Source organism: Tepidibacillus sp. LV47, from assembly GCF_048381575.1.
GTDB lineage: Bacteria > Bacillota > Bacilli > Tepidibacillales > Tepidibacillaceae > Tepidibacillus.
In genome coordinates this window covers 1-57,592 of sequence record NZ_JBLWIF010000010.1, presented here as the reverse complement: position 1 = coordinate 57,592, position 57,592 = coordinate 1, and the positions used below count along the sequence as shown (strand labels likewise).

Genomic DNA, 57,592 nt, shown 5'->3' with positions numbered 1-57,592 from the left:
ACTTGGACCGAAGGGTCCTGGGAGAGTAGGACGTTGCCAGGCAAGATAAGGCCACTTTTTGGTGGTCTTTTTTCGTATATAGACATTAAGACTATTGATGCTTGATTGAATAAATAAGTTTAGATATACTATCAAACGATTAGTTAGGAGTCGAAATAGAGGATTAATACTTTTTATAAAGAAGGTGTTTGTTTGTCTAATAAAATATCGCGAATCTTTGAAGCAGCAATTGATGTGTTTTCAGAATATGGGTTTGAAAAGGCTAAAATGGATGAAATTGCGGAAAGAGCAAATGTAGCTAAAGGGACAATCTACTATCATTTCATTAGTAAAGAGGAGATTTTTCTTTCATTAATTGAAGAAGAAATAAAAAATCTACTACAACGTTTAAATGAAGGTACTCAATCTTTAAAAACGGGAAAAGAGAAATTGGAAAAAGCAATTGCAATTTTGGTGGACTACATTTTTGAATACGAACAGTTTATGAAAATTCTTTTAAGCGAAGTTTGGGGTTCCGAAGAAAGGCAAATCCGTTTTCGAGAGCGTTTACAAAAAATACTAAAGTTATTGCAAAATTATATTGAACAAGGAATCCAAGAAGGGGATTACCGTACAAGGAATTTAGAATTAACTGCCTCCTCAATTTTTGGGATAATAAGTGTAACATGTTTACATACATTACTCGGCCAACTCAATTATTCACCAAAGCAAATTACGGAGCATGTTCAATCAATGATCCATGAGAGCTTAAAAAAATAATAATGAGATTAAACAACCTTGAGTAACGGATTCCAAGTAGGAGTTGAAAATCTAATTTTAAATCCCATCATTTTAGAATGCTAATTCGCATGTGAATTAGCATTTTTTTATTGGTATGGCCCAACAGACTTCATCTTGACACAAGTAAGCCCCTGAGAGTAAAATATCATTTGCACTGACTGGTCAGTTTAAATTATGGAAGGGGTGAAGATTATGAATGGTATACAATGTGCTCGAAACGAATTTAAAAGGTTGTGGTCTAATCGATTTACAAGAATAGCAATCATTGCAGTAGCATTAATGCCTTTATTATATAGTTCTTTATATTTATGGGCTTTTTGGGATCCTTATAAGAATTTAGAACATTTACCTGTAGCTGTTGTCAATAATGATAAAGGAACCGTTTATGAAGGGAAAAAATTAGAAGTTGGTAAAGAATTAGTGGATTCATTAAAAAAGGAAAAAGATTTAGATTGGCATTTTGTCTCAAATGAAGAAGCGATAAACGGGTTAGAAAATGAAAAGTATTATTTATTAATCCGTATTCCTAAAAATTTCTCAGAACAAATTGCCAGTGTCAAATCGAACAATCCTGTTAAACCTACGATTGAGTATATACCTAAAGAAAGTCGAAACTTACTTGCTTCTCAATTAGGGGAAAGAGCAGTTGAACAATTGAAAAACAAAGTATCTGAGAAATTAACGGTAAAATATTTAGATACATTAGCTTCTGCTTTTGGTGATATCCGATCAGGCTTTCAAGAAGCAGCAGATGGAGCTAAACAATTACATGATGGTACAAATGTGGTGCAACAAGGGGTAGGCGATTTGCATAATGGGATTCAAAAGGCTCAAAATGGCGCCGCAAAACTGGTAACAGGTTTACCAGTGTTGGTAGATGGAGCAAAACAAATCTCACAGGGACTAGCTAAGACAGCTGGTGGAAATCAACAAATCGCATCAGGACTTCAAGGGGCCAAGGTAGGATTATCCCAATTAAAAGAGAAAACACCAACATTACAACAAGGATTATCTAAATTGACAAATGGATTGAAAATGATCCAAACGTTAGGCACGAAGCCATTGCTTGATGGTACGATGCAAGTCAATCAAGGTTTGAACAAGCTACAAACTGGAATTGATCAACTTCATGTAGGTAGTCAACAAGCGACAACTGGAATGGTTCAAGTTCAAACTTCCATTAACCAATTAGTAATGGCGCTCGATCAAGGATTACTAACTCCTGATCAAGTAAAAGAACAATTAAGACAATTATCTCAAGGAATGAATCCAATTATTGCAGGTCAACAGGCAATAGAAGCAGGTTTAGCAGAAACGAAAAATCAAATCCCGAAACTGATCGAAGGGCAAACGAAAGTAGCAGATGGTTTAAAAGAGGTAGACCAACAACTCAATACAGCTCAAACTGGTGCTAAACAAATTGAGAGCGGCTTCCAGCAATATTCATCGGGTATCGGGCAATTATATGATGGGATTACCAAAGCCGAGGTAGGAGTTAAAAAGATTGGTGAAGCTGAAGGTAAAATGGCAATGGCTTCAACTGACTGGGTAAATGGGGTACAACAAGCAGTGAAGGGAGCTTATCAATTAAATGATGGTTTGCTGCGATTATCAGATGGTTCCAGTCAGTTAGAATCAGGGCTTAGTGAAATCGAAGAAGGGGCAGGAACACTTTATTCAAAATTAAAAGAAGGAGCTGAGAAAATAAAAGAACAAAAGCCAACGGATCAACAATTAGCCCAAATGGTAGCGCCTTTAGAAATTATAACAGAAAAAATCAACCCTATTCCCAATTATGGTACTGGATTTGCACCGTATTTCATTTCTTTAGCATTATGGGTTGGTGCATTAGTTCTTTTTTTTGTTATCGATGTTCATGCAATTGATCAGGTTCCATTGCGAACCAGTTCATGGGTCTTAGGGAAATATGTACCATTAGTCTTTATAGGATCTATTCAAGCAATTATCTCATCTTTTGTCTTGCAATTTATATTAGGACTTAATCCAAATCATCCAGTATTGTTCTATTTCTATAATATTCTTTTATCCATGACATTTATTGCTGTCATTCAAGGGCTTGTTTCCATTCTTGGTGATGCAGGAAGATTCTTAGCCATCGTTCTTTTGATGTTACAATTGACTTCTAGTGCAGGAACATTCCCTTTAGAATTAACGCCAAGATTCTTTCAAAATATAAGTCCATATCTGCCTATGACTTACTCAGTAAAAGGGTTAAAGGAAATTATATCGGCAAATAATATGAATACTATTTTGCATACTGTATATGTTCTTCTTTTTATTGCTTTTGGAGCTTTTATTACGACGGTGATTTTAGCTAAAGGGAAGATTAACTATCTAAAGGAACAACAAAGACAGGCAACAGTCAATGCTTAATTAAATTAAAACAGCCAAGTTTACACGCTTGGCTGTTTTTTACTTCTTTTTTTCCATTTGTTTTGGCAATAAATCAGCAAAGAGAAAAGGAATTCGAATCACAACTAAAAAAGGGATGATGAAATTAAATAGAATATCAACCATTTGTTGATTCATTTATTTCACCTCTTGTATTGTACATCTTAGTTTTTCCTGCAAAAGAAAAAACATGTAAGAATAAAGGATATAAAAAATTGGATTTAGATGGATACGAAGAATAAATAAGAATTCTAGGACATGTTTACAATAAGAGGAGAGAAAAGTTATTGTTTAAAGTTTTGTTATTTTGAGGGGATTTTTGTATGGATGATTTTCCAATTTTTCTTATCAACACGGTTCCGAAAAAAAGGGACTTTTCCATATTCGAAAACTGGGCGCACAAATATAAAAAGGGGATCATCATTTTATCCCATATCCAATATGTAGGGGAAAGCGATTTTGTAGAAAAGCATATAAAAGGGAATTATCCAGAGATTGACGTGATCTTTTTAGGGAAAACAAAATGGAAAGGGAAACATTCTTATATTCTCGGTGGGGATCCAAAAGGGAAATATACTCGTTTTTTCAGACAAAAACTTTCCTTTCGATATCATCCTTTTTTATTTGTCAACAAAAAAGAAGCCGAGTTATTATATCTCATTCTTAAAAACCCGTCATTTTTGGACTTTTATAAACAAAATTTAGAGGAGATGGCTGAAGAAATAGATCTAAAAACGATCAAAAGGGGATTATTTTTTTATTCAGGTCGCAACAATTTTTCTTTTCAATTAAAACCAATGAATGTAAACTGGGTACAAATGATACTCCATCAATTGATGAATCGATTTCAACTTCAAATGATTACGATTTGGGGAACACCTAAAAAAAAACAATTAAAGATATTTCTCCAATATCCGCTAAAAAAAATATTCATTTATTCTAAAGATCAGTTATGGGATTTTCAACATAAAAAAATAAAGTTCATTTCAAACATCTATTCATCAACTAACAATTCGGATGCCTTAATCTTATGGGAACCGAAAGAGGAATTTATGGCGATTAATCTTACGAAAGTAGAGAAAAAGATGAAGCAAAAGATCATGATTGATCCTTTTTATCTCTTTGAACAAGAGGAGATGAAAGCACTTAACTGGAACTATTTTTACCAAAGAGATCTATTATAGAAATAGGTATAGAATAGCTCTGAATTGGAGATAATGGTTTTCAAATTATTTGAGGAGGTGTTTCATGAATTCTATTGAATATGTTTGTGTAATGTGTGGCCAAAAAGAGAAAGAGGGAATCTTCATTCAGGGCGGATTCATTTGTGACAATTGTGAGAAAGAGATTGTTCAAACCGAAGTTCAAGATGAGAAGTATCGCTATTTTATTCAACAACTAAAACAATTATGGTTAAAAAATGCGTAATAAAAAATCAGAGACAAGATGTGTAAGTCTCTGATTTTTATTTTTACCGGATTAGAGTTTTTTTTACTTCTGAAGAAAAGTATGATTAAATAAGGACAATTAGAACGTGTTTGCAAAGGAAAGAAAAAGAATGAAGAAGCAAGATCGATATTTATTTGAACAATTACAATTCCATTATCAAAAAAATCCCATTCCCTTTCATGTACCCGGTCATAAAATGGGAAAAGGTTTTAATCCTTTAGGGAGAGAATTCTTTCAAGATATTCTCAAAATTGATATGACAGAACTTTCTGGTCTTGATGACTTACACCAACCAGAAGGTGTAATTCTAGCTTCAGAAAAAAGAGCTGCAAACGTGTTTAAAGCAAAAGCGACTTTTTTCCTCGTTAATGGCAGTACGGTTGGAAATTTAGCAATGATTCTTGCCGCTTGTAAACCAGGAGATAAAATTATTGTTCAACGAAATGTTCATAAATCCGTCATCCACGGATTGATTTTGGCAAAAGCAATCCCCATCTACGTTCAACCAGAATATATTCCCTCTTTGGGGGTTTTTGGAAGTGTTAGTATCAAAACGATAGAAAAGGTATTAGCTGATCACAAAGAGGCAAAAGCTGTTTTATTAATGAATCCAAATTATTATGGGATTGGAATTGATTTAACAGAAATTGCAAAATTGGTGCATCAGTATCAGATTCCATTATTAGTTGATGAAGCCCATGGTGCTCATTTTGGATTTCACAAAGCATTCCCAAAGTCTTCCATTCAAATGGGGGCTGATGTTGTAGTACAATCGACTCATAAAACATTATCGGCGATGACCATGGGTTCTATGCTTCATGTAAATCACCAATCATTGATTGATATGGATCGTATCAAGTTTTTCTTATCCATGATTCAGTCATCAAGCCCTTCTTATCCAATTATGGCTTCATTAGATTTAACGACTCGTTTACTAGAAGAAAAAGGGGAAGCGCTTTTTACTCAGGTTTTAGAAGGGATTGATTGGTTTGAAAAAGAGGCATCAATGTTACAAGGAATTCAAGTGAATCATTTGCTACCTCGTCAATATTATAAAGATCCATTCAAACAAATCATTCAAAGTCGTATCCCTAATCTATCTGGGTTTGATTTACAAAAACGCTTAGAACAAAACAATATCTATACTGAACTAGCAGATCCCTTTAATACCTTAGCGATTATGACTTATGGGAATACTTTTGATGATATAAAAGCATTATATCAAGCGTTATTGAAGATCGATCATTCTTTTTACGATGTTTTAAAAACAGAAGGAAAAATCATTCCGAAAATGGAAGTAAACCTTAAACCGATTGATGAAAAGTCAACAAGTCTCATTTCTTTAGATCAAATCATTTATGGTAAGAAGAAAGTTGTACCATTTGAAGCTTCATTTGGGATGATTGCAGCTGAAATGGTGATCCCATATCCCCCAGGAATTCCAATCATCCAATTAGGGGAAAGAATTACCAAAGAAATGATTTCTTACCTATTAGAGTTAAAAGAAATGGGGGCAAAATTTCAAGGTATTTCAGATCCAACCATTTCCATCATCAAGGTGGTAGACGAAATGTAGGGAGGATACGAAGTGAAAGGGTTATTTATTACCTTTGAAGGGCCAGATGGGGCAGGAAAAACAACACAAGTTGCCCTTTTAGCTGAATATCTTAAGGAACTTGGTTTTGAATATATCACCACAAGAGAACCTGGAGGGACATTGATTGGAAATCAAATTCGCCAAATTCTTTTAGAGCCAAGTTATCATGAATTAAAAGGACAAACAGAAATCTTATTATACGCAGCATCTAGAGCTCAATTGGTACATGAAATCATACTACCTGCACTAGAAAAAGGTAAGATTGTTTTGTGTGACCGCTATATTGATGCAAGTATCGCTTACCAAGCATATGGATTAGGAATCGATCGTAAAATCGTCGAAGAGATTAACCGTTTTGCCAGTTCAAATTTAAAGCCGGATCGAACTTATTTATTAGATATAAAACCTGAATTAGGGAGAAAACGATTAATCGAAAGAAACCAAAAAAACAAAAAGCACCTAGATCGAATCGAACAAAAGGATATCCTTTATCATCAAAGGGTTTATCAAGGATTTATGGATTTAGCAAAAGAAGAGCCAAATCGGATCATCAAGATCAATGCAGACCAACCTGTTTTGCAAATATTTGAGAAAATCAAATCAGATTTTCACTTCTTTCTTCAATCTAGATTAATGAAAGGAGAGTTATCATTATGAAATTGGTGGTAGCGGTTGTGCAAGATAAAGATAGCCATCGGCTATCGGCAGCATTAGTGAAGGCGGACTTACGAGCGACAAAGTTAGCCAGTACAGGTGGTTTTTTGAAAGCAGGAAATACCACATTTCTAATCGGTGTAGAGGATTCAAGAGTAGATGAAGTATTGAGAATCATTAAAGATAATTGTAAGGCAAGGAAACAGTTAGTATCCCCTGTCTCTCCTTTAGGCGGAAATGTGGAGTCTTATGTTCCATATCCTGTTGAGGTTCAGGTTGGCGGAGCAACTGTATTTGTCTTACCTATTGAGCAATTTCAACAATTTTAAGGAATGATGAGACATGAAGATACAACAAGGAATGAAGACGATTCAATCCTATCGAATGGTTGAAAGAAACCCTATTGGCAGCACTGAAATCACTAAATTTTCCGATATCCTTTCTCAAGCAAGTTTAAAACGAACGAAAGAAAAACTAGAGCAATTATTGATCCAAATTGACGAACAAGGGAAAAAATTAGCGGTGACTAGAAATTTGCAAGATTTAAAAAAATACAAAGAACTCATTAAAACATTTATTGATGAAACGGTACATTCTGGTTTAGAACTTGACAATCAACATCATTTTGATCGATATGGACGGGGGAAAAAATATAAAGTGATTCGACAAATTGACCAAAAGTTAATCGATCTTACCAATCTAATTATGGATAAAGAACAAAAACAAATCGATTTGCTTGATCAAATTGGAGAAATGAAAGGCTTATTAATCAATCTTTATTTTTAAAAAATCGTGTAAGGTGAATCATATGTCTTTTGATCAGATTATTGGTCAACAAAAAGTGGCCGAACAATTAAAAAGAACCATTCAAAATAACCGTGTAGCACACGCATATATCTTTGTTGGCCAGGAAGGCGTAGGAAAAACAAAGATGGCTTTAGAATTTGCAAAAGCATTAAATTGCGAAAAGGGAAATGGAGACGCTTGCGATCATTGCCTTCATTGCCGAAGAATTGATCATTTTAACCATCCTGACGTCATTCTTGTAAAACCAGAGAAACAAACGATTACGATGGAGCAAATTCGCCAGCTTCAACATCAGTTTCATTATAAAGCCATGAATTCAAAACGAAAGATTTATATCATTGAACAAGCAGAAACATTGACCACCGTTGCAGCTAATAGCTTGCTTAAATTCATTGAAGAACCCCATTCAGCGGTAACTATTCTTTTTTTAGTCGAAAATCTTCATATGGTATTACCTACGATTCGTTCACGCTGTCAAGTGTTTTATTTTTCGTCGTTAAAACCGATGGATATTGTAAATCTTCTTAAACGAGACGGTTATTCTGAACAAGAGCTTTTATTAGCAGCTCATTTAACCAATGATGTAAAAGAAGTGGAAGAATTGGTAAAATCTGAATGGTTTGCACAGATGAAAAGCCTAATGATACAATGGATTAAGGAGATTTTTTCAAAATCTTTTCAAGCCTTATTATCAATTCAAGAAAAGCTCTTAAAAAATGATCAGATCAAAGAACAATTACCAAGATTTCTAGATTTACTATTGATTTGGTATCACGATATTTTAAATATAAGACTTGATCGTCATCATTCGGTCATTTTTCAAGATCATCTTGAAGTATTAAATCAATACGCTATGAATCTAAGTGAAAGTCAGCTTTTAGGTTATATCGAACAAATTCTTGAAACAAAACGGAAAATTGCTTCACATGTTCATCCTCAATTAGCTTTGGAGCAATTAGTCATATTGCTTCAGGAGGGATAATAATTGTGTATTCAGTAGTCGGAGTTCGTTTTAAAAAAGCAGGAAAAATCTATTATTTTGATCCAGGAGATTTGGAGATTGAAAAAAATAATTTTGCGATTGTAGAAACTGCCCGTGGGATTGAATATGGACAAGTTGTCATTGGCAAAAAAACAGTAGGAGAAGAAGATGTGGTTCTCCCCCTTAAAAAGGTGATTCGTGTTGCAACGGAAGAAGACGCTTTGCAGGTAGAGAAAAATAAAGCTGATGCAAAAGAAGCCTTTTCCATTTGTCTTGAAAAAATTCAAGCCCATGGATTAGAGATGAAATTGGTTGATGTGGAATATACGTTTGATCGGAACAAAATTATTTTTTACTTCACAGCTGATGGCCGAATCGACTTTCGTGAACTTGTCAAAGATTTAGCTGCTGTATTCCGAACGAGAATTGAACTAAGACAAATCGGGGTTCGCGACGAGGCGAAAATGCTCGGAGGTATTGGACCTTGTGGTCGGGTGCTTTGTTGTTCCACTTTTTTAGGTGATTTTGAACCCGTATCGATTAAGATGGCAAAGGATCAAAATCTCTCTCTAAATCCTGCGAAAATATCTGGTCTATGTGGCCGTTTGATGTGTTGTTTAAAATTTGAGAATGATAATTATGAAACGGGAAAACAAGAATTGCCTGATATTGGTAATCAAGTGATCACATCAAAAGGAAAAGGTATCGTCGTTGGATTAAATATTCTTGAACGTATAGTACAAGTAGAATTAGAAGACGGATTTGTAGAGGAGTTTCCTTTAGATGATGTGGTAGAAGGTGATCTTGAATTTTAGCCGTTGGGGTGATGAATGTGGGAAAAGAGGAGATTTTTTCACAGGTAACCTATATTGAAGAACAAATTGGTGAGTTGTACCAAGAATTAGGTCAATTGAAACAAAAATTAGTTGTCCTTCTAGAGGAAAATCATAAATTAGAATTAGAGAATGAACGCCTAAGGCAAAGGCTGAATCAACAAGTAACGGAAGCAAACGAAACGAAAAGCACAAACAAGAAGGGAAAAGTAAGCATTGGTGAAGGGTATGATAATTTAGCCCGTTTATATCAAGAAGGATTCCATGTTTGCAATGTTCACTATGGCCATTTACGAACAGAAGGAGATTGTTTATTCTGTTTATCTTTTTTAAATAAGTCATAACGATCCAAATACACTCTCAAAAGCCGCCGCTTATGGAATATACAAACCTAATAAGCTTGGCTTATATGTTCTATAAACTGATTCTTTAGAGCGAGCTTTTCTACCGACCTTATTTACGGAAAGCCGTAAGGTTAGAGGCAGCGTTAGAACATACAAGCCATTTCATGAAATCGTTAAACTTTATATCATGATAAGCAAACTTAGATAAAAAAGGTGAATGTATGGAAGTAACACTATATGCAAACGAACGAATCGATGACTTAACAGAAACGTTAAAAATTATTCAAAGTAAAGAAGTCTTTGCTTTTTCAATGGATGCTGTTCTATTAGCTCATTTCCCAATTGTCCCTAGAAAAGGGCAAATCATCGATTTGTGTAGTGGCAATGGGGTCATCCCTATATTACTTTCTAGGAAAACATCGTCTACCATTTATGGAGTTGAGATTCAAGAACGACTAGTTGACATGGCAAACAGAAGTATAGCCTTAAATGGCTTAACCTCGCAAATCAAAATGATCCATAGTGATTTAAAAAAAGCACCGAGAGTTTTTGGAAAAGGGGTATTTGATCTCGTTACCGTCAATCCTCCTTACCTTCCTTTAACGGGCCAAACCCAAAATCTAAATCAACAAGTGGCTATTGCTCGTCACGAGATTCTTACAAATCTAGAAGAAGTGATCCAAATCAGTGATCAACTATTAAAAGTAGGCGGCCGCTTGGCGATGGTTCATAGGCCTTCGCGATTAGTTGAACTCATTTCATTATTAAGAGATTATCGAATTGAACCAAAAAAAATTCAGTTTGTCCATCCGCATCGGCATAAAGAAGCAAATATGGTACTAATCGAAGCCAAAAAACGTGGAGGTAAAGAGCTCCATGTCTTACCACCGTTAATTGTTTATGGAGACAATGGGGAATATACAAAGGAGATCCATCAAATCTATTATGGTAATCAAAATGAATGAGGTGTGGAGTATTGAATATCCAAAAAAGTTATCATAGTGAAGCAGAGAGGGGAATCCTTTATCTTGTTGGCACACCGATTGGCAATTTAGAAGATATCACATATCGTGCTCTTCGTATTCTTCAGGAAGTAGATCTGATCGCCGCAGAAGATACAAGACATACGCTTAAACTTTTAAATCATTTTCAAATTCAAAAACCATTAATCAGTTATCATGAACATAATAAACAACAACGAGGAGATGATTTGATCGATTTACTTTTACAAGGGAAAAACATTGCATTAGTAAGTGATGCAGGAATGCCAGCCATTTCCGATCCAGGTTATGAGCTGGTAGTTCAAGCAATTGAAAAGAAAATTACTGTGACCCCTATTCCTGGACCCAATGCAGCATTAACTGCGCTCATCGCATCGGGATTATCCACAAAGCGTTTTCTTTTTTTAGGTTTTCTATCAAGAGAAAAAAAAGAGCTTTATCAAGAATTAGAGAAATACAAATTTTTTTTGGAAACTTTAATCTTCTATGAAGCACCTCATCGAATTGAAAAAACGTTAAAAGCAATGCGTGAAGTCTTTGGCAATCGAAAAATGGTTTTGATTCGCGAACTAACAAAGAAATATGAGGAATTTATTCGTGGTCAATTGGATGAAGTGATTCAATATGTAAAGGAGAACGAGGTAAAGGGGGAACTCACTTTAATTATTGAAGGAGCAACAAAAGAAACAGTAGGTCAACTAGGAGAGAATTGGTGGAACACCTTAAGTTTAGTTGAGCATGTTGATCATTATATTGAACAAGGCTTTTCTGTAAAAGAAGCGATAAAAAAGACCTCAGTTGACAGAAAGCTAGCAAAAAGGGAAGTATATCAAGCGTATCATATTGAAAATAGGAAAAAAAAATAAACCAAAAAGTTTTCCTTTTTGGTTTTATTTTCATTTTTTTGTTATTCTACTTTTGGCATCTCTTTTAGACATTCACTACAAATAATTTTTCCTTTGAAGTGAAATACCTTTTCCGCATTCCCACAAAAGATACAAGCGGGTTCATATTTTTTGAGAATAATCCGTTCCCCATCGATATAAATTTCCAAGGAATCTTTCTCGTTAATCCCTAAAGTTCTTCGAAGCTCAATGGGAATGACAACCCTTCCTAACTCATCCACTTTACGAACAATACCTGTAGATTTTAACATGTTATAACCCCTCTTCCCAATATTCATGATATTTTTCAAGGGAATCGTCAGGATTCGACAAAATTCCCTATGGCTTAATCGTACCAACTATTCCCAAAATAGTCAATAGGAATTTTGTTAAAAAAATGTGATAAAATTCAGAAGTTGACAGTAGAATAATAATTATGTATATTTTGGAAAGATACAGTAAAAATAATAAGGTAAAAAATAAATAGGGATTTTGATGAAGGGATGAGTAGTTTGACCAAGCTTTTTTTTAGCTGGAGGTAGCTGTGAATAAAGTAAAGCAAAGCAAACGAAGATAGTCCTGGAGATATTGTTTTAGTTGTTAAAAACTATTTGAGCCCTTTATTTTTGAATATAAAGGGGAATTTGGATGGTTCCACGTGAGTTGTATACTCTCGTCCCAAGCTGGGTGGGAGTTTTTTGTTTTTTAAAGAAGAAAGGAGAATGGAGATGGGTAAAAACAAGTTTTATATTACAACTCCAATCTATTATCCAAGTAATAAACTTCATATTGGAAATGCGTACACCACAATTGCTGCCGATACAATGGCTAGATACAAACGTTTACGAGGATATGATGTTTTTTATCTGACTGGGACAGATGAACACGGACAAAAATTACAAAAACGGGCTCAAGAAGAAGGTTTAACTCCCATTGAATTCATTAATCCTATTGTCGATTGGATTAAAGACCTGTGGGAAAAGTTAGATATCTCTTATGATGATTTTATCCGTACAACGGAAGAGCGTCATAAAAAGGTTGTCCAAAAGATTTTTAAGAAGTTAAAAGATAATGGTGATATTTATTTAGGTGAATATGAAGGATATTATTGTGTTCCCTGTGAATCCTATTGGACAGAACAACAGGCGAAAAAAGGAGAGGAGTATGTTTGCCCTGATTGTGGTCGACCTGTCCAATTGGTAAAAGAGAAGAATTATTTCTTTAGGATGTCAAAATATGCGGATCGTTTACTTCAATACATTGAAGAGCATCCAGAGTTTATCCAACCAGAGTCGAGAAAAAACGAAATGATCAACAATTTCTTAAAACCAGGTTTAGAAGACCTATCCATTTCCAGAAGTACCTTTGATTGGGGGATCCCTGTTCCTGACGATCCAGAGCATGTCATTTATGTTTGGATTGATGCTTTAACTAACTACATCACGGCCATAGGCTATTTATCCGACGATCCGAAAGAACAAGAAAAATTTAAGAAATATTGGCCTGCTGATGTTCACTTGATTGGTAAAGACATTTTGCGTTTCCATACGATTTATTGGCCCATTATTTTAATGGCATTAGATTTGCCATTACCAAAGACCGTCTTTGGCCATGGTTGGGTACTAATGCCTGATGGCAAGATGTCCAAGTCCAAAGGAAATGTCATTGACCCTAAATTCCTTATCGACCGCTATGGTTCAGACGGAGTGCGTTATTTCTTATTGCGGGAAATTCCTTTTGGTGCTGATGGTGTCTTTACGCCAGAAATTTTTATTCAACGGTTAAATGTTGATTTGGCTAATGATCTGGGTAATTTAGTGAGTCGTACAGTCGCAATGATCGAAAAATATTTTGATGGAATTTTACCACAACCAACGGAAGAAATGGATCTCGACCAAGAATTAAAACGCTTTGCCTATGATACAGTGATTAGTGTAGAGAATTCTTTGGATCGGATGTTATTTAGTCAAGCTTTAACGCAAATCTGGCAACTCATTGGTCGCACCAATAAATATATCGATGAAACGCTGCCATGGGTACTTGCCAAGGATCCAGCGCAAAAAGATCGCTTAGGTACGGTATTGTACTACTTAACGGAAAGTATTCGTGTGATCTCCATCTTAATTCAACCCTTTATGCCAAAGACACCAAACAAGATCTGGGAGCAAATTGGATTAAATGGTGTGATAGTGGAGTGGGATCAAGCAAAAGAATGGAATGTAATAAAACCAGGAACAAAAATAGAGAAAAAAGAGGCGATTTTCCCGCGATTAGATATAGAATTAGAACTGAAAATCATTGATGAAACAACGCTTGAAGCAAGAAAAAAAGCAGAAGAAAATGCCAAGAAAAAAGAAGCAGCAAAACAAACAGAGACAAAAGAAGGAGGAATAATGGAAAAACCAGTAACAGAAGAAATTACAATCGATGATTTCTTTAAATCCGATTTGCGAGTAGCAGAGGTTATTGCAGCAGAGAAAATACCGAATGCGGATAAATTATTAAAAATTCAACTGGATCTTGGCTATGAAAAAAGACAAGTAGTTTCTGGAATTGCTAAATATTATACGCCAGAAGAGTTAATCGGTAAAAAGGTAATCTGTGTCACCAACTTGAAACCAGTTAAATTAAGAGGCGAGATTTCAAATGGAATGATTTTGGCAGCTTCCCAGGGTGATCAACTGGTATTAGCAACGGTTTCTGGAGATATACCAAATGGATCACAAGTGAAGTAAAAGGGGTTTTACGATGTTAATCGATACACATGCACATTTAGACGATGAAAAATTCATTGAAGATCGAGAAGAAGTGATTCAGAGGGCTTTTGATCGTGGAGTGAAAACCATTATAAACATTGGTTACAATAAAGAAACGATTTTATCTACTTTAGAACTGGTGAATCGATATGACTTTATATATGGTGCGATTGGCTGGCACCCTAATAATGCCCATGAAATGACAGATCAAGATTTTCTCTGGCTTGAGGAACAACTGAACCATCCTAAAATTGTTGCCATTGGTGAGATCGGGCTGGATTATTATTGGGATTTTGCTCCTAAAGATATACAGCAACAAGTATTTCGCCGCCAAATTCAATTAGCCAAGAGAAAAGGTTTACCCATTGTGATTCACGATCGGGATGCTCATCAGGATGTTTGTCAAATCATCAAAGAAGAAGGGGTAAAAGAAATTGGCGGGATTATGCATTCCTTCTCCGGCAGCTTGGAGATGGCAATGGAATGTATTGAACAAGGTTTTTATATCTCCTTTAGTGGCCCTGTTACGTTTAAAAATGCGAAAAGACCCAAGGAAGTAGCAAGCAAAATTCCAATCGAACGGATCTTGATTGAAACGGATTCTCCTTATCTTACGCCAGAACCTTATCGTGGGAAAAGAAATGAATCTTCCTATGTTAAATATGTAGCTGAAAAAATTGCCGAACTTCGGGGAATGACCTTTGAACAAATTGCCCAAATTACGACGGAAAATGCAAAACGTATCTTCCGCTTATAATTTGGGAAACAATGAGGATCAAGGCATATTTGTTTGACAATTTGCGTATCTTTGTATACAATGAGGGCTATTAAAGGAGGAGAAATAATGGGCAAACTGTTTCAACAAACAGCAAACCCGAAAGCTGCTGCCATTACCCTTTTTTCCTTTTTAAAGAAAAAGAAATGGATGGTTTTTGTCAGTATTGTCTTCGTTCTGATTATCGGTATGTCTTGGTATGTTCAAGGACGAAATAAAGAGATTATCCTGATCATTGATGGGCAAGCAAAAAAAGTGAAAACATCAATGAAGAATGTACAAGCTTTATTAACGGAACAAAAAATCGATTTAAAACCTCAAGATCAATTATCTGTTTCCTTAGATAGTCCATTAAAAGAAGGGCAAATCATTCGGATCGAATATGCGAAACCCGTTTTTTTCAATATTGCTGGAGAGAAAAAAGAAGTTTTTTCAGCGGCAAAGACCGTTGAAGAGCTATTACAACAACAAAAGATTCCATTAGGAAAGTTGGATCAAGTTCAGCCAACATTACAAACGTTGATTACTCCGCATATGGAGGTTGTCGTGAGGCGAGTCACCAAAAAAGTAATGCAAATCGAAGAGGAGATCCCCTTTGGTTATGTGAGAAAAGCTGATGCGAATTTGCAAAAAGGGGTAGAAAAAGTATTGAAAAAGGGGAAAAATGGAAAGGTTATTAAATTCTATGAGATCACCTATGAAAACGGAAAAGAAATTGAGAAGAAATTGATCAAACAAGATATCGTTCAAGAAAAAAATGATCAAATCGTTGCGTATGGTACTCGTATCGATCGACTTATTGTCTCAAGAGGTGGTTATACTTTTCGTTCAAGGAAAACGTTAGCCAATGTGGTCATTACTCAATATAGCGGCGGAGGCTATACATATCTAGGTACAAGGCCAACACCTGGAAGAACCATTGCGGTAGATCCCAATGTAATTCCTCTTGGCTGGTGGGTATATATTGAAGGGTTTGGCTTAAGAAGAGCAGAAGATATCGGTGGTTCTGTAAAAGGCAATATGATCGATATCTATGTAGATAGTAGGGAATCGGCCCTTTCTTTTGGTAAAAGATATGGTTATAAAGTATATATTATAGGGCCTAATCGGCCTGATTAAGCTTGGCTTTGTATGCCAAGTTTTCTTTTTGTTTCATGCAAAAGCTTTTAGAACATCCAAGCCAGTAGATAGGAGGATTTTTCTTGAAAATTAAAGAAGTGATTGTGGTTGAAGGCAGAGATGATACGATCGCCATTCAAAGGGCGGTTGACGCCGATACCATTGAAACCGGTGGTTCTGCCCTTTCATTAGAGACCATTCAACGAATCAAAAAAGCACAGCAAATTCGCGGTGTGATTATTTTTACAGACCCTGACTATCCTGGGGAGAAGATTCGTAAAACCATTAGTCAAATGGTACCAGGGGTGAAACATGCTTTTTTAACAAGGGAAGAAGCGACTAAAAACGGGAAGATTGGAGTGGAATGTGCTACAAAAGAAGCTATTATTAAAGCCTTAAAGGAAGCAAAAACAGAATGGGTAAATCAAGATCAAGAAAATACGATAACTTGGGAACGAATAATGGAAGAAGGTCTAATTGGTGGGGAAGATGCGAAACAAAAACGTTTGTTTCTAGGTCAATATTTAGGTATCGGTTATGGAAATGCAAAGCAATTTTATAAACGGTTAAAAATGTTTCAAATCAGTGAGCAAGAATTTAACGAAGCGCTCAAACACCTGAAAAAGAGGGAAGATGAATAGATGGAAGAAATCTCAACACCAACAAAAACGATGGAGATCTTAAAAAAATACGGTTTTCATTTTAAGAAAAGTTTAGGACAAAATTTTCTCATTGAACCAACGATCTTGGATAAGATCGTTAGAATAGCAGCGATTGATGAATCAGTAGGCGTGATCGAAATTGGCCCGGGGATCGGTGCCTTAACGCAAAAATTAGCTGAAAAAGCTGGGAAAGTTGTGGCGATTGAAATCGATCAGCGACTGATTCCAATTCTGCAAGAAACATTATCTACTTATGGAAATATTAAATTGATTCATGGTGATGTTTTAAAGTTATCATTAAAAGAATTAATCCTCCATCAACTAAAAGGATTTCAAACGATTAAAGTTGTTGCTAACTTACCTTATTACATCACTACACCGATTATTATGTCGTTATTAGAAGAAAAACTGCATATTGATTCCATTACGGTAATGATTCAAAAAGAAGTGGCAGAACGGATTCAGGCAAAACCAGGCAGTAAGGATTATGGCACCCTCACTTTAGCCGTACACTATTATGCTGAGGCAAAAATTATCTTTTATGTTCCGAAAACTGTTTTTGTGCCAAACCCCAATGTTGATTCCGCGATCATTCAATTAAAAATTCGTAAACACCCTCCTGTTCAAGTGGAAGACGAGGAGTTTTTCTTTCGGGTCATCAAAGCCAGTTTTGCCAATCGGCGAAAAACGATTTTGAACAATCTCATTCATAATTTAATCGGTAAAGGTCAAAAAGAACAATTAAAAATCTTTTTAAGGTCAATTGACATCGATCCGAATCGAAGGGCAGAAACTCTCGATATCAAAGAATATGCCAAATTAAGTAATCTTTTGGCAAAAAAGTTGAACGAAAAAAATCATATTGACAATATCTAGATAAAACAGCTATAATATCTTTTTTATTTGACAAGCTATATCTTATGTGTTATAATGTGGACAGGAAAGAGGTGGTAGTGAAACAATGGCTAATAATCCTCTAGGTGCCATTAAACGTGACTTAGAAAGTTACGTTGGTGAGAAGATCTTACTTAAGGCAAATGGTGGAAGGCGAAAGACGATTGAGCGCACGGGCATCTTAGAACAAACCTATCCTTCCGTTTTTATTGTAAAATTAGATGAAGAACAGCATTCCTTTAAACGTGTATCATACAGTTATGCCGATATACTTACAGAAACAGTTGAATTAACAGTATATACAAGTGATGGATTAGTCCGGATCGGATCCCATCATTAATGAAAGTAGAGCGCAAATTGTGTTCTACTTTTTATTTTTCTTCATTTTACACATACTAAAAGTGTCCGCCGATAAGGAGGTTTTCTACCTTGGGTCGAAAAAGAAGGGGATTGATGTCTGAACAGTTTAAAGAAGAGTTAGCAAAAGAACTTGGTTTTTATGAGACGGTCCAAAAAGAAGGTTGGGGTGGAATTACCACTCGTGATGCTGGAAACATGGTCAAAAAAGCAATTAAGATTGCTGAAAAAAGTTTGACTGAAATGGGTCGTTCATAAAATAAGGTGGACAAGCTAGAGAAAAAAAGATTTTCTCTAGCTTTTTCTTTATCGCATTAACAAAAAATGCTAAAATGTATAATTGACACAGTTAAGATGGACGGTGGTATGATGAAAGTTTGGGAGAAAGCACCAGCTAAAATCAATTTAACACTCGATGTTCTAAGAAAACGAGAAGATGGATATCATGAAGTGGAAATGATTATGACGATGGTCGATTTAGCTGATCGGCTTTCTTTTGAAGATATAGAGGAAAACAAAATCTTATTAGAGTCCAATTCAGGGATTGTTCCCAATGATGAGCGAAATTTAGTATATAAAGCCGCTTATCTTTTAAAAACAAAATATCATATAAAACGGGGAGTACATATTGTATTAGAAAAAAATATTCCGGTTGCCGCTGGGCTTGCAGGAGGAAGCAGTGACGCAGCAGCTGCTTTAAGGGGATTAAATCGTTTATGGAATTTAAATTTAACGGAAGAAGAGTTAATGAAGATTGGTGAAGAAATCGGGTCAGATGTTCCCTTTTGTGTAGTTGGAGGTACAGCTCTAGCAACCGGGCGAGGGGAGAAAATTAAAAAACTACCTCCTGTTCCCCCAGGATGGGCCATTTTAGCAAAATTGCCAATTAGCGTTTCGACCAAAGATGTTTATGAGACATTGAATTTAGAGGAAATAAAGGAACGCCCAAAAACAAAGGAAATGATTCAAGCGATTGAACGACAGGATTTTCTGCAAATCAGTCAACTTTTAGCAAACGTTCTTGAAGAGGTGACCTTTAAACTTCATCCGAAAGTAAAACAGCTAAAAAAACTGTTGCAACAATTTGGTGCAGATGGAGTGTTAATGTCTGGAAGCGGGCCAACGGTGTTTGCTTTAACAAATAAAGAATCGAAAATGAAACGAATTTATAATGGTTTGCGTGGATTTTGCAAAGAGGTTTATGCGGTACGTTTATTAAGATAAAAACTTGTAGAAAATGGCGTATATTAATGATATATTTAGTCTTAAATATTCGTTTTTTTTGGAGGGAATTATGAAAAAGTTACGGAGAAGTGCGAGAATTGTTGATTTAACTCAATATTTTTTAAATCATCCTCAAGAATTAATTCCCTTATCCTTTTTTTCCGAACGATATCAATCGGCCAAATCTTCGATCAGCGAAGATATCGACATCATTCATGAAATGTTAAAAGAAGAAGGAATTGGCGAATTGATTACAATTGCTGGGGCAGCTGGAGGGGTGAAATTTATACCTTCCATTTCGGAGGAAAAAGCAAAAGAAGAGATTTTAAAAATTTGCGAGTCCTTATCGAATGGAGAACGTTTACTAACAGGTGGTTATCTTTATATGTCAGATATTATCGGTGATCCTCATGTTTTAAGACAAATTGGCAGGATGTTTGCCTCTGCTTTTCGCCATGATAAGATTGATGTGATCGTAACCGTAGAAACAAAAGGGATTCCCTTAGCCCATGCTACGGCTAATTACTTAAATGTCCCTGTGGTGATTGTTCGCCGAGATAGTAAAGTCACAGAGGGGTCAGTTGTTACGATCAATTATATTTCCGGTTCAACCAAACGGATTCAGACGATGTCCCTTGCGAGAAGAGCGATGAAAGATGGGGCCAATGTACTGATTATTGACGATTTTATGAAAGCTGGAGGGACGGTTAAAGGAATGATCGATTTATTGAAAGAATTTAATGCGCATATAAAAGGCATAGGCGTGTTTGTAGAAGCAGAAGGAACTAGCGAACGTCTTGTCGAAGATTATATTTCATTAGCTCGTTTAGAAGAAGTGAATGAAAAAGAGAAACAGATCAAAGTAACTTTAGGAAATTTTTTTAGTAAGGAGGAGAGATAACATGGAGAAAATTTCAAGTCAAAATGCCCCGGAAGCAATTGGTCCTTATAGTCAAGCAATCGTCGCAAATCCTTTTCTTTTTGTTTCTGGACAGATTCCTTTAACACCTAAAGGAGAATTGATCGCAACTTCAATAAGAGAACAAACAGAACAAGTATTCAAAAATATTCAGGGAATCTTAAAAGAAAAAGGATTAACTTTAAAAGATGTAGTGAAAGTTACCGTTTTTATGAAAGATTTAGGTGAGTTTCAAGAAATGAACGAAGTGTATGCTCAATTTTTTCAGGATCATAAACCTGCTCGTTCCACTGTTGAAGTTTCTAGATTGCCAAAAGATGTAAAAATTGAAATAGAGTGTATTGCTTTGATTCGCTGAAACATCATTTATTTTACAAAAAAATTTCTTTTTTTGTCATTATTAGCAGGACTTTATTAAAGTTTATAGAATATAGATGATAAGCTCGGAAAAAAGGTTAAAGGTGGTGAACAAGAATGGAAGTGACCGACGTAAGACTCCGCCGAGTCAACACGGAAGGACGTATGAGAGCGATTGCTTCAATCACGATCGATAACGAATTTGTCGTTCATGATATTCGTGTGATTGATGGCAATAATGGTTTGTTTGTTGCAATGCCTAGTAAAAGAACTCCTGATGGGGAATTCCGTGATATTGCTCATCCTATTACTTCGGCGACACGGGAAAAGATTCAAAAAGCTGTTCTTGCAGAGTATGAGCGTGTTGGTGAACAAGAATTAGTTGCAGGAGCTTAATAAAAAAGGTTTATCATACAAGATAGATATATTAGATACATACATATATTTAAGGGTTACGCTGTTGGCAAAATCGTCAACAGCTTTTTATTTTTAAATGTGAAATCATTACCAAAAAAATCTATACACCATTTTTTCTTGAAAACGTTACATAATTGATATATAGTCTAAATGGAATATTTGATCGTAGTGGAGGGTAATAAATGTCCTATTTATATGGGGTTGTTTTGGCAGCTGGCCAAGGGACAAGAATGAAATCGAAACATAGTAAAGTCATGCACGCTCTATGTGGCAAACCAATGGTTGGCCATGTGGTTGACGGATTAAAAGAAACGGGTGTTCAACAAATTATTCTTGTTGTTGGCCATAAAGCCGAAGAAGTAAAAGCATATTTAAAAGATCAGGTTGAATATGTGACGCAAGAAGAGCAAAAAGGCACTGCTCATGCAGTATTACAAGTAGGCCCAATCTTAGCAAATAAAAAAGGAACAACACTTATTGTAATGGGCGATTCTCCCCTTTTAACCTCAAAAACGCTGGGCGCACTAATTGAAGAACATCAAAAAAAGAATCAAGCAGCCACAATACTAACAACGAAGTTAGAAAATCCAACAGGTTACGGGCGGATTATTCGTGATGGAAACGGAAATGTGTTACGAATTGTTGAGGAAAAGGATGCTTCAGCAAAAGAAAAAGAAATCCAAGAAGTGAATACAGGTACGTACTGTTTTGATAACGAGAAGCTCTTTTTTGCTTTATCGAAAGTAAAAAATGATAATGTCCAAGGGGAGTATTATCTTACAGATGTCATTGAAATTCTAAGGAATGAAGGGGAAAAGATCGGTGCATATCAAACCATTGATGCCAACGAGACGATCGGGATCAATGATCGCATTGCCCTTGCTAAAGCAGAAGAGATTCTTCGAACACAAATTGTTGAGCAGCATATGAAAAATGGCGTAACGATAGTCGATCCAAAAACAACTTACATTGAAAAAGGGGTTGTAATTGGAAGCGATACTATTATCTATCCGAACACATATCTTCGTGGAAATACGACGATTGGTCATGATTGTACCATTGGGCCAAATGTAGAATTAATCGATGTCATTGTTAATGATGATGTGAAGATTACTCATTCTGTCATTTATTCATCAAAAATAGCGAGTAAGGCTATAATCGGTCCTTTTGCCTATATTCGACCTGGTTCAGAAATAGGTGAATCTGTAAAAGTAGGTGACTTTGTAGAGATCAAGAATTCAAAAATAGGGAAAGAATCAAAGGTCCCCCATCTAAGTTATATTGGTGACACAACGATAGGGGAAAATGTCAATATTGGAGCAGGTACGATTACGGTAAATTATGATGGCTATAGAAAACATCGAACAGAAATTGGCGACCGTTCATTTATTGGTTGTAATACCAATCTTGTTGCACCAGTTACGGTTGGTAACGATGTGTATGTAGCTGCTGGTTCAACGATTACTGAAAATGTCCCTGACTTCTCATTAGCGATTGCTCGTGAGAGGCAAGTAAACAAAGAAGGGTATGTTAAAAAAATACGGGAAAGAAATAATTCTAAGGAATCATGATGGAGGATGCGATAATGCCAAAATATGAAGATAAAACATTAAAAGTATTTACAGGGAATGCAAATCCTGTTTTAGCTCAAGAAATTGTCAATCATATTGGGATCCCGATGGGGGATGCTGAAATTCTTCGCTTTAGTGATGGAGAGATTCGCGTAAAGTTAAATGAAAGTGTACGCGGAGCAGATGTATTTGTGATTCAACCTACCTCTGCACCTGTTAATGAAAATTTAATGGAACTTTTAATCATGGTTGATGCACTAAAACGAGCATCGGCGAAAAGTATCAATGTTGTGATCCCTTATTATGGTTATGCTAGACAAGATCGAAAGGCAAGAGCAAGAGATCCAATTACTGCAAAATTAGTTGCCAATTTGATTGAAACAGCTGGAGCCCATCGAATGATTTCGATGGATTTACATGCGACTCAGATCCAAGGGTTCTTTGATATTCCTGTTGATCATTTACTAGGTGTTCCTATTCTTGCAGATTATTTTCTTAAGAAGAATTTAAAAGATGTAGTGGTTGTCTCTCCTGACCATGGTGGGGTTGTGAGAGCAAGGAAATTAGCTGAACGTTTAGAAGCGCCAATCGCAATTATCGATAAAAGACGTCCGGATGCGAATGTCGTAGAAGTGATGAATATCGTCGGAAATGTTGAGGGGAAAGTAGCTGTATTGATTGACGATATTATTGACACGGCAGGAACTATTACTTTAGCTGCAAACGCATTAAAAGAAGCTGGGGCTAAGGAAGTTTATGCGACATGTACACATCCAGTATTATCAGGGCCTGCTATCGAGCGAATTTTGAATTCACAAATTAAAGAGTTAGTCGTGACAAATACGATTCAACTTGGAAAAGAAAAACAGATTGATAAAATCAAAGTTTTATCGGTTGCCCCATTAATTGGTGAAGCGATTATTCGCATCCATGAAAAATTGTCAGTAAGCAAATTATTTGATTAATCAGGTTTAGTTCCCCTCTATTTAGGAAAGAATAAGATATAGTTTATGGATATGGAGGGGAAAAATATGGAACAAGTAGGCTTACCAGTTGAACCAAGAATCAAAGGAACCGATGCTGATTTACATCATTTAAGAGATCATGGGTTTATCCCTGGCATTTTATATGGTGGTGGAAAGGGCAACCAAACCATTCAAATTGAGCAGAAAACTTTTTTAAAACAACTAAAGGAGCATGGGAAAAGCGGATTTTTCGCGCTAACCATGGGAAATGATACGTTTCCTGTGAAAATTAATGAGATCCAAATAAATCCCATTGACCGCCAAGTAGTCCATGTTGATTTACAACGAATTGATCTGGATCGCCCTGTAGAGATGCTTGTCCCGATCCATTTCTTTGGTCAGTCCATAGGTGAAAGAAATGGGGGAGTGATTCAGCAACAGCTTAGGGAAATTAAAGTTCGGGCGTTGCCTGCTTCCATCCCTGAATTCATCCAGGTGAATATTGCTGACTTAGATATAGGCGATTCTTTGTATGTAAAAGACCTCATGCTTCCAGAAGATGTTGAAGTACTTCATGATAAAGATTCAGTGATCTTAAAAGTTGTGCCGTCAAGGATGGATCAAGAAGCACACTTAGAGGAACCAACAAAAGAACCAGAAGTTGTCAACGCTCGGGATAGTCATGGGATCGATGCAGCAAAATAAAAGAAACGTAGCATTTTCGCTACGTTTTTTCATTATATTTACCTTTATCTACATCCAATCTTATGTTAGACTAGGGATATGTTTACTCGCTTCATTTAGGGAGTTGTGAAATAAAGATGAAATTGCTCGTTGGTTTAGGGAACCCTGGGAAACAATACGAAAATACGAAGCATAATATGGGGTTTCTTACAATTGATCAAATTCTTTTTGACTTGAAAAGAGAAACGACTTTTTCTACAAAAACAAAATGGAATGCTCTCATTTATGAAGGAAAGATCGATGATGAAAAGGTCATTTTAGCTAAGCCCTTAACCTATATGAATTTATCAGGAGAAGCGGTAAAACCTCTTTTAGATTGGTACAAGTTAAATGTTCATGATTTATTAGTGATCTATGATGATTTAGACCTTCCCCTTGGTAAGATTCGCCTTCGGGAAAAAGGGAGTTCAGGTGGCCACAATGGGATCAAATCAATCATTCAATATTTGAATACCACTGAATTTAAAAGGATTAGAATCGGTATTGGTAAACCTGAAGAAAACGATGTAGTCGATTATGTCCTCACTCCTTTTCAAAAGGAGGAGATTCCTATTATGAAAGAAAGTTTGCAACTCGCAAGTCAAGCAGCGCAAGAATGGATAAAAGGCAAAGAATTTCCAAAGATTATGAGTAAATATAACTAAATCCCGAGCAAAAGGTATGGTTCATCCATTTGGCTGGAAATAATAAGAATAAAGTCATGATTTCCAAATGGAGGCCATATAGTATGATTAAGTATGTTTGTAGACATTGTGGACATCATCTTGGTTCCATTGATCAACAAGCTGTAGATGCCTCTCGGCTCGGGTTTGATTCCTTGACCCTAGAAGAGCGTGAGAGTATAATTTCCTATGAATCAAATGGTGATCTCGTTGCAAATGTTATTTGTGAATATTGCCAGGAAGCACTGGAACAAAATCCGGAACTTTTGTTACTCTCTAATTTACTACAATAGAATAAAGATTTAACAAGCCTTGGTTTCAAGACTAAGGCTTATTTTTGCTGCTAAAAAAGATTTAATAGGGGAAAATTACTAGAGAAAGGGGGATATCATGGATATTTTATTACAAAGATTCGCTTCTAGCAGCGAATTTCAGTCGATTTTAACAGGACTGAAATCAGGCTTAAAAGAACAATTGGTTACGGGACTTAGCGGTTCTGCTAAACAGATGCTTGTCGCTAGTTTATTTAACGAAGAAAAGCGACAAGTGATTGTTGTCACTCATAACCTATTACAAGCTCAAAAGGTTTATGATGATTTAGCAGAAATGGTGGATTCTGCTCAATTGTTCCTTTATCCTGCGAATGAATTAACAATAACCGATATTGACGCCCAAAGTCCCGAAACCCTTGGACAGCGAATCAATGTTTTACAACATTTAGCAAATAGAGATCAAGGAATTTATATCATACCCTATATTGGTTTAAGTAAGTTTTTGCCCCCTAAAGAATATTTTAGCGATGCCATGATTTCTTTAAAAGTGGGCCAAGAAATCGACATCAATCAATTCCTAGAGAAATTGGTTTTTCTAGGCTATGAACGATCGGATATGGTTGAGAAAAAAGGGGAATTTAGTGTTCGCGGGGGGATTATTGATGTATATCCCCTTACGATGGATCAGCCATTCCGCATTGAACTATTTGATGTGGAAGTGGATTCCATCCGAATTTTTGATGTAACCTCTCAGCGATCATTAGAGAAGGTAGAGAAAGTCAATATTCCACCTGCAAAAGAATGGATTGGGACAAAAGAAGAATTCCAAAGAGCAGCATTAAAGATCGAACAACATTTAAAAGAGCATCTCGCTAAGGTTAAAGATCCAAACGTCCAAGAAAAATTGCTGGCCAATATCAAATGGGAAATCGAACAATTAAAAGAAGGAGCTTATTATAGCGGATTATATAAATATGTATCGATTCTTTATCAAAAAGGATATACTTTATTGGATTATATCGATGAGAAAAGTGTGATCGTTTTTGAAGAAGCAAGTCGGATGATTGAGTTTGCAAAACAAGTAGAAAAAGAGGCTCAAGACTGGCAACTCACCTTGTTAAATCAAGGGGAATTTCTACCGTCATTACAAATTTATCAAACTTATACGGATATCATGAATCATATTCGTCAGCCGAGATTATATTTATCATTATTTTTGCGACAAGTTCCCCATGTAAGTCCACAAAATATTGTTCATTTTATTATCAGGAACATGCAGAACTTCCATGGTCAAATGCATGTTTTAAAGTCAGAGATGGAACGCTGGAAAAAGGCCGGAATGAGCGTTGTTTTCCTTGCAGCGGATCAAGAAAGGGCAAAACGTTTGCAACGAGTTCTCTTTGATTATGGAATAGAAGCCGATTTTGTTTCCAAGAAGGTAGATCAACTTTCAATAAGACCCATTATTCTTGAAGGAAATCTTCAATCTGGTTTTGAAATGAGTAGTATCCATTTAGTATTGATAACAGAAGGAGAAGTTTTTTCCAAAAAACAACGAAAAGCAAGAAAAATAAAACAACAAACCAATGCAGAAAGAATTAAAAGTTATACCGATCTTAAGGTTGGCGATTATGTTGTTCATGTTAATCATGGCATTGGGAAATACGTAGGCATCGAAACATTAGAGATCAATGGAATTCATAAAGATTATCTTCATATTAAATATGCAGGTAATGATAAATTGTATGTACCTATCGATCAGATCGATTTAGTGCAAAAATATGTGGGAGGTGAAGATAAAGAACCTAAAATTCACTCACTAGGTGGATCTGAATGGACAAAAGTTAAAAATCGGGTAAAAGCTTCTGTCCAAGATATTGCTCAAGATTTGATTCAATTGTATGCGAAAAGAAAATCGGAAAAAGGTTTTCCTTTCCCCAAAGATAATGTATATCAACGGGAGTTTGAGGCATTGTTCCCTTATCAGGAAACGCCTGACCAACTGCGTGCTATTGAAGAAGTGAAGCGAGATATGGAAAAAGCTGAGCCAATGGATCGATTGATCTGCGGTGATGTCGGGTATGGGAAAACAGAAGTAGCCATCCGCGCTGCATTTAAAGCAGCAATGGCAGGAAAACAAGTGGCCGTACTCGTACCGACAACGATATTGGCCCAACAGCATTTCGAAACATTTAAAGAAAGATTTCAAGATTACCCGATTAAGATTGAAGTCATTAGTCGTTTCCGTTCGAAGAAGGAACAAAATGAAGTCATTAACCAATTAAAAGACGGGATTGTTGATATTGTTATTGGTACCCACCGTTTATTATCAAAAGATGTTCAGTTTAAAGATTTAGGTTTACTCATTATTGATGAAGAACAACGTTTTGGTGTGAAACATAAGGAAAAATTAAAACAGCTAAAAACTAATGTGGATGTGCTTACATTAACAGCAACTCCAATTCCTAGAACTTTGCACATGTCCATGCTTGGGGTTCGCGATTTGTCAGTGATTGAAACTCCTCCGGAAAATCGCTTCCCTGTCCAAACCTATGTAGTAGAATATAGTGGTGCTTTGGTAAGAGAAGCGATTGAACGAGAATTGGCCCGCGGGGGGCAAGTTTATTTTCTCTTTAATCAGGTGAAAAATATTGAGCAGATGGCGGATCAAATCCGGGTGCTTGTGCCTGATGCGAAAGTGGTTGTCGCCCATGGACAGATGAAAGAAATAGAATTAGAACGAATCATGTTAGAATTTTTAGATGGAGAATATGATGTTCTTGTTAGCACTACCATCATCGAAACGGGTGTTGATATTCCAAATGTAAATACACTGATTGTTTATAATGCGGATAAAATGGGACTTTCCCAACTCTACCAATTACGTGGAAGGGTAGGCCGTTCTAATAGAATTGCCTATGCCTATTTTACCTATCAAAGGGATAAAGTCCTAACAGAAGCAGCTGAGAAACGTTTACAGGCCATCAAAGAGTTCACTGAGCTTGGTTCTGGATTTAAGATCGCAATGAGAGACTTAGCGATTCGTGGTGCAGGGAATTTACTTGGTGCTGAACAACATGGTTTTATCGCATCGGTAGGGTTTGACTTATACAGTCAAATGTTAAAAGAAGCGATTGATGAGTTGAAAGGTGAGACCAAAGAAGAGAAGATAATTGAGCCCCAGATCGATTTAGACGTGGATGCATATATACCAACAGAATATATTCAAGATTCGATGCAAAAAATCGAAATGTATAAAAAATTCGCAAGTGTAAAAACCCTTGAAGAAGCATTTGACTTGGAAGAAGAATTAGAGGATCGTTTTGGGGATATTCCAATACCTACAAGAAATTTATTAACGATTGCTAGAATTAAAGCTTATACTTATCAATATCACATTGAATCCATTTCTCAAAAAGGGCAAGAGATTCTTATCAAGATCTCTCCAGACCAAAATCAAGTGATCGATGGCTATCGCCTGTATCAAATTGCGAATGATTTTAACCATCGAATTAAATTATCCTCTGGCCACCACATCGGCGTAAAATTGAATACGAAGAATCTAACGCAAGAACAGTGGCTAAGTTTGCTGGAAAATTTCTTAAAGCGATATCAAGAATCTTTAAAAACGGAAGGAGCTATTGCTCAAAATGAGTAAACGAAAAAAACGATTTCTCTTATTCTTTTTTATCATTGCGCTAACATTAACCACTTTTGGTTGTAATAATGATCAGGAGAATAACAAAGTAGTAGCCGAATTTAAAGATGGGCAGGTTTTACAAAGGGATTTTGACAAGTACCTAAATGTTCTTCAATTTTTAAACCCCCAAGTGGTGAAAGAAATCAAAGACCAAAATGTAAAAAGAAGATTATTGGAACAATTCATTGCAGAACGATATCTAGGAACTAAGGAAAAGCTCTCACCTCAAAATGAGCAAGATGTAGACAATGCGTTTCAATACCTAAAGGAACAAAAGATTCAAATGGTGGGATCTGAGGATAATTATCAAAAGGAATTGAAGAATTTAAAGATTACTGAGAATGATATTAAGGATTATCTAAAAAGGAATATTGGAATACAAATTTACTTTGAAAACCAAATTACAAAAGACCAATTAAAACATGCCTTTCAAAAATCGAAGCAAGATTTTGTTATTGCAACAGTTAGCCATATTTTAATTGGAACGAACAATCGGACAGATGAAGAGGCAAGAAAAAGGGCGAATGAAGTTTTGGCTAAATTAAAGGCAGGGCAGGATTTTACGAAATTAGCAAAGGAATATTCTGATGATCCAGGAAGCAAAGATAAAGGCGGTATTTATGAAAATGTATCGGTCATCAATTGGGTTCCCGAATTTAAAGAAGCTGTTTTAAAACAACCCACTGGGAAAATTAGCGATCAACCGGTGAAAACCCAATATGGTTACCATATTATTAAAGTAATCAGTCGGAAAGTTCCTTCCTTTGAACAATTAAAGGAAAATGAAATTTCCATCTTAAAGAGGCAATTAATTGAGGAAATGTTTAGCAACTTTATGAATAAAGATTTACCAAAACTGATTACTAAAATCGATTTATCGGGAAATAATCATTCCAAATAAATGGTTCGTTCTCTTTCTTGTATAATAAATTGGCAGTAGATGAATACTATGGTTACCAAGTACTCAAAATGAATATTCAAAACTTAACTTATATACAAGAAAGAGAGGCAGCATAGAATGAAAGCAACAGGAATTGTACGTCGCATTGATGATTTAGGTCGGGTTGTTATACCAAAAGAAATTCGGAGAACTTTACGGATTCGTGAAGGGGATCCATTAGAGATTTTTGTTGATCGTGATGGGGAGGTCATCTTAAAAAAATATTCCCCAATTGGCGAACTAAGTGATTTTGCTCAGGAATATGCCGATTCTCTTTACGAAAATTTAAACATTACTACACTGATCACTGATCGCGATACCATTATCGCTGTAGCAGGTACAAGCAAGAAAGAATACTTGAACAAACCGATTGGTCAAGTCGTAGAAGAGAGCATGGAGCAAAGGAAAACAGTGGTTGATACGAATAAAGGTGAAGTGAGTATTATCAAAGACAATCCAGAAACAATATCCTCTTATGTCATAGCTCCAATTATCGCAGCTGGCGACCCCATTGGTACCGTGATTTTAATCAGTAAAGAGGATGGCATAAAGATGGGTAATCTTGAAGTAAAAATGGTGGAAACCGCATCATCGTTTTTAGCAAAACAAATGGAACAATAAGGAAAAGAAAAGGAAAAAGCAGGCAAACGCCTGCTTTTTTGGCTTGTATATTCTAAAGCTGCTCCTAACCTTACGGCTTTCCGAGAACATACAAACCTATTTTATTTAATTTATCTTGTATCATTGACTAAATTATGTTTTGATTACGTATTGAGGGGAGAAAATATGGAGAGAAATCGAACACAAACATTTTTTGAAGGAATCGCAATTCTAGGAGTTGCCGCCTTTTTATCGAAACTGTTAGGAGCCATTTATCGGATTCCATATCAAAATATAGCTGGGGATTTAGGGCTTGCTGTGTATAATAAGGTTTATCCATTATATAGTATGATGTTTATTTTGGCAACCGCTGGTTTTCCAGTTGCCATTTCGAAAATTATTGCTGAGCATTTGGCACAAGAAGATTTCCGCAGCGCAAAACGAGTCTTAAAGGTATCCGCTTATTTGCTTTCATTGTCAGGGATTATTGTCTTTCTTTTCCTTTTTTTAGGAGCAAAAACCATTGCGAAATTAATGGGGAATATAGAACTTTCCTTAGCGATAAAAAGTATCTCTTTTGCACTATTAGTTGTACCAATAACGGCAGCTTTTCGCGGTTTTTTTCAAGGGCAGCAAAATATGATACCAACGGCGTTTTCACAACTGATTGAACAACTGGTTCGAGTCATGACGATATTGATCTTAGCGGCTTACTTCATGAATCATTCTCAGTATGGAGTCTATTATGCTGGAGCAGGTGCTGCTTTTGGGGCATTTACTGGCGCAATGGGGGGCTTAATTGTTTTAATTTCTTTTTGGAAAAAGACTTACACCAACAAAAAGAATATAGATGTCGTTTTTACAAATCAAGAATCATTTTGGCTGATCATCAAGAAAATTCTTTATTACTCTCTACCAATAGCAATCGGATCGCTTATTTACCCTCTATTTGGTGTTGTTGATTCCTTTTCCATTTCTAATCTATTACAATTTATGGGTTTATCAGTAAATGAGGCGGAAAACTTATTTGGAGTGTATACAAGAGCTCAACCTTTCATTCAATTTGCTACCTTTTTTGCCCCAACACTAAGTTTAGTTTTAGTTCCTACCATCTCTGAATCTTTAGTGAAAGGTCAATATAAGAATGTTTCTGAATATATTTCAGCAGCGATCCGTTTTACTATTTTAGTGGGTTTACCTGCTTCTGTTGGCTTAGCAATTCTTTCTTACCCAATTAATATTTTCTTTTATAAAGATGATGCGGGATCATTCTCCTTAGCGATTTTGGCCTTTACCGTCATCTTTTCTTCCTTAGCCATGGTAACGACAGGAGTTTTAAATGGATTGGGAAAGGTTTTTTTGCCTGCTAAGTATCTTTTCATCGGTGCTTTTATAAAATTAGTTCTAAATATCGCTCTTGTACCTATATTTGGGATTCACGGTGCAGCTTTGGCTACTGTTTTTGCTTATGCTTTTGTAACATTCTTCAATTTACTCGTGATTCGCAATGACTTTGAGGTTGGAATTCGTTTGCGATTTTTATTAAAAACCATCATTTCTGTGATGATTATGATAAGTTTTGTTATCTTTTCAATGTTAAGTGGAATGGTTCTTTTAAAAAGCTTAATCGATTCTAAAAGAGTTTTAATGGCGATGATTATCTTTATTTCAATTTTTTTTGGTATGGTCAGTTATTTCTTCAGTTTATTATTTACTGGGGCAATTACGAGAAGAGAATTGTTTTATTTACCAAAGTATGGGTCACAACTCATTTTGATGGTCAAGAAACTAAAATTATTAAAATTTTTGAAGGATTGAAGGGATGATCATGAAAGGGAAAATAACCATTGTTGGTTTAGGTGCCGGAGATGAAGATCAATTATCCTTAGGAATTTATAAAAAATTAAAGAATGGAAAGAACATCTATTTAAGGACAAAGGTTCACCCTGTTGTCTCCTTTTTAGACAAAGAAGGAATTCGTTATCAAACCTTTGATCATTTGTACGATACATATACTGAATATGATCAGGTTTATCAAGAGATTGCTAAGACTTTACTTACATTAGTAAAAAATGGAGAAGAGCTGATCTATGCTGTTCCTGGGCATCCAATGGTTGCGGAAAAAAGTGTTCAATATTTACTTGAGAAAAAAGATCATGATATAGAGATTGAGCTTCTTGGAGGAGAGAGCTTTCTTGATGCGGTTTTTCGTTCTTTACGAATCGATCCAATCGATGGTTTTGTCTTTTTAAATGGAGAAACCTTAAAACGAGAGGATATTCAACCGACTAAACACTTGATTATTAGTCAGGTTTATGATCAATTTGTTGCCTCTGATGTGAAATTAACTTTGATGGAGGTTTATCCTGATGATTGGCCTGTGATCATTGCTGCAAATTTAGGAATGAAAGAAGAACGGATAAAGGAAGTTCCCCTTTATGAATTGGATCGTAATCCAAATGAATTTCATCATTTAAGTTCTATCTTGGTAAAGAAGACCGATTCAAGAGAAGTCCTCCATTCTCAGTTTTTTAAACTCGTTGAGATCATTGATCAGTTAAGAGGCCCAAATGGCTGCCCTTGGGACCGGGCACAGACCCATCAATCCATCCGTAAGAATTTAATTGAAGAAACCTATGAACTCCTTGAAACGATTGACCAATTAGATATGGAACATATGCAAGAAGAGTTAGGCGATGTCTTATTGCAGGTCATGCTTCATTCCCAAATGGCGTCTGAAGAAGGGTTTTTCCATATTTATGATGTGATCAAGCAACTAAATGATAAATTAGTCCGAAGACACCCCCATGTCTTTGGCGATGAAAATGCAAAGAAAGCAGAAGAAGCCCTTGTTCATTGGGAAAAAATCAAAGAAAAGGAACGGAAGGAAAAAGGAATAGGGAAGAATTCATCCGTTTTAGATGGAATTCCAAAAGATCTTCCTGAGATTCTGAAAGCCTATAAATTGCAAAGCAAAGCGGCCAAAGTGGGATTTGATTGGACAGATATTCATCATGTCTATCAAAAAATCAATGAAGAGATTGAAGAGGTCAAACAGGCGAAACAAGATCAGCTGCAAGGAGAAATTGGGGATCTTTTATTTGCTGTGATTAACCTCTCTCGTTTTTTAAAGATTGATCCGGAAGCGGCATTGGCTATGGCCAATCGCAAGTTTACCAAACGATTTCATTATATCGAGGAACAATTAAAGAAAAAGCAGCTAGATATTCGTGAAGTCTCATTAGATATGATGGATCAGTTATGGAATGAAGCGAAATCTTTAGGGAGGGGAGAATAATAACGATGCGTTTGGACAAATTTTTAAAAGTTTCTCGCTTAATTAAGCGAAGAACCTTAGCAAAAGAAGTAAGTGATCTAGGTAGAATTCAAATTAACGGGAAAATCGCAAAAGCTAGTTCCATTGTAAAAGAAGGTGATTTCATCAGTATCCAATTTGGCCAAAAAATCCTAACCGTTAAAGTGAAGCAATTAGTTGAGAGCACGAAAAAAGAAAATGCAACAGAAATGTATGAAGTCATACGTGAAGAAAAAATCGCAGAATAAATTTTTGGCGGTTCTAAAAAAAGTTGCCAAGCCATATGATGTACCAAAAGGAGGTATTTCATATGGACGATCGGGCACGGAGAGAAAAAAGTCACCAAATCATCATCATGAATCGTGAGCATTTTCAAGTGACCGGGGTTATTGATGTGGAGAGTTTTGATAGTGAAGAGTTTTTATTAAATACAGAGTATGGTTATCTTCACATTCATGGACAAAATCTTCACATCAAAAGCCTAGATTTAGAACAGGGAAAAATGGTGATTGAAGGGCTAATTGAGGATATGGGCTATTTAAACGAAGGATATAGACAGGAGAAAGCTAAAGGAATCTTTGGCAGGTTGTTTAAGTGACATTGCATCAACAATTCCAAACGATCCTATCCATGTTAGTCAGCGGTTTTATTATTGGCTTTTTATTTGATGGGTATCGAGTTTTAAAAGGAAAAATGAATTTTTATTCGTGGCTCGTCTTTCTCATTGATGTTTTTTTTGGTATCTTTTCCGCTTTATTGATTTTTACTCTTTTATTATGGCTGAATTGTGGACAACTTCGGCTTATGATGATCCTAGCCTTCTTACTTGGCTTGTGGATTTATTACCAAACCATAAGCCAAGGGGTCATCCGTTTATGGCTTGTCATTTATTCATTGATCTATTCTCTTTGGAAACTCATAGTAAAAACGGTTCAGATCCTTGTTGTTAAACCGATGATTTTCCTTTATAAATCTGTTTTCGTATTTGCAGGGTTTTTCATTTCCAGCCTTTTTGCCATTTATCGGTTATTTACAATTTTTTTTAAAAAGGTTTTGTTATCTCCTGTCGCAATGGTATACAAAACAACAAAAAATCAAGGGGTAAAATTTAAGACAAATATTAAAAAGAAAGCAGGATTTCACTCCTTATTGAAGAAATTGTTTAATAAACACCGTCGATAAGGAGTGTTGATTGTGTCAAAACAGAATAATGGAAAATCAACAAAAAAACGGATTCGATGGGTACTTTTACTCCTTTTTTTATATCTCGTTTGGGCGGGATATACAGGTTTTCATCAATGGACGATCATTCAACAAAAAAAGGATAAGATAGAAAAATTACAGGCTCAAGAGCAAAACATGCTTAAAAAGAAACAAGAATTAGAAAAACAAATTTTGTTATTACAAAAAGATGATTATATTGCTGAGATTGCAAGAAAATATTACTTTTTATCAAAGCCAGGGGAATTTATTTTTATTCCTCCACAACAATGAATGATAGGTAATGGTCATATTGACAGTATTTTAATCGGTTAGGTATAATCCAATTAGTTAACTTCTTTTTATCATTTTAAGGAGGATTTTATTATTCATGTCAGTTGAAGTCGGCAGCAAGTTAGAAGGAAAAGTTACCGGTATTACTCATTTCGGAGCATTCGTAGAGCTGCCAAGTGGTGAAACTGGTCTTGTTCATATCTCAGAAATCGCGGATAGCTATGTAAAAGATGTTAATGAGTTTCTTAAGGTAAATGATATTGTCACCGTGAAAGTCATTAACGTCGAAAAAGATGGGAAAATTGGCCTTTCGATGAAGAAAGCTCAAGAAAAGCCAGGAAACCAAACAACTACAACCAAGGAAAAACAAGGAAGATCAGCTCGTCCACAAGCACGTAGGCAGTCAAATGAAAGCTTTGATGAGAAATTATCCAAATTTTTGAAGGATAGCGAAGAGCGTCTTTCCAGTCTCAGAAAGAACACAGATTCAAAAAGAGGTGGTCGTGGAGCCCGAAGGGGTTAATGGCGATCGTTACATCTTGATCTATATAGTGTTGCTTTTAAGAATGGGTAACAAAGGAACTTTTGTGGATTTTCATCCCCACGAGGTTCCTTTATTTAACAAAAAAATTTAAAAAAGTATGTTGACAATGAAAAAGAAATCATTATATAATAAACTTTGTCTGACGCGGGGTGGAGCAGTCTGGTAGCTCGTCGGGCTCATAACCCGAAGGCCGCAGGTTCAAATCCTGCCCCCGCAACCAAAAATCGACGATTACCATATGGAGTTTTTGGACAAGTTATATGGCGGCGTAGCTCAGCTGGCTAGAGCGTACGGTTCATACCCGTGAGGTCGGGGGTTCGATTCCCTCCGCCGCTACCATCACGATGTGGCCCGTTGGTCAAGTGGTTAAGACACCGCCCTTTCACGGCGGTAACAGGGGTTCGAATCCCCTACGGGTCACCATTTTTATACCCATAAGAGAAAAAACACGTCTTTTGACGTGTTTTTTTTTTTTTAATACGTTATAAAAAACTTGGCTCGTATGTTCTAACGCTACTCCGATAATTTTAAGAAGTTTTGTCGGATAGAGAAAAGATTCTAAGGAAAACGACAATTTTTAAATGGATAAACCAAAAATTTGTTCAAAATACAAAACAAATTTTGTCGTACTGAAAGAATTTGTCGGAAAAAACTTATTTTTTACATCCTAATTTTGACAAATTTTATTATTGGTTTTGTTTATAATGAATGGCACAAATAAGTGAATGAGGTGGTGTCTTTCATGTTTGAGAAATTAGATGGGAAAAGTGAGTGGTTATCACAAACGGAAGTGGTTACCTCGCTTATCAATCGGATCGGATCTTTATTCCAACAAAAGTTAAATCAAATATTTCATGTTTTGTTTAAAAAATGGGATCTTGGGTTTCTCCTTATGGGTTTATTATTAGGTCGGGCGATGATTTTAAATGAATTATCCCCATTTGCGATTCCTTTTTTTGCAGTAATGTATCATTTGAAACGGGAAAAGTTGTTATTTATTAGTCTTGCGATATTATTAGGAGCGAATCTTACCGAACATAATCAAGGGGCTTTGATTTTTGCAGGAATGTTGATCTTCTTTTTTGCACAAAAATGGTTAGACGCTAAGGGAAAAACAGATCTTTCTTATGCACCGTTTCTTGTTTTTGCTTCCATCTTTGTACCACAAGTATTATTACATCTATATGAACAAACCTCCCAGTTTTATGACTATTTTATGTCGGGAGTTGAATCGATACTCGGTTTTATCTTAACATTGATCTTTATCCAAGCGATTCCGATTCTTATTTATCACAAAGAACAAGTCTCATTAGAACAAGAAGAAATCATTGCCCTCATTATTTTATTAGCCTCTGTCATGACAGGAACATTGGGTTGGCATGTTCAAAACCTTTCAATCGAACATATAGCTTCTCGCTATTTTATTCTTTTGTTTGCCTTGGTCGGTGGAGGCTCAATCGGTGCATCTGTTGGTGTAGTGACAGGTTTAATTTTGAGTTTATCCAATCCAAATGCCATCTACCAGATTAGTCTTCTTGCCTTTTCCGGTTTATTAGCAGGTTTACTCAAACAAGCCAATAAATTGGGTATAGCTTTTGGCCTCATATTAGGTACAACGATTTTATCTATTTATTTGGGGAACCAAAGTGAAATATGGATGTCTTTTGGCGAATCAGTACTTGCAATCTTGTTCTTCTTCTTGACCCCAAAGTCAATCATCAAAAATATTGCTAAATTTATCCCTGGTACCAGTGAATTTCAATATCATTATCAAGAATATGTTGCAAAAATTCGCAATATAACCTCAAGCAAAATTGAACAATATGCGAAAATGTTTACTCAACTAGCCGATAGTTTTAGCGAAATCACTAAAAGTCCAAAAATTGACGATGCGGAACAATTAGAGCATTTTATGAGTCGTGTAGCCAATACTCAATGTCAAACTTGTTTTCGAAAGAACAAATGTTGGAATGAGGAATTTTTTAAAACCTATAAATACATGACAGATGTAATGACCTATATTGAATTAAAGGGCAAATTAGGGAAAAAAGATATTCCTGCAGATTGGGTCAAACATTGTGTAAAATATGATCGAACGACAGCTGAATTAAATCAAATTTATGAAGAATATGAAAACGACCTATATTGGAAAAATCAATTGGAAGAAAGCAGACAATTGGTTGCATACCAATTATATGGCGTTTCACAGGTCATGAAAGATTTAGCAGAAGAAATTAAAAAGGAAGGCATAGAATTAAGTGTTCAAGAGAAACAAATTCACCAAGCTTTGGAACAACTAGGACTTTCCATTCGCCATGTTAACGTGGTGAATCTAGATGAAGGAAATGTAGAAATTGAAGTGAGCCAACCTAGTTGTAATGGCAGGGACGAGTGCACAAAAGTGATTGCACCCCTTATATCCGAAGTATTAGGTGAAAACATCGTCGTTAGCAATAAGGATTGTTGGTATAGTAATGATGGAACATGTAAGATGTGTTTGCAATCGGCGAAAAACTACGAAGTAGAAACAGGGTTTGCCAGTGTGGCGAAAGGAGGAGCTTGGTTATCTGGCGATAGTTTTAGCACCATTGAAATTGGCAATGGGAAATATGCGGTAGCCTTAAGTGATGGTATGGGAAATGGGGAACGAGCCAAAGTTGAGAGTAAAGCAACATTGGAACTATTGCAACAACTCTTACAATCTGGAATCGATGAAACATTAGCAATCAAAACGATTAATTCAGTATTACTATTAAGATCCCAAGAAGAAATCTTTTCTACGGTCGATTTAGCCGTAATTGATCTCTTTAATGGATTTACGAAATTCTTAAAGGTTGGTTCAACGCCAAGTTTTATAAAACGGGGAGATGAAGTTATCATGATATCCGCATATAATTTACCTGTTGGCATTATGGAGGATATTGATATTGATAGCGTTGGCCAAGATTTACAGCCAGGTGATCTTTTGATCATGATAACCGATGGGATTTATGATTCTCCAAATCATACCGTAAATAAGGAACTATGGATGAAGCGGATGATTCAAGAAATAGAGACAGATATCCCGCAAGAATTCGCAGACCTATTTTTAGAAAAAGTGATTCGATCTTTACAAGGTGAAATCGTTGATGATATGACTGTTGTGGTAACGAAAATCGATACGTACAAACCCGAATGGTCAACCATTAAGATTCCTGGTTTGAAAAGAATTGAACGAGAAAGAATGGTGCAATAAAGAAAATGTATATCCTTCCTTCCATTTGGAAATGAATGTAATAAAAGATTGGGAGGAAGGAAGAGTGAAAGATCTCACGTTTCAACAAATGGTTTTAATCACAGATGGTTATTCCAATTCAGGCATATCACCAATCGAAGCAGCGAAAGTTGTTTTTCAGCAAGGGGTAATTATTCATGTCATTGGCATTACCGATTCAATGAAAAAGGGGGTTCAAGGGATAGCAGAAATCAAAGAAATCGCAAATGCAGGTGGAGGTTATAGCCAAATCGTTCAAATGGAAGAAGTGGCAAAAACGATGGAGCTCTTTACTAAGAAAACGATGAATCATACGGTTCAACAAGTGGTCAGTCAACAATTGATGCAAATCTTAAAAAATCAATCGATTTATTCACTTCCACCAAAAGAACGGCTAAAGATTGGGAACTTAATTGATCAACTCTCCGAATATAGTCAATTGAAGATTTTACTTCTGATTGATCGCAGTGCCAGTATGACGAAGAAAATGGAGAAGTTAAAAGAAGCCATTTATGATTTTCAATTGAGCATTCATTCACGAGCAGGAGATAGTGAAGTTGCAATTGCCTTTTTTCCTGGAATATCCAATGTTATTGATATCGTCTTACCTTGGACAAAGGAAATTTCACAATTAAACTCGATCCTTTCTAGGCTCATTCCAAGGGGAAATACACCAACAGGCCCAGCAATCCTTGCTAGTTTAGAATATATGCTTCCATTCACAAAAAGTTTGTATCAAAGACAAAGAGGAGCTTTAGATGAGTTTGTTATCTAAATGGAATTCTACCTATCTGTTTGAATCAGGGGCGATCATAAAAGGAAAATGGAATGGAAGAAGGTATCGTGTCATTCAACCTCTTGGTTATGGGGGGAATGGTCAGGTTTATTTAGTTGAAGTAGATGGTAAACGATTTGCACTAAAAATCAGTTTGGAAACGGTTGACCTTAGTTATGAGATCCAAATGATTCAACGTTTAGATGAAGCCCAAGGACCAAACCTTGGGTTTTCCTTGTTTGATATTGATGATTATGAGAACGCTGAGGGGAAGATTTTCCCTTTTTATGTTATGACCTATAAACAAGGGGTACCATTGGAACAATTTCTCTCTGGGAAAAATGGAATGAAGCATGTCTATGCTTTTTATCGTTTGTTAGAAATGCTCAAAAAATTTCATCTAAGGCATTTTGCTTGTGGTGATTTAAAACCAGAGCATCTATTCGTTGATCCTTCAAATGGTGAGATATCCTTCGTCGATTATGGAGGTGTTACTTTCTATCAAGAAGGGATTCGACAATATACGGATATTTACGATCGAGGGAGTTGGCGAAAAGGACATCGATTGGCAGATTCCCATTATGATCTTTTTGCAGCTGCCATGGTTTTTGTCCAATTAGGAATAGGAAAATACAGACTATTAGAAATTTTTCGTCGTTACCGAAATATAAACGAGGTTTATGATATAATACCAAAGATTAAGAAGCTTAAACTTTTAGCACCTGTTCTTAGAAAGATCATAAATGGAGAAATAACCACTGTAGAACAAGCGATGGCTCAGGTTGAATTCCTTTTTAATCAACAGGAAAGAAGATGGGAATGGGTGGAGTGGTTATTTTCCTTATCACTTCTGTTTCTTTTTGTTGCAATTTACTTTTTCATAGAATTAGGGTAGTTTGGAGGATAACCGTTTGAAAGAGGATATCACAAAAGTAATGGAAGTCTGTTTATTAGCTGGCAAGATCATGTTAGCAAATGGTGGGGAAACGTATCGAGTTGAAGACACTATGCTGCGCATTGCTCAATCTTTTCACATAGGAGAAGCCTACAGCTATGTAACGCCTACAGGAATTTTTTTGACAATTCAAGGGAAACACCAACAAAAAACCAAATTTATTCGGATTCATCTACGGTCCATTGATTTAAACAAAGTTGTTCTTGTCAATGATATCTCCCGCAAAATTAGCAGTGGTATGATGACGATTGATGAAGCTTATGAAAGCTTATGTAAAATTGAACAGTTAAAGCCCCTTTATCCCATATGGTTACAAACGTTAGCTGCGGCGATATCGAGCGGCTTTTTTTCTTTGATGTTTGGCGGCACTTGGAAGGATTTTTTTCCTGCTTTGATTGTTGGCGGGATTGGATTTATTATTTTTATTTTTTTGCATTATATCGCTAAAGTAAAGTTTTTTGCTGAAATGGCTACAGCTTTTTTGATCGGACTATTGTTATCCGTTTTATATAAGTTTGGTTTTGGCGCCCATTTAGATAAAATGATTATTGGATCGATTATGCCGTTAGTTCCAGGAGTTTTGATCACAAATGCTGTACGGGATTTAATCGCAGGGGATCTTGTTTCTGGACTAGCTAGGGGAGCAGAAGCTTTTTTTACGGCCTTAGCTATCGGTACAGGAGTAGCCGTTATTCTTGTTCTTTTTCGCTGAAAATTTTCAAAAGGATGGCTATTGTTATGTCTTATCTTCATTTATTTTATACTAGTTTTTTCGCAACCATTGCTTTTGGCGTTATTTTTAATGTACCAAAAAAAGCGCTGTTTAGCGGTGGGACCATTGGTATGTTTGGTTTTGTTTTGTATTCTTTATTAAGTGTTCAATTTGGCTATGATATGGTGGCAGCAACATGGATTTCTACTTTATTTGTGGCGATCATGAGTCAATTGTTAGCAAGGTTGCAAAAAATGCCTGTTACTGTATTTAGCGTTGCTGGAATCATTCCGCTAGTCCCAGGAGGATTAGCATATGAAACGATGAGGAATTTTGTAGAGAATGAGTACTTCCTTGCGATTCAATTGGCGACAAAAACATTATTATTATCTGGAGCGATTGCCTTTGGACTTATTATTTCTGGAGTTATATCACAGACTATAAAAAGGAATGATCCGATTGATATTAAATACAGTCAAAAAAACGATTGAGTCCTATAACATGATCAAAGATGATCGTCCTATTATTGTCGGTGTATCGGGTGGACCTGATTCGATGGCTTTATTACATATTCTAGCAAATGTGGTATCAAATACTCTTATTGTTGCTCACTTAAATCATCAATTTCGTGGATATGAAGCGGATTTGGATGCTGAGTTTGTTCGCAAACAGTGCAACAAAATGGGAATTCCCGTCGTTATTAAGGAGTACAATGTACCTAGTTATATGAAGGAGATGAAGTTAGGGGCGCAAGAGGCTGCAAGGAAAATTCGCTATCAGTTTTTCTTAGAAACAGCTAGAGATTGGAATGCTGGGTATCTTGCATTAGGACATCATGCCAATGATCAAGCCGAAACGCTCATCATGAGAATGATTCGGGGAACTGGCCCTCATGGTCTATCGGGTATTCCTTATGTAAGAGAATTTGAAGGATTGTCTATTATTCGCCCTTTGTTAGATGTGACAAGGGAGGAGATTGAACAGTATATAAAGGAACAAGGTCTCTCTTATCGAATCGACCAAAGCAACTTTACAACGAAATATTTTCGCAATGAAATCCGATTAAACATCCTTCCATTTTTAGAAAAATATAATGGAAAGTTAATCACCCATTTAAGTCAAATGGCAAAGTTAAACCAAGCAGAAGATCAATACCTGCGAAAAATCGCTCTTGATGAATTTAACAAAAGCTTGATTAAAAAAGAAAATCATTCTTATATATTTGATGTTTCTTATTTGCAAAATCTAGACATTGCTTTACAAAGAAGGGTAATTCATCTAATATTAAGTTATCTGAATTTAAAAGAAGAATTTACCTATACACACATTGAACAAATACTATTTTTAATCAATCAATCGCATCCCTCAAAATCCCTTGATTTACCTCATCTTTTTGTTTATCGAGAATATGAAAAAGTAATATTTCAGTTCGTAAAAGAGAGTAAGAGTATTCCATACAATTATGAAATTCCGATCCCTGGGGTTGTGGAAATACCCCACATCAACAAACGGATTAGAGCTTATGTATTAAAGGAGAGAAACGATCCGAAAGGGATCTTTGATGTTTTTGATTATGATCGATTTCAAGAGAAAAAAATAACGGTTCGTAGTAGGAAAAATGGGGATCGAATGCAAGTGAAAGGGATGAATGGGAGTAAAAAAGTAAAAGATATTTTTATTGATCAGAAAATTCCAAAGGAATGGCGAGATAAACAGCCGATTATCGAAGCTGATGGTCAAATTCTCTGGATACCGGGAATTAAACAATCAAGCTTGAAACGAATATCAGAAAAAACGAAGTCGTTTTTATATATACAGATGGAAGATTTCTAGTTTGGAATAAGGAATTTTTTGAAACATAAGATTTTATAGGAGGATGTTTATGGAAAACGATATCAAAGAAATACTCATTTCAAAAGCAGAAATCGATCAAAAAACGACGGAATTAGGGGCCATTTTAAGCGAGGAATATAAAGACAAAAATCCGCTAATGATCTGTATTCTAAAAGGCGCCGTTTTATTTATGTCTGATTTGATCCGAAAAATGACGATTCCTCTTGAAGTCGACTTTATGGCTGTGTCTAGCTATGGAGCTTCCACAGAATCATCTGGTGTGGTACGAATTATAAAAGATTTAGATACAACCGTTGAAGGGCGTGATCTCATTATCGTTGAAGATATTATCGACAGCGGGCTTACACTAAGCTATTTGGTTGATTTATTAAAGAGGCGGAACGCGAATTCCATTAAGATCGTTACATTATTAGATAAGCCTCATCGCCGGAAAGTGGATTTAAAACCCGATTTAAGCGGTTTTGTTATACCTGATGAATTCGTTGTTGGTTATGGCTTAGATTATGCGGAAAAATACCGTAATCTTCCTTACATTGGAATTCTACAGCAAGAAGTGTATCAGAAGTAACCCCCTTCTATTTAAGTGATTTTTTTACTATGGTAAAATATAAGGAGTGCCTTGAGAGGAGGTAAGAGATTGAACCGTTTCTTAAGAAACACAGGATTTTATTTATTAATATTGCTACTAACAGTTGGAATCGTCAGTTTTATCACCAAACCGGGAATCAAAACAGAACAAATTCCCTTTACACAATTTCAAAAAGAACTAATGGAAGGAAAATACAGCCAGATTACTGCTCGGCCAGATGGTTTAACTTATCGGATAGAAGGGGTATATAAGGACAGTACGCCAACAAACAAAAAAGAATTTTATACCAATGCTCCATTTAGTGAAGGATTTATTAATACCTTAATGCAGGCACCGGTTAAAGATTTACGTTTTCTTGAACCAAAAAAGGATTCGATTTGGATCACTTTTTTAACGTCCATCATTCCTTTTATTCTTATTTTTGTTCTTTTCTTTTTCTTATTAAATCAAGCACAGGGTGGCGGAAGCAAAGTAATGAACTTTGGCAAAAGCCGCGCCCGATTATATACGGAGGATAAGAAAAAGGTCACGTTTAAAGATGTCGCAGGTGCTGATGAAGAAAAAGCAGAACTAGAAGAGATCGTGGAGTATTTACAAGATCCTCGTAAATTTTCAGCCTTAGGTGCTCGAATTCCAAAAGGGGTATTATTAGTAGGGCCTCCAGGAACAGGAAAAACATTATTGGCAAGAGCAGTTGCTGGAGAAGCAAATGTACCTTTCTTTAGCATCAGTGGTTCAGACTTCGTTGAGATGTTTGTAGGTGTAGGGGCTTCAAGAGTTCGGGATCTTTTTGAACAAGCCAAAAAGAATTCCCCTTGTATTATTTTTATTGATGAGATCGATGCTGTTGGCCGTCAACGTGGTGCTGGTTTAGGTGGTGGCCATGATGAAAGGGAACAAACCTTAAATCAACTATTAGTTGAAATGGACGGTTTTGGTGCAAATGAAGGCATTATTATTATCGCAGCTACCAACCGGCCAGACATTCTCGATCCTGCGCTACTTAGACCAGGTCGTTTTGACCGTCAAATCACCGTTGATCGACCTGATGTAAAAGGTCGAGAAGAGATCTTAAAAGTTCATGCTCGAAATAAACCCCTTGCCGATGATGTAAAATTAGATGTTTTGGCGAGAAGAACACCAGGCTTTACAGGAGCAGACCTAGAAAACGTATTAAATGAAGCGGCTTTATTGGCTGCTAGAAAAGCCCGCAAGACGATTTCGATGGAAGAAATTGATGAAGCGATTGATCGTGTCATCGCTGGTCCGGAGAAAAAAAGCAGAATTATCAGCGAAAAAGAAAAGCGGATTGTTGCTTATCATGAAGCCGGACATACTATTGTAGGTTATCATTTGGAACATGCAGACCAAGTTCATAAAGTAACCGTTGTACCGCGGGGTAGCGCTGGTGGATATACGGTGATGCTGCCAAAAGAAGATCGCTACTTTATGACAAAGCCTGAACTATTAGACAAGATTGTGGGCTTATTAGGTGGTCGTGTAGCAGAAGAACTTGTATTAGGAGAAGTAAGTACAGGTGCTCATAATGACTTTGAGCGGGCAACAAATATTGCTAGACGGATGGTTACCGAATTTGGTATGAGTGAAAAATTAGGTCCCATGCAGTTTGGACATGGCCAAGGGCAAGTATTCTTAGGTAGAGATTTTGCCCGGGAACAAAACTATAGCGATAAAATTGCTTACGAAATTGATATGGAAATTAAAAAAATCATCGATGAAAGCTACAAGCGTTGTAAGGAAGTCCTGCAAGCTCATCGTGATGAATTAGAATTGGTTGCACAAACATTAATGGAGAAAGAAACTCTCGATGCCGATGAAATTAGACAGTTAATTGAGAATGGAAAATTAGATGATGAAAATCTCAATCGAGAGATTAAAGTTCAGATTCAAGGAAAAGAAAATCGCCAAAATCAAGAGAATCAGACTCAAGATACAACCGATCAGGATGAAAAGAAAAGGGAGTAGGCTTTACTACTTCCTTTTTAAATATCATATAAAGAAAAAGAGGATAAGGGGGATAAGATGAGCGTAAAACCAATGTTAAGCGATATTGAAATTGCACAAAGAGCAAAGATGAAACCGATTCAAAAAATCGCAAAGCAATTAGGAATTCTTGATGATGAACTTGAGCTTTATGGGAAATATAAAGCAAAGGTATCCTTAAAATTATTAAAGCGATTACAAGATAAAGAAAATGGGAAGCTAATCCTTGTCACAGCCATTAACCCTACACCAGCTGGTGAAGGAAAATCAACGGTGACAGTAGGCTTAGGACAAGCCTTTCAACGAATTGGCAAAAAAGCGATCATTGCTTTAAGAGAGCCCTCACTAGGCCCAAGTATGGGTATAAAAGGAGGAGCTGCAGGTGGTGGCTATTCGCAAGTGGTTCCAATGGAAGATATTAATCTTCATTTTACAGGAGATATCCATGCCATCACAACAGCTCATAATGCTCTTGCTGCCCTTATCGATAATCACATTATGCAAGGGAACGAACTAAACATTGATCCAAGAAGAATAATATGGAAAAGGGTGATCGATTTAAATGATCGAGCTTTACGAAACATTGTCATTGGTTTGGGCGGACCGATACACGGTGTACCACGACAAGACGGCTTTGACATTACAGTGGCATCAGAAGTAATGGCCATCTTATGCTTGTCAGAAGGAATTCAAGATTTGAAGGAAAAGCTTAGTCGAATCGTGGTCGCTTATACTTATGATCAAAAACCTGTAACCGTAAAAGATTTAGGTGCCCAAGGTGTAATGGCATTATTATTAAAGGATGCTATTAAACCCAATCTTGTTCAAACTATTGAAAATACTCCAGCCTTTGTCCATGGAGGCCCTTTTGCCAACATTGCTCATGGCACCAACAGTATTTTAGCTACCAAAATGGCTTTAAAATTGGCGGAGTATACGGTTACAGAAGCTGGATTTGGAGCCGATTTAGGTTTAGAGAAGTTTATTCATATTGCATCAAGATATGGCAACTATCAACCTAACGCAGTAGTAATTGTTGCTACAATCAGGTCATTGAAGATGCATGGAGGAGTGGAGAAAACAGATTTAGCGAAAGAAAACATCGAAGCGATCAAAAAAGGTTATGCCAATTTACAGAAACACATAGATACGATTCGCCAATTTCAATTACCTTTTATCGTGGCGATTAACCGATTTGAGGCGGACACAGAAAATGAATTGCGAGCATTAAAGGACATGCTAGAAAATGAGGATGTACCTGTAGCCATTACAGAAGTATGGGAAAAAGGTGGAGAAGGGGGAATTGAGCTCGCAAAAAAATTGGTTGCCATTGTAGAAAAGGAAAGGAAGATTCATCAAGAATTGTATTCCCTCGATCAATCCATCGAAGAAAAAATCGAAGTGATTGCTAAAACCGTATATGGCGCAGATGGTGTTGAATTTACAAGTACTGCGAAAAAACAGATTGCCCAATTTGTAGAGAATGGTTGGGATAAACTCCCTATTTGTATGGCAAAGACCCAATATTCATTATCCGATGATCCTGGCTTGCTAGGAAGGCCAAAAGGCTTTAAGATCACGATTCGTGAGTTACGTCCATCAATTGGAGCAGGATTCATTGTTGCCCTTACAGGCGAGATGATGACGATGCCAGGCCTTCCTAAAAAGCCAGCTGCATTAAATATGGATATTGAAGAAGATGGTACCATACGAGGATTGTTTTGAAGACTCTAAATTTGATAAGATAAAAAAAGAAATGCAATAGAAAGAATAGGTGAAAAAAATGATTCTTGTCATTGATGTGGGCAATACACATACAGTTATCGGTGTCTATCAGGAGAAAAAATTACTAGTACATTGGCGAATCGCTTCGGACCGCAACAAGACAGAAGACGAATTTGGGATGATCTTAAAGAATCTGTTTGAACATCATCAAATTCAATTCTCAGAAATAACAGGTTCAATTATTTCTTCAGTAGTTCCGCCTTTGATTTTTCCACTGGAGAAAATGGTGAAAAAATATATCGGCATTACACCAATCATTGTTGGCCCAGGAGTAAAAACAGGCATTCCTATCAAAATGGAAAACCCCAAGGAAGTAGGTGCAGATCGGATTGTTAATGCGGTTGCTGCGATAGAGCTGTATGGAACACCATTAATTATTGTTGATTTTGGTACAGCAACCACATTTGATTACATTGATGAGCAAGGTTCATACCAAGGAGGGGCAATTGCACCTGGAATTGGTATATCGACCGAAGCCTTATATCAAAGAGCGGCAAAATTACCGAGAATTGAACTCGTTAAACCAGCAAATGTCATTGGCAAGAATACGATTACTGCCATGCAATCGGGTATCGTTTTTGGTTTTGCAGGACAAGTTGACGCCATTGTTGAGCGAATGAAAAAACAAAGTAAAATGACACCAAAAGTAATTGCCACAGGCGGCCTTGCACAGTTAATTGCGAGTGAAACTCAAAGTATTGATATCGTTAACCCTCTCCTTACATTAGAGGGATTAAGATTGATTTATTTAAGAAATCAGTAACTGGGAAAAGGATTCCTTGATGGAATCCTTTTTCGAATAATTAGGCAGGATAATGGTTAGTTCGTTTGCAAAGGAGAGAAAAAAGATGAAAGATTACTTAGTGAAAGCTCTTGCTTTCGATGGAAAAGTTCGTGCTTACGCCGCTTTATCCACACATTTAGTCAATGATTTACAAAAAAGTCATCAAACCACACCAGTAGCCAGTGCCGCTTTAGGTAGAGCTGCGACTGTTGGTGCGATGATGGGAGCCATGCTAAAAGGGGAGGAAAAATTAACAATTCAGATCAAAGGCGACGGTCCCATTGGCCAAATTATCATTGATGCCAATTCAAAAGGGATCGTAAGAGGATATATTACCAATGGACAGGTTGATCTTCCTTTAAATGAACAAGGAAAATTAGACGTGGCGAAGGCCGTTGGTAAAGGTCATTTATATGTCATTAAAGATTTGGGTCTTAAAGATTATTATGTAGGAAGTGTTCCCCTTATCTCTGGCGAATTAGGGGAAGATTTTACTTATTATTTTGCTCATTCGGAACAAATCCCATCTGCAGTTGGAGTAGGGGTTCTTGTTCATCCTAATTATGAGATCCGTGCTGCAGGAGGATTTATTATCCAAATTATGCCTGGAATGAATGAAGATGATATCCAAACCATCGAACAAAAAATATCGGGATTAAAATCGGTAACGAATTTGATTGATCAAGGATTCACCCCTGAGCAAATTCTAGAATACCTATTAGGAGAAGTTAAGTTTTTAGAACGTATGGATATTAAGTTTCAGTGCAATTGCTCTTATGAACGGATTAACAATATGTTAATTGGTTTAGGAAAAGAAGAGATCAATGATTTAATTGAAAAAGAAGGGAAAGCGGAGATTACCTGTCAATTTTGTAATAAAAAATATTATTACAGCAAAGAAGATTTAGAACGTCTATTGCTTCATTTTGCTTAATAGTGTGTTGTGTTCTTAAAAGAACAAATAAAGGAGAGTTAAAATGGGGAAAAAATATTGGCTTCTTTTCACTTTAATCAGTACGATCGTTCTCGTTATTTTTTTGTTTTCTTTTGAAGAAAAGGAAGAAGAGATCGTCGCTTATGTAGATGGGGAAAAAATCACCCAAAGCCAATTGGTTGAAGAATTGAAACGGCGTTACGGGAAAGAAGTACTGAATGATTACATTAATAAGCTCGTTATTTTAAAAGCGGCAGAAAAATATGAAATAAATGTCGATCGGAAAGAGATTGAGCGAGAGTACAATAAATTACAAGAAGAATACGATTCAGAAGAGGGAAATACAGCGTCTGGGAGAGAGCAAATGGGATTCAATAAAGATGAACTGATGCAAAATATAAAATTGCAACTCTTATGGGAGGAATTGGCGACAAAAGATGTTGTCATTCCTGAGAAAGATTTAAAAACCTATTATCAAGAATATCAAGAACAATTTAAAGAACCAGAAAAGGTCCATCTCAAACAGATTGTTGTAAAAAATAAACAAGAAGGGTTACAAGTTGTTAAAGAATTGAAAAATGGTTCAGATTTTAATACGTTGGCACAAGAAATGTCAATGGATATTCTAACGGCAAGTAAAGGTGGAGATCTTGGATTTATTTCCTTAGAAGATACGGCCTTACCTCCTCAAATCATCAATACAGTTAAGGTTTTAAAAATAGGTGAGGTTAGTGATCCGATCAAAATCAAAGATGGCTATGCCATTATTCAAATCGTAGAGCGAAAAAAAGCAATCAATTATTCATTTGATGATGTAAAAGGGGAAATTCGCAGAAAATTAGCTTTAAATCAAGTTAGCCCTTTACCAGAGGTTCTTGAACAACTTAAAAAAGAAATGAATGTTAAAATTATTGACCCCTCTTTACAATCGTTGACAGGGGATAAATTTTAGGTAAATTTTTTAGAGAAAAGGTGGGGATTATATGGATCGATTTTATCATAATGCTCATTTTTTAAAAACAAATCAATTAAATCAACTCTATCAGGAATTTCGGAAGATTGGCGCGGATGAAGCAGGGATTCGATTAATGGCGCCAAAAGCAGAGATGAAAGTGATTAAACTTCAACGGGTATCGTTAAAAGCAGCGAATTTATTAAAACAAGAAATGTTAGCAAAAGGCGGAGACGCCGTATTACATCGTGATGTGTCCACCTTAAAACAAGAAATTTCCGATGTGATTCTTTTCGGAACAAAAAGACAATTTTGGGAGATCATCCGCAAACTAAAAGTTCAACCATTTGGTTTAAAAGAGATCGGAGAAGAAATTCTTCAATTACTGAAAAAAGAAGAAGAAAGTCAAAAAGAACGGATTTTAAATTGTAAAGGAATACCTTTACCCATAGGGAGACAAACCTTAGTGATGGGAATTCTAAACGTCACTCCCGATTCCTTTTCCGATGGAGGGAAATATAACGATCTTGACCGAGCCATTATTCATGCCAAACAGATGATTGAAGATGGGGCCGATATTATTGATGTAGGTGGGGAATCGACACGACCGGGACATCAAGAAGTCTCTTTAGAGGAAGAGCTAAAAAGGGTGATTCCCATTATTGAGCGACTAGCAAAAGAAATTTCAGTCCCCATATCCGTTGATACGTATAAAGCGGAAGTGGCCAAAAAAGCAATTGAAGCAGGGGCCCATATTATTAATGACGTCTGGGGATTTAAAAAGGATAAAGAGATGGCAAAAGTAGCAGCAGAGTTAGAAGTACCTGTTATTTTAATGCATAATCGCTTTGATATGAATTATCAATCCTTAATGGACGATATCATCAAAGACCTAAGGGAAAGTATTCAACTTGCTTTGAAGGCTGGTGTAAAAGAGGAAAATATTATTCTCGACCCGGGGATTGGTTTTGCCAAAACCTATGAACAAAACTTAGTGGTTATGAATCGTTTAGATGAAATTGTAAGTTTAGGATATCCCGTGTTACTTGGGACCTCAAGGAAATCGATGATTGGTCTAACCTTAAACTTGCCGGTTGATGATCGTGTAGAAGGGACTGCAGCAACTGTAGCTTTAGGGATTGCAAAAGGTTGTAAAATCGTAAGAGTTCATGATGTAAAGGAAATGAAACGAATCGCAAAAATGATGGATGCCATGGTTTATTTACAACAAGCAAAGTAGAGGTGAGATGATGGACAAAATTATATTTCAGGGAATGCAGTTTTATGCTTATCATGGGGTGTTTGAAGAAGAAAATCGGTTAGGACAAAAATTCGAAGTAGACTTAGAGCTATTTCTCGATCTAAGAAAAGCAGGACTTAGTGATTGCTTAGAAGATACGGTGAATTATGCAAAAGTTTATCAGGTCACCAAAAATTATATCATGGGTACACCTAAAAAGTTATTAGAATCCCTTGCTGAAAATATTGCAAGTGAAATTCTATCAAGTTTTCCCGTACATGGAGTAATCGTACGAGTCAGAAAACTTCAACCTCCAATTCCAGGACATTTGCAAAGTGTTGCTGTAGAGATTAAAAGAGGGAAGATTCAATGACAAGAGTATTTCTTTCTCTAGGATCAAATATTGGTGATCGTGAATATTTTTTAAAAAAAGCGATTGCTGATTTAGATTCTCATCCCCAGATTCGTCTGATCAATCAATCCCCAATCTATGAAACCGAACCTTTTGGTTATAAAGATCAACCGGATTTTTTAAATATGGTGATTGAGATTGAAACCGATCTTGATCCCTACCAATTGTTACAGGTTACCCAGTCCATAGAAAATAAGCTAGGTAGAAAAAGAGAAATCCATTGGGGGCCTAGAACGATCGATATTGATATTCTTTTATATGGTAAGAGGCGAATCGTATCCCCTGAATTAATCATCCCTCATCCATATATTAAGGAAAGATTATTCGTATTAAAGCCATTATCTGATATCTATCATGGTTCAATTCCCGGCGAGATAAGCCAAATAGAAAACTTAATGGAACAATTATCGAAAGATTCTAAGGGTGTTAGGAGATGGAAAACATAAATAAAAGAATACGCGCTTTTCGTAAATTAAAAGGAATTACCCAACAGCAACTCGCGAATCAGCTTGAGATTTCCGTTGACATATTGGGAGCGATTGAACGGGGAAACCGAAAACCAGATGAAGCTCTATTAAAAAAGATCAGTGAATCCCTTGAAATCGATATTAACGAATTAAAGAAGCAAAAATAAAGGGCAATCTAACAGGAGGAAACAACATGAAGATAGGAAATGTACAATTGGATAATAATGTCGTATTAGCACCAATGGCAGGGGTAAGTAATTATGCCTTTCGTTCCATTGCTCGCCAGTTTGGTACAGGTTTAGTGACGGCTGAGATGGTGAGCGATAAAGCAATTTTACAAAAAAATGAACGCACTTTAAAAATGATTGAAGTAAGAGACGATGAGCGCCCACTAAGTATGCAAATATTCGGTGCAGAAAAGGAAAGTTTAGTTGAAGCAGCAAAAATCATTGATCAGTATACAAAAGCAGATATTATTGATATCAATATGGGTTGCCCAGTGCCAAAGATTACGAAAAATGAAGCAGGTGCAAAATTATTACTGCATCCAGAAAAAATTGAAGAGATTGTTGGAGCTGTCGTGAAAGCAGTAAAAAAACCAGTGACCGTAAAAATACGAACAGGTTGGGATAGTGATCACATTTATGCGATTGAGAATGCGCAAGCAATAGAAAGTGCTGGTGCAAGTGCAGTTGCCGTTCATGGGCGAACAAGGGAACAAATGTATAGCGGTAAGGCGGATTGGAATATTATTCGCCGTGTTAAAGAATCGGTAAAGATACCGGTAATTGGAAATGGCGATATTCAAACACCTGAAGATGCAAAACGCATGATCGATACTACCGGTGTGGATGGGGTCATGATTGGTAGAGCTGCTTTGGGTAATCCATGGATCCTCTATCGTACTGTTCGTTATTTAAAGGATGGTGAACTTATCCCTGAACCAACACCCCAAGAAAAAATTGAAATTGCATTTCTTCATATGGATCGTTTAATTGAGTTAAAAGGGGAGAAGATTGGTACTCAGGAAATGAGAAAACACGCAGCATGGTATATAAAAGGACTGCCAAATGCAGCAAGGATTCGCGAACAATTAAATCATGTAGAAACCCGTGAAGAGATGAGACAAATTTTATTGGATTACATATCGAGTTTAGCAGAATGAACTCTGCGATTTGTTAAACTTCTAATAATTGGTTGACATTAGCTGTTGATTGCAATATAATACCCTTCAGATCAAAAAAAGGTGCATATCATAACGAACTTAGGTTCAAAAGCTTCTTAATAAGATAGTCAAAGAAGCTTTTTATTCTATTTTTTAAACCATGGTCAACTTTTTTCCTTGCGCATAATTTTTGGAGAATAAACATATAATCCTATGGAAATCTTTTGCTAAAGGGGAACTTAAAAATGTCTGATAAAGAAGTGATTTTAACAAAATCAGGATTAAAAAAATTAGAGGAAGAATTAGAATATCTGAAAACGGTAAAACGCCGAGAAGTGGCAGAACGGATTAAGATAGCAATTGGTTATGGTGATCTTAGCGAGAATTCCGAATATGAAGACGCAAAAAATGAACAGGCTTTCATTGAGGGGCGCATTATTACTTTAGAAAAAATGCTTCGTAATGCACGTGTCATTAATGATGATGATGTGAACACAGATGTTGTAAGCATTGGTTCAACAGTAAAATTAAGAGACCTTGAATTTGATGAGATCGTTGAATACACGATTGTAGGTTCTGCTGAATCCGATCCAACACATAATATGATCTCAAATGAATCTCCTGTTGGAAAAGCACTACTAGGCAAACGTAAAGGAACAATTGTAGATGTTAATGTACCAGCAGGCGTTATTCAATATGAAATTTTAGATATAAAAAAATAAGTAGGAGTGGTCTTCATGAGCCAAGAGGTGGTCGAATTAAATGAACTACTTCTTGTGCGTCGACAAAAACTAGCCGAATTAAAAAAACTCGGATTCAATCCATTTGGCTATCGATTCGAGAGAACGCACACTGCAAAAGCGATATTAGATGAAGTAGGTTCATTGTCGAAAGAAGAAATTGAATTAAAGAACCTTCATGTGATTGTTGCTGGAAGAATCATGTCCAAACGTCTTCAAGGAAAAGCCGGATTTGCCCATATCCAAGATTTAAGTGGTCGTATCCAGATATATGTCCGAAAAGATCAAGTATCGGAAGCTGAATTTAAGGCCTTTGAACTATTAGATCTTGGTGACATTATTGGTATTGAAGGCAATGTATTTAAAACAAATAAAGGGGAAACGAGCATCAAAGTTCATAAGCTTCATATTCTAACGAAATCCTTGTACCCCTTACCTGATAAATTCCATGGGTTAAAGGATGTGGAGTTGCGTTACCGCCAACGTTATGTTGATCTTATCGTAAATCCTGAAGTGAAAGAAACTTTTGTTATAAGAAGCAAAATCATTCAATCTCTGCGTCATTATTTAAATCAATTAGGTTATATTGAAGTAGAAACACCAATGATGCATACTATTGCTGGTGGTGCAGCGGCTCGTCCTTTTATTACCCATCATAATGCATTAGATATGGATTTATATATGAGAATTGCGATTGAGCTTCATCTCAAACGCTTGATTGTTGGCGGCATGGAAAAAGTTTATGAAATTGGCCGTGTCTTTCGCAATGAAGGAATATCCACCAGACACAATCCAGAGTTTACCATGTTAGAGCTTTATGAAGCTTATGGTGACTTTAAAACCATTATGAACTTAACAGAAAATGCAATCGCACATGTCGCACGAGAGGTTTTAGGTACAACGAAAATTACTTATCAAGAGCAAGAAATTAACTTAGAGCCGCCATGGGAAAGAATTTCTATGATTGATGCGATCAAGAAATATGTTGGTGTAGATTTAAGCCCACAAATGTCTGATGAAGAAGCAAGAGAACTTGCAAAACAATATCATGTTCAAATCGAACCCCATATGACTTATGGTCATATTGTAAATGAGTTCTTTGAACAATTAGTTGAGGAAAAATTAATTCAACCAACTTTTGTTTATGGACACCCTGTTGAGATTTCACCCCTTGCGAAAAAGAATGATGAGGATCCACGTTTTACGGACCGTTTTGAATTGTTTATCGTAAGCCGTGAACATGCGAATGCATTTAGCGAATTAAATGATCCTATTGATCAAAGAGAGCGGTTTGAAGCTCAATTAAGAGAACGTGAGCTTGGAAATGATGAAGCACATGCGATGGACGAAGATTTTATCCATGCCCTTGAAATTGGAATGCCTCCAACTGGAGGACTAGGAATAGGGATTGATCGACTGGTTATGTTATTAACGGATCAGCCATCCATTCGTGATGTACTCCTTTTCCCACTAATGCGGGATCGTGAAAAAGAGGGCTAAAGTATATGTGTCATTGACACCTTAAGTATTTCATTTTATAATAAACTTACAATTATATAAGGAAGGAATTAAAGGGGAGTAGCTTTAACAATAAAGTCGTCATTACAGGGTTTTCCCCTCGGCTTTATTGGCAATGAAAATTGCTAGCAAGACCTTTATCTTTAGGAGGTAAAGGTCTTTTTTATTTTCATGTGTGCCCAGCAAGCCGTTTATTTCTAGTTGGTGAAAGTCCAACCTAGGTAAGAGCCAAGTCGCCTAAGATTAGAACATACCGAATGCTGATGGAAGAAGGACAACGGAAAGCCGTATGAGAGAAAACCTCACGTACGGTTTGAAGAGGGAAAACTGAAATGAGAAAGCTATCTTACGGTCGCCATAAAAGTTTCAGTTTCTACTCTCTATAAGGAATAATATAGAATATAAAATCTAACCATATGGTTTAGAACGATTAAGGTAGAAGAATAGGAGGAATCATTTTGGATATTGGTATATTAGCGGAATATGGGTGGACATTACTCGTATTAGTTGGCTTAGAGGGACTATTAGCAGCAGATAATGCTTTAGTAATGGCGGTTATGGTAAAACACTTAGATCCTGATTTGCGTAAAAAAGCCTTATTTTATGGATTAGCTGGTGCTTTTGTTTTTCGCTTTGCTTCCTTGTTTATTATTTCCTTTTTAATGGATGTATGGCAGGTTCAAGCTTTAGGTGCTGCTTACCTTATTTTCTTAGGTCTTAACCATATCATCAGAAAAAGAACAAAGGAAAAGCAGGATAACATCAAGGAGAAGAAAGAAGAAGCAGGGTTTTGGATGACGGTTTTGAAAGTGGAATTAGCAGATATCGCTTTTGCTGTTGATTCTATTCTTGCTGCAGTAGCCTTAGCAGTGACCTTACCTTTGACTAATCTCCCAAATATTGGTGGAATGCACGGGGCTCATTTTATTGTGGTGTTAACAGGTGGAATCATCGGTTTGATTCTTATTCGTTTTGCTGCAAATTGGTTTGTTGATTTATTGCACAAAAGGCCTGGTTTGGAAACTGCAGCTTATCTAGTCGTTGCTTGGGTGGGGGTTAAGTTAGCTGTGCATACTCTATCACATCCACGAATTCATGTAATCAGTCATGAATTTGCAGAGAGTTTACTGTGGAAATCCATATTTTGGGCTGTACTTATTCTAATATTGATAGCTGGTTGGTACATCGCTAAACCAAAAGGAGAGAATTCTTCTGCTTTATAAAAATCATAATGGGGATCTGACTTAATATTGTCTGACCACTGAAGCGTTACAATATGACAATATCATAGACGTACAAAATCGCTAAAAATATTTATTGACATTGATAATTCAATTTGATAATATGTTAAATGTTGATTGAAAAAATGTTCTTTGAAAACTGAACAGTGTCTGCTTAGCGAACCCTTCAATTCACGAAGGA

The 57,592-nt window shown here is 36.2% G+C and carries 60 protein-coding genes and 3 tRNA genes; 62 read left to right on the top strand and 1 reads right to left on the bottom strand.

Translation table 11 applies throughout. The features are described 5' to 3' along the window. Positions 1-192: 192 nt before the first annotated feature. The 13 genes from ACMW72_RS10765 (at position 193) to rsmI (ending at position 11,725) form a co-directional block, all read left to right on the top strand. A complete protein-coding gene (locus tag ACMW72_RS10765; protein WP_418368843.1) occupies positions 193-759 on the top strand; it encodes a TetR/AcrR family transcriptional regulator in 567 nt (188 codons plus the stop codon). Positions 760-972: 213 nt separating this feature from the next. Next, positions 973-3,174, top strand: coding sequence for a YhgE/Pip family protein (locus tag ACMW72_RS10760; RefSeq protein WP_418368842.1), 2,202 nt, complete (start codon positions 973-975; stop codon positions 3,172-3,174). Positions 3,175-3,515: 341 nt separating this feature from the next. Then, positions 3,516-4,376 (top strand): hypothetical protein, encoded by an 861-nt coding sequence (locus ACMW72_RS10755; protein ID WP_418368841.1) that lies wholly within the window; start codon positions 3,516-3,518, stop codon positions 4,374-4,376. A gap of 64 nt (positions 4,377-4,440) precedes the next feature. Continuing rightward, on the top strand, positions 4,441-4,620 hold the full coding sequence (locus ACMW72_RS10750) for a sigma factor G inhibitor Gin (protein WP_418368840.1): 180 nt from the start codon (positions 4,441-4,443) through the stop codon (positions 4,618-4,620). 130 nt (positions 4,621-4,750) lie between these two features. Next, positions 4,751-6,217, top strand: a complete 1,467-nt coding sequence (locus ACMW72_RS10745) for an aminotransferase class I/II-fold pyridoxal phosphate-dependent enzyme (protein ID WP_418368839.1) — start codon at positions 4,751-4,753, stop codon at positions 6,215-6,217. Positions 6,218-6,229: 12 nt separating this feature from the next. Beyond that, positions 6,230-6,895, top strand: a complete 666-nt coding sequence (gene tmk / locus ACMW72_RS10740; RefSeq protein ID WP_418368838.1) for a dTMP kinase — start codon at positions 6,230-6,232, stop codon at positions 6,893-6,895. Then, positions 6,892-7,221 (top strand): cyclic-di-AMP receptor, encoded by a 330-nt coding sequence (locus tag ACMW72_RS10735; protein WP_418368837.1) that lies wholly within the window; start codon positions 6,892-6,894, stop codon positions 7,219-7,221. The genes tmk and ACMW72_RS10735 overlap by 4 nt, the downstream gene beginning before the upstream one ends. A 13-nt stretch (positions 7,222-7,234) precedes the next feature. Further along, a complete protein-coding gene (locus ACMW72_RS10730; RefSeq protein ID WP_418368836.1) occupies positions 7,235-7,678 on the top strand; it encodes a YaaR family protein in 444 nt (147 codons plus the stop codon). 22 nt (positions 7,679-7,700) lie between these two features. Then, the gene (gene holB, locus ACMW72_RS10725) at positions 7,701-8,681 is read left to right on the top strand and encodes a DNA polymerase III subunit delta' (RefSeq protein ID WP_418368835.1); all 981 of its coding nucleotides are present in this window, start codon (positions 7,701-7,703) and stop codon (positions 8,679-8,681) included. 5 nt (positions 8,682-8,686) lie between these two features. Beyond that, on the top strand, positions 8,687-9,496 hold the full coding sequence (locus ACMW72_RS10720) for a PSP1 domain-containing protein (protein WP_418368834.1): 810 nt from the start codon (positions 8,687-8,689) through the stop codon (positions 9,494-9,496). A 17-nt stretch (positions 9,497-9,513) separates the two neighbouring features. After that, positions 9,514-9,858, top strand: a complete 345-nt coding sequence (gene yabA, locus ACMW72_RS10715; RefSeq protein WP_418368833.1) for a DNA replication initiation control protein YabA — start codon at positions 9,514-9,516, stop codon at positions 9,856-9,858. A gap of 221 nt (positions 9,859-10,079) precedes the next feature. Next, positions 10,080-10,823, top strand: a complete 744-nt coding sequence (locus ACMW72_RS10710) for a tRNA1(Val) (adenine(37)-N6)-methyltransferase (protein ID WP_418368832.1) — start codon at positions 10,080-10,082, stop codon at positions 10,821-10,823. Between the two features lie 11 nt (positions 10,824-10,834). Then, the gene (gene rsmI, locus ACMW72_RS10705; RefSeq protein ID WP_418368831.1) at positions 10,835-11,725 is read left to right on the top strand and encodes a 16S rRNA (cytidine(1402)-2'-O)-methyltransferase; all 891 of its coding nucleotides are present in this window, start codon (positions 10,835-10,837) and stop codon (positions 11,723-11,725) included. Positions 11,726-11,766: 41 nt separating this feature from the next. On the opposite strand, the gene ACMW72_RS10700 is transcribed toward rsmI, so the two are convergent. Next, positions 11,767-12,015, bottom strand: coding sequence for an AbrB/MazE/SpoVT family DNA-binding domain-containing protein (locus tag ACMW72_RS10700; RefSeq protein ID WP_418368830.1), 249 nt, complete (start codon positions 12,013-12,015; stop codon positions 11,767-11,769). Positions 12,016-12,471: 456 nt separating this feature from the next. Between ACMW72_RS10700 and metG the strand changes: the two genes are divergently transcribed. From metG to ACMW72_RS10455, 49 genes are all read left to right on the top strand, one after another. Further along, a complete protein-coding gene (metG, locus tag ACMW72_RS10695) occupies positions 12,472-14,478 on the top strand; it encodes a methionine--tRNA ligase (protein ID WP_418368829.1) in 2,007 nt (668 codons plus the stop codon). Between the two features lie 13 nt (positions 14,479-14,491). Continuing rightward, complete coding sequence (locus ACMW72_RS10690; protein WP_418368828.1) at positions 14,492-15,256, top strand: TatD family hydrolase; 765 nt, start codon at positions 14,492-14,494, stop codon at positions 15,254-15,256. A gap of 87 nt (positions 15,257-15,343) precedes the next feature. Then, positions 15,344-16,393, top strand: coding sequence for a ubiquitin-like domain-containing protein (locus ACMW72_RS10685; protein WP_418368827.1), 1,050 nt, complete (start codon positions 15,344-15,346; stop codon positions 16,391-16,393). Between the two features lie 83 nt (positions 16,394-16,476). Next, entirely contained in the window at positions 16,477-17,034 is a 558-nt protein-coding gene (rnmV, locus tag ACMW72_RS10680; RefSeq protein WP_418368826.1) for a ribonuclease M5, read from the top strand. Continuing rightward, positions 17,035-17,931: a 16S rRNA (adenine(1518)-N(6)/adenine(1519)-N(6))-dimethyltransferase RsmA gene (rsmA, locus tag ACMW72_RS10675; protein WP_418368825.1), complete on the top strand. Its 897-nt coding sequence runs from the start codon at positions 17,035-17,037 to the stop codon at positions 17,929-17,931. An 85-nt stretch (positions 17,932-18,016) separates the two neighbouring features. Further along, on the top strand, positions 18,017-18,289 hold the full coding sequence (veg, locus tag ACMW72_RS10670; protein WP_418368824.1) for a biofilm formation stimulator Veg: 273 nt from the start codon (positions 18,017-18,019) through the stop codon (positions 18,287-18,289). A gap of 89 nt (positions 18,290-18,378) precedes the next feature. Beyond that, the gene (locus tag ACMW72_RS10665) at positions 18,379-18,564 is read left to right on the top strand and encodes a small, acid-soluble spore protein, alpha/beta type (RefSeq protein ID WP_418368823.1); all 186 of its coding nucleotides are present in this window, start codon (positions 18,379-18,381) and stop codon (positions 18,562-18,564) included. A 111-nt stretch (positions 18,565-18,675) separates the two neighbouring features. Continuing rightward, positions 18,676-19,530: a 4-(cytidine 5'-diphospho)-2-C-methyl-D-erythritol kinase gene (gene ispE / locus ACMW72_RS10660; RefSeq protein ID WP_418368845.1), complete on the top strand. Its 855-nt coding sequence runs from the start codon at positions 18,676-18,678 to the stop codon at positions 19,528-19,530. Between the two features lie 70 nt (positions 19,531-19,600). After that, complete coding sequence (gene purR, locus ACMW72_RS10655; protein ID WP_418368822.1) at positions 19,601-20,431, top strand: pur operon repressor; 831 nt, start codon at positions 19,601-19,603, stop codon at positions 20,429-20,431. A 1-nt stretch (position 20,432) separates the two neighbouring features. Next, on the top strand, positions 20,433-20,807 hold the full coding sequence (locus ACMW72_RS10650) for a RidA family protein (RefSeq protein WP_418368821.1): 375 nt from the start codon (positions 20,433-20,435) through the stop codon (positions 20,805-20,807). Positions 20,808-20,923: 116 nt separating this feature from the next. Beyond that, positions 20,924-21,202: a septation regulator SpoVG gene (spoVG, locus tag ACMW72_RS10645; protein WP_418368820.1), complete on the top strand. Its 279-nt coding sequence runs from the start codon at positions 20,924-20,926 to the stop codon at positions 21,200-21,202. Positions 21,203-21,405: 203 nt separating this feature from the next. Continuing rightward, positions 21,406-22,794 (top strand): bifunctional UDP-N-acetylglucosamine diphosphorylase/glucosamine-1-phosphate N-acetyltransferase GlmU, encoded by a 1,389-nt coding sequence (glmU, locus tag ACMW72_RS10640; protein WP_418368819.1) that lies wholly within the window; start codon positions 21,406-21,408, stop codon positions 22,792-22,794. A gap of 14 nt (positions 22,795-22,808) precedes the next feature. Continuing rightward, positions 22,809-23,759 carry a ribose-phosphate diphosphokinase gene (locus ACMW72_RS10635; RefSeq protein ID WP_418368818.1) on the top strand — a complete coding sequence of 317 codons (951 nt, stop codon included), beginning with the start codon at positions 22,809-22,811 and terminating at the stop codon, positions 23,757-23,759. Positions 23,760-23,825: 66 nt separating this feature from the next. Further along, the gene (locus tag ACMW72_RS10630) at positions 23,826-24,464 is read left to right on the top strand and encodes a 50S ribosomal protein L25 (RefSeq protein WP_418368817.1); all 639 of its coding nucleotides are present in this window, start codon (positions 23,826-23,828) and stop codon (positions 24,462-24,464) included. Positions 24,465-24,580: 116 nt separating this feature from the next. Beyond that, positions 24,581-25,147, top strand: coding sequence for an aminoacyl-tRNA hydrolase (gene pth / locus ACMW72_RS10625; RefSeq protein WP_418368816.1), 567 nt, complete (start codon positions 24,581-24,583; stop codon positions 25,145-25,147). A gap of 83 nt (positions 25,148-25,230) precedes the next feature. Then, on the top strand, positions 25,231-25,458 hold the full coding sequence (locus ACMW72_RS10620) for an anti-sigma-F factor Fin (RefSeq protein WP_418368815.1): 228 nt from the start codon (positions 25,231-25,233) through the stop codon (positions 25,456-25,458). 97 nt (positions 25,459-25,555) lie between these two features. Next, the gene (gene mfd, locus ACMW72_RS10615; protein ID WP_418368814.1) at positions 25,556-29,095 is read left to right on the top strand and encodes a transcription-repair coupling factor; all 3,540 of its coding nucleotides are present in this window, start codon (positions 25,556-25,558) and stop codon (positions 29,093-29,095) included. Continuing rightward, on the top strand, positions 29,088-30,038 hold the full coding sequence (locus ACMW72_RS10610) for a peptidylprolyl isomerase (RefSeq protein WP_418368813.1): 951 nt from the start codon (positions 29,088-29,090) through the stop codon (positions 30,036-30,038). The genes mfd and ACMW72_RS10610 overlap by 8 nt, the downstream gene beginning before the upstream one ends. 117 nt (positions 30,039-30,155) lie before the next feature. After that, positions 30,156-30,698: a stage V sporulation protein T gene (spoVT, locus tag ACMW72_RS10605; protein ID WP_418368812.1), complete on the top strand. Its 543-nt coding sequence runs from the start codon at positions 30,156-30,158 to the stop codon at positions 30,696-30,698. 165 nt (positions 30,699-30,863) lie between these two features. Then, a complete protein-coding gene (locus ACMW72_RS10600; RefSeq protein ID WP_418368811.1) occupies positions 30,864-32,495 on the top strand; it encodes a putative polysaccharide biosynthesis protein in 1,632 nt (543 codons plus the stop codon). Positions 32,496-32,505: 10 nt separating this feature from the next. Further along, on the top strand, positions 32,506-33,975 hold the full coding sequence (gene mazG / locus ACMW72_RS10595; RefSeq protein ID WP_418368810.1) for a nucleoside triphosphate pyrophosphohydrolase: 1,470 nt from the start codon (positions 32,506-32,508) through the stop codon (positions 33,973-33,975). A gap of 5 nt (positions 33,976-33,980) precedes the next feature. Beyond that, positions 33,981-34,241 carry an RNA-binding S4 domain-containing protein gene (locus tag ACMW72_RS10590; protein WP_418368809.1) on the top strand — a complete coding sequence of 87 codons (261 nt, stop codon included), beginning with the start codon at positions 33,981-33,983 and terminating at the stop codon, positions 34,239-34,241. A gap of 62 nt (positions 34,242-34,303) precedes the next feature. Beyond that, the gene (yabP, locus tag ACMW72_RS10585) at positions 34,304-34,591 is read left to right on the top strand and encodes a sporulation protein YabP (protein ID WP_418368808.1); all 288 of its coding nucleotides are present in this window, start codon (positions 34,304-34,306) and stop codon (positions 34,589-34,591) included. Beyond that, the gene (gene yabQ, locus ACMW72_RS10580; RefSeq protein ID WP_418368807.1) at positions 34,588-35,175 is read left to right on the top strand and encodes a spore cortex biosynthesis protein YabQ; all 588 of its coding nucleotides are present in this window, start codon (positions 34,588-34,590) and stop codon (positions 35,173-35,175) included. Before yabP ends, yabQ begins: the two co-directional genes overlap by 4 nt. Before the next feature lie 12 nt (positions 35,176-35,187). After that, complete coding sequence (locus ACMW72_RS10575) at positions 35,188-35,487, top strand: FtsB family cell division protein (protein ID WP_418368806.1); 300 nt, start codon at positions 35,188-35,190, stop codon at positions 35,485-35,487. A gap of 97 nt (positions 35,488-35,584) precedes the next feature. Next, positions 35,585-36,010: a S1 domain-containing RNA-binding protein gene (locus ACMW72_RS10570; protein ID WP_418368805.1), complete on the top strand. Its 426-nt coding sequence runs from the start codon at positions 35,585-35,587 to the stop codon at positions 36,008-36,010. Between the two features lie 164 nt (positions 36,011-36,174). Then, positions 36,175-36,251: transfer RNA gene (locus ACMW72_RS10565), tRNA-Met, on the top strand. A gap of 42 nt (positions 36,252-36,293) precedes the next feature. Further along, positions 36,294-36,370: transfer RNA gene (locus tag ACMW72_RS10560), tRNA-Met, on the top strand. A 9-nt stretch (positions 36,371-36,379) separates the two neighbouring features. Beyond that, positions 36,380-36,454: transfer RNA gene (locus ACMW72_RS10555), tRNA-Glu, on the top strand. A 319-nt stretch (positions 36,455-36,773) separates the two neighbouring features. Beyond that, positions 36,774-39,266, top strand: a complete 2,493-nt coding sequence (gene spoIIE, locus ACMW72_RS10550; protein ID WP_418368804.1) for a stage II sporulation protein E — start codon at positions 36,774-36,776, stop codon at positions 39,264-39,266. A gap of 64 nt (positions 39,267-39,330) precedes the next feature. Further along, positions 39,331-40,059 (top strand): VWA domain-containing protein, encoded by a 729-nt coding sequence (locus ACMW72_RS10545; protein WP_418368803.1) that lies wholly within the window; start codon positions 39,331-39,333, stop codon positions 40,057-40,059. Beyond that, a complete protein-coding gene (locus ACMW72_RS10540; protein WP_418368802.1) occupies positions 40,043-40,954 on the top strand; it encodes a hypothetical protein in 912 nt (303 codons plus the stop codon). Before ACMW72_RS10545 ends, ACMW72_RS10540 begins: the two co-directional genes overlap by 17 nt. 40 nt (positions 40,955-40,994) lie before the next feature. After that, positions 40,995-41,726 carry a threonine/serine exporter family protein gene (locus ACMW72_RS10535; protein ID WP_418368844.1) on the top strand — a complete coding sequence of 244 codons (732 nt, stop codon included), beginning with the start codon at positions 40,995-40,997 and terminating at the stop codon, positions 41,724-41,726. A gap of 26 nt (positions 41,727-41,752) precedes the next feature. Then, positions 41,753-42,217, top strand: coding sequence for a threonine/serine exporter family protein (locus ACMW72_RS10530; protein ID WP_418368801.1), 465 nt, complete (start codon positions 41,753-41,755; stop codon positions 42,215-42,217). Beyond that, positions 42,186-43,559, top strand: a complete 1,374-nt coding sequence (tilS, locus tag ACMW72_RS10525) for a tRNA lysidine(34) synthetase TilS (protein ID WP_418368800.1) — start codon at positions 42,186-42,188, stop codon at positions 43,557-43,559. Before ACMW72_RS10530 ends, tilS begins: the two co-directional genes overlap by 32 nt. 49 nt (positions 43,560-43,608) lie before the next feature. Continuing rightward, positions 43,609-44,148, top strand: a complete 540-nt coding sequence (gene hpt / locus ACMW72_RS10520; RefSeq protein ID WP_418368799.1) for a hypoxanthine phosphoribosyltransferase — start codon at positions 43,609-43,611, stop codon at positions 44,146-44,148. Positions 44,149-44,217: 69 nt separating this feature from the next. Continuing rightward, entirely contained in the window at positions 44,218-46,155 is a 1,938-nt protein-coding gene (gene ftsH, locus ACMW72_RS10515; protein WP_418368798.1) for an ATP-dependent zinc metalloprotease FtsH, read from the top strand. A 57-nt stretch (positions 46,156-46,212) separates the two neighbouring features. Next, entirely contained in the window at positions 46,213-47,898 is a 1,686-nt protein-coding gene (locus tag ACMW72_RS10510) for a formate--tetrahydrofolate ligase (RefSeq protein WP_418368797.1), read from the top strand. A gap of 58 nt (positions 47,899-47,956) precedes the next feature. Beyond that, positions 47,957-48,721 (top strand): type III pantothenate kinase, encoded by a 765-nt coding sequence (locus ACMW72_RS10505; RefSeq protein WP_418368796.1) that lies wholly within the window; start codon positions 47,957-47,959, stop codon positions 48,719-48,721. An 85-nt stretch (positions 48,722-48,806) separates the two neighbouring features. Further along, complete coding sequence (gene hslO / locus ACMW72_RS10500) at positions 48,807-49,676, top strand: Hsp33 family molecular chaperone HslO (protein WP_418368795.1); 870 nt, start codon at positions 48,807-48,809, stop codon at positions 49,674-49,676. Positions 49,677-49,719: 43 nt separating this feature from the next. Continuing rightward, complete coding sequence (locus tag ACMW72_RS10495) at positions 49,720-50,628, top strand: peptidyl-prolyl cis-trans isomerase (protein ID WP_418368794.1); 909 nt, start codon at positions 49,720-49,722, stop codon at positions 50,626-50,628. Between the two features lie 31 nt (positions 50,629-50,659). Beyond that, positions 50,660-51,868: a dihydropteroate synthase gene (gene folP, locus ACMW72_RS10490; protein ID WP_418368793.1), complete on the top strand. Its 1,209-nt coding sequence runs from the start codon at positions 50,660-50,662 to the stop codon at positions 51,866-51,868. Between the two features lie 10 nt (positions 51,869-51,878). Continuing rightward, positions 51,879-52,241 carry a dihydroneopterin aldolase gene (folB, locus tag ACMW72_RS10485; protein ID WP_418368792.1) on the top strand — a complete coding sequence of 121 codons (363 nt, stop codon included), beginning with the start codon at positions 51,879-51,881 and terminating at the stop codon, positions 52,239-52,241. Beyond that, positions 52,238-52,726, top strand: coding sequence for a 2-amino-4-hydroxy-6-hydroxymethyldihydropteridine diphosphokinase (gene folK, locus ACMW72_RS10480; protein ID WP_418368791.1), 489 nt, complete (start codon positions 52,238-52,240; stop codon positions 52,724-52,726). Before folB ends, folK begins: the two co-directional genes overlap by 4 nt. Then, on the top strand, positions 52,714-52,914 hold the full coding sequence (locus ACMW72_RS10475) for a helix-turn-helix domain-containing protein (RefSeq protein WP_418368790.1): 201 nt from the start codon (positions 52,714-52,716) through the stop codon (positions 52,912-52,914). The genes folK and ACMW72_RS10475 overlap by 13 nt, the downstream gene beginning before the upstream one ends. Positions 52,915-52,940: 26 nt before the next feature. Then, entirely contained in the window at positions 52,941-53,912 is a 972-nt protein-coding gene (gene dusB, locus ACMW72_RS10470; protein ID WP_418368789.1) for a tRNA dihydrouridine synthase DusB, read from the top strand. 245 nt (positions 53,913-54,157) lie between these two features. Then, positions 54,158-54,634 (top strand): transcription elongation factor GreA, encoded by a 477-nt coding sequence (greA, locus tag ACMW72_RS10465; RefSeq protein WP_418368788.1) that lies wholly within the window; start codon positions 54,158-54,160, stop codon positions 54,632-54,634. A gap of 15 nt (positions 54,635-54,649) precedes the next feature. Further along, on the top strand, positions 54,650-56,152 hold the full coding sequence (gene lysS, locus ACMW72_RS10460; protein WP_418368787.1) for a lysine--tRNA ligase: 1,503 nt from the start codon (positions 54,650-54,652) through the stop codon (positions 56,150-56,152). A 476-nt stretch (positions 56,153-56,628) separates the two neighbouring features. Continuing rightward, positions 56,629-57,393, top strand: a complete 765-nt coding sequence (locus ACMW72_RS10455) for a TerC family protein (protein WP_418368786.1) — start codon at positions 56,629-56,631, stop codon at positions 57,391-57,393. The last annotated feature ends 199 nt before the right edge of the window (positions 57,394-57,592 follow it).

Excerpts from the sequence above, each read along its gene's own strand:
- spoIIE (WP_418368804.1), top strand. The coding sequence starts at position 36,774 with ATGTTTGAGAAATTAGATGGGAAAAGTGAGTGGTTATCACAAACGGAA.
- yabP (WP_418368808.1), top strand. The coding sequence starts at position 34,304 with ATGGACGATCGGGCACGGAGAGAAAAAAGTCACCAAATCATCATCATG.
- rsmA (WP_418368825.1), top strand. The coding sequence starts at position 17,035 with ATGGAAGAAATCTCAACACCAACAAAAACGATGGAGATCTTAAAAAAA.
- ACMW72_RS10610 (WP_418368813.1), top strand. The coding sequence starts at position 29,088 with ATGAGTAAACGAAAAAAACGATTTCTCTTATTCTTTTTTATCATTGCG.
- dusB (WP_418368789.1), top strand. The coding sequence starts at position 52,941 with ATGAAGATAGGAAATGTACAATTGGATAATAATGTCGTATTAGCACCA.
- ACMW72_RS10530 (WP_418368801.1), top strand. The coding sequence starts at position 41,753 with ATGTCTTATCTTCATTTATTTTATACTAGTTTTTTCGCAACCATTGCT.
- greA (WP_418368788.1), top strand. The coding sequence starts at position 54,158 with ATGTCTGATAAAGAAGTGATTTTAACAAAATCAGGATTAAAAAAATTA.
- ACMW72_RS10710 (WP_418368832.1), top strand. The coding sequence starts at position 10,080 with ATGGAAGTAACACTATATGCAAACGAACGAATCGATGACTTAACAGAA.
- mazG (WP_418368810.1), top strand. The coding sequence starts at position 32,506 with ATGAAAGGGAAAATAACCATTGTTGGTTTAGGTGCCGGAGATGAAGAT.
- folP (WP_418368793.1), top strand. The coding sequence starts at position 50,660 with ATGGATCGATTTTATCATAATGCTCATTTTTTAAAAACAAATCAATTA.
- ACMW72_RS10620 (WP_418368815.1), top strand. The coding sequence starts at position 25,231 with ATGATTAAGTATGTTTGTAGACATTGTGGACATCATCTTGGTTCCATT.
- ACMW72_RS10535 (WP_418368844.1), top strand. The coding sequence starts at position 40,995 with ATGGAAGTCTGTTTATTAGCTGGCAAGATCATGTTAGCAAATGGTGGG.
- folB (WP_418368792.1), top strand. The coding sequence starts at position 51,879 with ATGGACAAAATTATATTTCAGGGAATGCAGTTTTATGCTTATCATGGG.
- ACMW72_RS10590 (WP_418368809.1), top strand. The coding sequence starts at position 33,981 with ATGCGTTTGGACAAATTTTTAAAAGTTTCTCGCTTAATTAAGCGAAGA.
- glmU (WP_418368819.1), top strand. The coding sequence starts at position 21,406 with ATGTCCTATTTATATGGGGTTGTTTTGGCAGCTGGCCAAGGGACAAGA.
- spoVG (WP_418368820.1), top strand. The coding sequence starts at position 20,924 with ATGGAAGTGACCGACGTAAGACTCCGCCGAGTCAACACGGAAGGACGT.
- ispE (WP_418368845.1), top strand. The coding sequence starts at position 18,676 with ATGAAAGTTTGGGAGAAAGCACCAGCTAAAATCAATTTAACACTCGAT.
- ACMW72_RS10760 (WP_418368842.1), top strand. The coding sequence starts at position 973 with ATGAATGGTATACAATGTGCTCGAAACGAATTTAAAAGGTTGTGGTCT.
- ACMW72_RS10510 (WP_418368797.1), top strand. The coding sequence starts at position 46,213 with ATGAGCGTAAAACCAATGTTAAGCGATATTGAAATTGCACAAAGAGCA.
- purR (WP_418368822.1), top strand. The coding sequence starts at position 19,601 with ATGAAAAAGTTACGGAGAAGTGCGAGAATTGTTGATTTAACTCAATAT.
- ACMW72_RS10690 (WP_418368828.1), top strand. The coding sequence starts at position 14,492 with ATGTTAATCGATACACATGCACATTTAGACGATGAAAAATTCATTGAA.
- ACMW72_RS10475 (WP_418368790.1), top strand. The coding sequence starts at position 52,714 with ATGGAAAACATAAATAAAAGAATACGCGCTTTTCGTAAATTAAAAGGA.
- ACMW72_RS10735 (WP_418368837.1), top strand. The coding sequence starts at position 6,892 with ATGAAATTGGTGGTAGCGGTTGTGCAAGATAAAGATAGCCATCGGCTA.
- mfd (WP_418368814.1), top strand. The coding sequence starts at position 25,556 with ATGGATATTTTATTACAAAGATTCGCTTCTAGCAGCGAATTTCAGTCG.
- hslO (WP_418368795.1), top strand. The coding sequence starts at position 48,807 with ATGAAAGATTACTTAGTGAAAGCTCTTGCTTTCGATGGAAAAGTTCGT.
- folK (WP_418368791.1), top strand. The coding sequence starts at position 52,238 with ATGACAAGAGTATTTCTTTCTCTAGGATCAAATATTGGTGATCGTGAA.
- ACMW72_RS10600 (WP_418368811.1), top strand. The coding sequence starts at position 30,864 with ATGGAGAGAAATCGAACACAAACATTTTTTGAAGGAATCGCAATTCTA.
- ACMW72_RS10755 (WP_418368841.1), top strand. The coding sequence starts at position 3,516 with ATGGATGATTTTCCAATTTTTCTTATCAACACGGTTCCGAAAAAAAGG.
- hpt (WP_418368799.1), top strand. The coding sequence starts at position 43,609 with ATGGAAAACGATATCAAAGAAATACTCATTTCAAAAGCAGAAATCGAT.
- ACMW72_RS10630 (WP_418368817.1), top strand. The coding sequence starts at position 23,826 with ATGGAACAAGTAGGCTTACCAGTTGAACCAAGAATCAAAGGAACCGAT.
- ACMW72_RS10505 (WP_418368796.1), top strand. The coding sequence starts at position 47,957 with ATGATTCTTGTCATTGATGTGGGCAATACACATACAGTTATCGGTGTC.
- holB (WP_418368835.1), top strand. The coding sequence starts at position 7,701 with ATGTCTTTTGATCAGATTATTGGTCAACAAAAAGTGGCCGAACAATTA.
- metG (WP_418368829.1), top strand. The coding sequence starts at position 12,472 with ATGGGTAAAAACAAGTTTTATATTACAACTCCAATCTATTATCCAAGT.
- ACMW72_RS10750 (WP_418368840.1), top strand. The coding sequence starts at position 4,441 with ATGAATTCTATTGAATATGTTTGTGTAATGTGTGGCCAAAAAGAGAAA.
- ACMW72_RS10570 (WP_418368805.1), top strand. The coding sequence starts at position 35,585 with ATGTCAGTTGAAGTCGGCAGCAAGTTAGAAGGAAAAGTTACCGGTATT.
- ACMW72_RS10540 (WP_418368802.1), top strand. The coding sequence starts at position 40,043 with ATGAGTTTGTTATCTAAATGGAATTCTACCTATCTGTTTGAATCAGGG.
- ACMW72_RS10700 (WP_418368830.1), bottom strand. The coding sequence starts at position 12,015 with ATGTTAAAATCTACAGGTATTGTTCGTAAAGTGGATGAGTTAGGAAGG.
- pth (WP_418368816.1), top strand. The coding sequence starts at position 24,581 with ATGAAATTGCTCGTTGGTTTAGGGAACCCTGGGAAACAATACGAAAAT.
- ACMW72_RS10495 (WP_418368794.1), top strand. The coding sequence starts at position 49,720 with ATGGGGAAAAAATATTGGCTTCTTTTCACTTTAATCAGTACGATCGTT.
- ACMW72_RS10650 (WP_418368821.1), top strand. The coding sequence starts at position 20,433 with ATGGAGAAAATTTCAAGTCAAAATGCCCCGGAAGCAATTGGTCCTTAT.
- ACMW72_RS10635 (WP_418368818.1), top strand. The coding sequence starts at position 22,809 with ATGCCAAAATATGAAGATAAAACATTAAAAGTATTTACAGGGAATGCA.
- spoVT (WP_418368812.1), top strand. The coding sequence starts at position 30,156 with ATGAAAGCAACAGGAATTGTACGTCGCATTGATGATTTAGGTCGGGTT.
- ACMW72_RS10685 (WP_418368827.1), top strand. The coding sequence starts at position 15,344 with ATGGGCAAACTGTTTCAACAAACAGCAAACCCGAAAGCTGCTGCCATT.
- ACMW72_RS10745 (WP_418368839.1), top strand. The coding sequence starts at position 4,751 with ATGAAGAAGCAAGATCGATATTTATTTGAACAATTACAATTCCATTAT.
- lysS (WP_418368787.1), top strand. The coding sequence starts at position 54,650 with ATGAGCCAAGAGGTGGTCGAATTAAATGAACTACTTCTTGTGCGTCGA.
- veg (WP_418368824.1), top strand. The coding sequence starts at position 18,017 with ATGGCTAATAATCCTCTAGGTGCCATTAAACGTGACTTAGAAAGTTAC.
- ACMW72_RS10730 (WP_418368836.1), top strand. The coding sequence starts at position 7,235 with ATGAAGATACAACAAGGAATGAAGACGATTCAATCCTATCGAATGGTT.